Origin of the sequence: Limnohabitans sp. Rim28, assembly GCF_000293865.2 — a bacterium.
Classification (GTDB): domain Bacteria; phylum Pseudomonadota; class Gammaproteobacteria; order Burkholderiales; family Burkholderiaceae_C; genus Limnohabitans_A.
Window position 1 is genome coordinate 56201 of record NZ_ALKN02000005.1, and the last position, 54917, is coordinate 111117.

The 54917-nt window shown below is 58.0% G+C and carries 61 protein-coding genes and 1 riboswitch (2 of these 62 running past the window's edge); of the genes, 33 read left to right on the top strand and 28 right to left on the bottom strand.

What is annotated here, in order from left to right; all coding sequences use genetic code 11:
- On the bottom strand, positions 1-22 hold the start of the coding sequence (locus B472_RS07100) for a tripartite tricarboxylate transporter TctB family protein (RefSeq protein ID WP_019426515.1). Its footprint begins 443 nt before the window's first position; 22 of the gene's 465 nt are visible here — the first part of the coding sequence; its start codon is at positions 20-22; its stop codon lies off the left edge, out of view.
- Positions 19-993, bottom strand: coding sequence for a tripartite tricarboxylate transporter substrate binding protein (locus B472_RS07105; RefSeq protein ID WP_019426516.1), 975 nt, complete (start codon positions 991-993; stop codon positions 19-21). The genes B472_RS07100 and B472_RS07105 overlap by 4 nt, the downstream gene beginning before the upstream one ends.
- A gap of 115 nt (positions 994-1108) precedes the next feature.
- Between B472_RS07105 and B472_RS07110 the strand changes: the two genes are divergently transcribed.
- Both B472_RS07110 and B472_RS07115 read left to right on the top strand, forming a co-directional pair.
- Positions 1109-1825, top strand: a complete 717-nt coding sequence (locus B472_RS07110; protein ID WP_026039457.1) for a response regulator transcription factor — start codon at positions 1109-1111, stop codon at positions 1823-1825.
- Position 1826: 1 nt separating this feature from the next.
- Positions 1827-3254: a sensor histidine kinase gene (locus B472_RS07115; protein ID WP_116798615.1), complete on the top strand. Its 1428-nt coding sequence runs from the start codon at positions 1827-1829 to the stop codon at positions 3252-3254.
- Here B472_RS07115 and B472_RS07120 read toward each other — a convergent pair.
- Both B472_RS07120 and B472_RS07125 read right to left on the bottom strand, forming a co-directional pair.
- The gene (locus tag B472_RS07120; RefSeq protein ID WP_019426519.1) at positions 3229-3975 is read right to left on the bottom strand and encodes a flagellar motor protein MotB; all 747 of its coding nucleotides are present in this window, start codon (positions 3973-3975) and stop codon (positions 3229-3231) included. The two genes, B472_RS07115 and B472_RS07120, sit on opposite strands and share 26 nt — an antisense overlap.
- Positions 3976-3981: 6 nt before the next feature.
- Positions 3982-4941: a hypothetical protein gene (locus B472_RS07125; protein WP_019426520.1), complete on the bottom strand. Its 960-nt coding sequence runs from the start codon at positions 4939-4941 to the stop codon at positions 3982-3984.
- Positions 4942-5072: 131 nt separating this feature from the next.
- Positions 5073-5169, top strand: a riboswitch (S-adenosyl-L-homocysteine riboswitch).
- 82 nt (positions 5170-5251) lie between these two features.
- On the opposite strand from B472_RS07125, the gene ahcY reads away from it, so the two are divergent.
- The 3 genes from ahcY to metF all read left to right on the top strand — a co-directional run bounded on the left by ahcY (position 5252) and on the right by metF (position 8623).
- Entirely contained in the window at positions 5252-6685 is a 1434-nt protein-coding gene (ahcY, locus tag B472_RS07130; protein WP_019426521.1) for an adenosylhomocysteinase, read from the top strand.
- A 229-nt stretch (positions 6686-6914) separates the two neighbouring features.
- Positions 6915-7763, top strand: coding sequence for a TlyA family RNA methyltransferase (locus tag B472_RS07135; RefSeq protein WP_019426522.1), 849 nt, complete (start codon positions 6915-6917; stop codon positions 7761-7763).
- A 17-nt stretch (positions 7764-7780) separates the two neighbouring features.
- The gene (gene metF, locus B472_RS07140) at positions 7781-8623 is read left to right on the top strand and encodes a methylenetetrahydrofolate reductase [NAD(P)H] (RefSeq protein WP_026039458.1); all 843 of its coding nucleotides are present in this window, start codon (positions 7781-7783) and stop codon (positions 8621-8623) included.
- 68 nt (positions 8624-8691) lie between these two features.
- Here metF and ybeY read toward each other — a convergent pair whose 3' ends face one another.
- Positions 8692-9147, bottom strand: coding sequence for an rRNA maturation RNase YbeY (ybeY, locus tag B472_RS07145; protein ID WP_019426524.1), 456 nt, complete (start codon positions 9145-9147; stop codon positions 8692-8694).
- A gap of 64 nt (positions 9148-9211) precedes the next feature.
- On the bottom strand, positions 9212-10192 hold the full coding sequence (locus B472_RS07150; RefSeq protein ID WP_026039459.1) for a PhoH family protein: 981 nt from the start codon (positions 10190-10192) through the stop codon (positions 9212-9214).
- Positions 10193-10285: 93 nt separating this feature from the next.
- Here B472_RS07150 and ruvA point away from each other — a divergent pair, with 93 nt between their 5' ends.
- From ruvA to htpX, 11 genes are all read left to right on the top strand, one after another.
- Positions 10286-10861 (top strand): Holliday junction branch migration protein RuvA, encoded by a 576-nt coding sequence (ruvA, locus tag B472_RS07155; protein WP_019426526.1) that lies wholly within the window; start codon positions 10286-10288, stop codon positions 10859-10861.
- 12 nt (positions 10862-10873) lie between these two features.
- A complete protein-coding gene (ruvB, locus tag B472_RS07160) occupies positions 10874-11920 on the top strand; it encodes a Holliday junction branch migration DNA helicase RuvB (protein ID WP_019426527.1) in 1047 nt (348 codons plus the stop codon).
- 41 nt (positions 11921-11961) lie between these two features.
- On the top strand, positions 11962-13371 hold the full coding sequence (dbpA, locus tag B472_RS07165; RefSeq protein WP_019426528.1) for an ATP-dependent RNA helicase DbpA: 1410 nt from the start codon (positions 11962-11964) through the stop codon (positions 13369-13371).
- Positions 13372-13378: 7 nt separating this feature from the next.
- Complete coding sequence (locus B472_RS07170) at positions 13379-14323, top strand: LysR substrate-binding domain-containing protein (protein ID WP_019426529.1); 945 nt, start codon at positions 13379-13381, stop codon at positions 14321-14323.
- A 281-nt stretch (positions 14324-14604) separates the two neighbouring features.
- Positions 14605-15633, top strand: coding sequence for an amino acid ABC transporter substrate-binding protein (locus B472_RS07175; RefSeq protein ID WP_019426530.1), 1029 nt, complete (start codon positions 14605-14607; stop codon positions 15631-15633).
- 83 nt (positions 15634-15716) lie between these two features.
- Positions 15717-16916: an amino acid ABC transporter permease gene (locus tag B472_RS07180; RefSeq protein WP_192877857.1), complete on the top strand. Its 1200-nt coding sequence runs from the start codon at positions 15717-15719 to the stop codon at positions 16914-16916.
- A gap of 1 nt (position 16917) precedes the next feature.
- Positions 16918-18021 carry an amino acid ABC transporter permease gene (locus B472_RS07185; RefSeq protein ID WP_019426532.1) on the top strand — a complete coding sequence of 368 codons (1104 nt, stop codon included), beginning with the start codon at positions 16918-16920 and terminating at the stop codon, positions 18019-18021.
- Between the two features lie 13 nt (positions 18022-18034).
- Positions 18035-18790, top strand: a complete 756-nt coding sequence (locus tag B472_RS07190) for an amino acid ABC transporter ATP-binding protein (protein WP_019426533.1) — start codon at positions 18035-18037, stop codon at positions 18788-18790.
- A gap of 154 nt (positions 18791-18944) precedes the next feature.
- Positions 18945-19982: a dihydroorotase gene (gene pyrC / locus B472_RS07195; RefSeq protein WP_019426534.1), complete on the top strand. Its 1038-nt coding sequence runs from the start codon at positions 18945-18947 to the stop codon at positions 19980-19982.
- 47 nt (positions 19983-20029) lie between these two features.
- Positions 20030-20806 (top strand): DUF3025 domain-containing protein, encoded by a 777-nt coding sequence (locus B472_RS07200; protein WP_019426535.1) that lies wholly within the window; start codon positions 20030-20032, stop codon positions 20804-20806.
- A 70-nt stretch (positions 20807-20876) separates the two neighbouring features.
- Entirely contained in the window at positions 20877-21752 is an 876-nt protein-coding gene (gene htpX, locus B472_RS07205; RefSeq protein WP_026039460.1) for a protease HtpX, read from the top strand.
- Here the strand turns inward: htpX and B472_RS07210 are convergent.
- Genes B472_RS07210 through B472_RS07235 form a run of 6 tightly spaced genes read right to left on the bottom strand, consistent with a single transcriptional unit; the run spans position 21747 to position 25532 of the window.
- On the bottom strand, positions 21747-22391 hold the full coding sequence (locus B472_RS07210) for a histidine phosphatase family protein (RefSeq protein WP_019426537.1): 645 nt from the start codon (positions 22389-22391) through the stop codon (positions 21747-21749). The genes htpX and B472_RS07210 overlap by 6 nt on opposite strands.
- A gap of 13 nt (positions 22392-22404) precedes the next feature.
- On the bottom strand, positions 22405-23034 hold the full coding sequence (locus B472_RS07215) for a DUF4136 domain-containing protein (RefSeq protein WP_019426538.1): 630 nt from the start codon (positions 23032-23034) through the stop codon (positions 22405-22407).
- A gap of 20 nt (positions 23035-23054) precedes the next feature.
- Positions 23055-23993: a tRNA 2-thiocytidine(32) synthetase TtcA gene (ttcA, locus tag B472_RS07220; protein ID WP_019426539.1), complete on the bottom strand. Its 939-nt coding sequence runs from the start codon at positions 23991-23993 to the stop codon at positions 23055-23057.
- Positions 23994-23998: 5 nt separating this feature from the next.
- Positions 23999-24370: a dihydroneopterin aldolase gene (locus B472_RS07225; RefSeq protein ID WP_019426540.1), complete on the bottom strand. Its 372-nt coding sequence runs from the start codon at positions 24368-24370 to the stop codon at positions 23999-24001.
- On the bottom strand, positions 24367-24762 hold the full coding sequence (locus B472_RS07230; RefSeq protein WP_019426541.1) for a dihydroneopterin aldolase: 396 nt from the start codon (positions 24760-24762) through the stop codon (positions 24367-24369). Before B472_RS07230 ends, B472_RS07225 begins: the two co-directional genes overlap by 4 nt.
- The gene (locus tag B472_RS07235) at positions 24759-25532 is read right to left on the bottom strand and encodes an SDR family oxidoreductase (protein ID WP_019426542.1); all 774 of its coding nucleotides are present in this window, start codon (positions 25530-25532) and stop codon (positions 24759-24761) included. The genes B472_RS07230 and B472_RS07235 overlap by 4 nt, the downstream gene beginning before the upstream one ends.
- Before the next feature lie 77 nt (positions 25533-25609).
- Between B472_RS07235 and B472_RS07240 the strand changes: the two genes are divergently transcribed.
- The 5 genes from B472_RS07240 to trxC all read left to right on the top strand — a co-directional run bounded on the left by B472_RS07240 (position 25610) and on the right by trxC (position 28386).
- Complete coding sequence (locus tag B472_RS07240; protein WP_019426543.1) at positions 25610-26767, top strand: class I SAM-dependent methyltransferase; 1158 nt, start codon at positions 25610-25612, stop codon at positions 26765-26767.
- An 18-nt stretch (positions 26768-26785) separates the two neighbouring features.
- Positions 26786-26980: a DUF2905 domain-containing protein gene (locus B472_RS07245; protein WP_019426544.1), complete on the top strand. Its 195-nt coding sequence runs from the start codon at positions 26786-26788 to the stop codon at positions 26978-26980.
- Between the two features lie 373 nt (positions 26981-27353).
- Positions 27354-27569 (top strand): hypothetical protein, encoded by a 216-nt coding sequence (locus B472_RS07250; protein ID WP_231624533.1) that lies wholly within the window; start codon positions 27354-27356, stop codon positions 27567-27569.
- 14 nt (positions 27570-27583) lie between these two features.
- Positions 27584-27844: a translation initiation factor IF-1 gene (infA, locus tag B472_RS07255; RefSeq protein WP_019426546.1), complete on the top strand. Its 261-nt coding sequence runs from the start codon at positions 27584-27586 to the stop codon at positions 27842-27844.
- A gap of 95 nt (positions 27845-27939) precedes the next feature.
- On the top strand, positions 27940-28386 hold the full coding sequence (gene trxC, locus B472_RS07260) for a thioredoxin TrxC (RefSeq protein ID WP_019426547.1): 447 nt from the start codon (positions 27940-27942) through the stop codon (positions 28384-28386).
- Between the two features lie 10 nt (positions 28387-28396).
- Here trxC and B472_RS07265 read toward each other — a convergent pair whose 3' ends face one another.
- The 5 genes from B472_RS07265 to B472_RS07285 form a co-directional block, all read right to left on the bottom strand.
- Positions 28397-29647 (bottom strand): multifunctional CCA addition/repair protein, encoded by a 1251-nt coding sequence (locus B472_RS07265; RefSeq protein WP_019426548.1) that lies wholly within the window; start codon positions 29645-29647, stop codon positions 28397-28399.
- Between the two features lie 8 nt (positions 29648-29655).
- Positions 29656-30339 (bottom strand): glutathione S-transferase family protein, encoded by a 684-nt coding sequence (locus B472_RS07270; protein WP_019426549.1) that lies wholly within the window; start codon positions 30337-30339, stop codon positions 29656-29658.
- 173 nt (positions 30340-30512) lie between these two features.
- Complete coding sequence (locus B472_RS07275) at positions 30513-31472, bottom strand: complex I NDUFA9 subunit family protein (protein ID WP_019426550.1); 960 nt, start codon at positions 31470-31472, stop codon at positions 30513-30515.
- Positions 31469-32557 carry a M14 family metallopeptidase gene (locus B472_RS07280; RefSeq protein WP_019426551.1) on the bottom strand — a complete coding sequence of 363 codons (1089 nt, stop codon included), beginning with the start codon at positions 32555-32557 and terminating at the stop codon, positions 31469-31471. The genes B472_RS07275 and B472_RS07280 overlap by 4 nt, the downstream gene beginning before the upstream one ends.
- 10 nt (positions 32558-32567) lie before the next feature.
- Positions 32568-33779: a M20 aminoacylase family protein gene (locus B472_RS07285; protein ID WP_019426552.1), complete on the bottom strand. Its 1212-nt coding sequence runs from the start codon at positions 33777-33779 to the stop codon at positions 32568-32570.
- A gap of 137 nt (positions 33780-33916) precedes the next feature.
- Between B472_RS07285 and B472_RS07290 the strand changes: the two genes are divergently transcribed.
- The gene (locus tag B472_RS07290) at positions 33917-36037 is read left to right on the top strand and encodes a molybdopterin-dependent oxidoreductase (protein WP_019426553.1); all 2121 of its coding nucleotides are present in this window, start codon (positions 33917-33919) and stop codon (positions 36035-36037) included.
- The gene (locus B472_RS07295; RefSeq protein ID WP_026039461.1) at positions 36030-36326 is read left to right on the top strand and encodes a polyhydroxyalkanoic acid system family protein; all 297 of its coding nucleotides are present in this window, start codon (positions 36030-36032) and stop codon (positions 36324-36326) included. The genes B472_RS07290 and B472_RS07295 overlap by 8 nt, the downstream gene beginning before the upstream one ends.
- Before the next feature lie 18 nt (positions 36327-36344).
- On the opposite strand, the gene B472_RS07300 is transcribed toward B472_RS07295, so the two are convergent.
- Complete coding sequence (locus tag B472_RS07300; protein WP_019426555.1) at positions 36345-38321, bottom strand: lytic transglycosylase domain-containing protein; 1977 nt, start codon at positions 38319-38321, stop codon at positions 36345-36347.
- A 9-nt stretch (positions 38322-38330) separates the two neighbouring features.
- Here B472_RS07300 and B472_RS07305 point away from each other — a divergent pair, with 9 nt between their 5' ends.
- The 3 genes from B472_RS07305 (at position 38331) to B472_RS07315 (ending at position 40685) form a co-directional block, all read left to right on the top strand.
- Positions 38331-38915 (top strand): 5-formyltetrahydrofolate cyclo-ligase, encoded by a 585-nt coding sequence (locus B472_RS07305; RefSeq protein ID WP_019426556.1) that lies wholly within the window; start codon positions 38331-38333, stop codon positions 38913-38915.
- 18 nt (positions 38916-38933) lie between these two features.
- Positions 38934-39563: a TetR/AcrR family transcriptional regulator gene (locus B472_RS07310; RefSeq protein ID WP_019426557.1), complete on the top strand. Its 630-nt coding sequence runs from the start codon at positions 38934-38936 to the stop codon at positions 39561-39563.
- Between the two features lie 84 nt (positions 39564-39647).
- The gene (locus B472_RS07315; RefSeq protein WP_019426558.1) at positions 39648-40685 is read left to right on the top strand and encodes an MBL fold metallo-hydrolase; all 1038 of its coding nucleotides are present in this window, start codon (positions 39648-39650) and stop codon (positions 40683-40685) included.
- A gap of 93 nt (positions 40686-40778) precedes the next feature.
- Here B472_RS07315 and B472_RS07320 read toward each other — a convergent pair whose 3' ends face one another.
- On the bottom strand, positions 40779-41630 hold the full coding sequence (locus tag B472_RS07320; protein WP_019426559.1) for a DUF6279 family lipoprotein: 852 nt from the start codon (positions 41628-41630) through the stop codon (positions 40779-40781).
- Positions 41627-42136 (bottom strand): proprotein convertase P-domain-containing protein, encoded by a 510-nt coding sequence (locus B472_RS07325; protein WP_019426560.1) that lies wholly within the window; start codon positions 42134-42136, stop codon positions 41627-41629. Before B472_RS07325 ends, B472_RS07320 begins: the two co-directional genes overlap by 4 nt.
- Before the next feature lie 109 nt (positions 42137-42245).
- On the opposite strand from B472_RS07325, the gene glmU reads away from it, so the two are divergent.
- Positions 42246-43652, top strand: coding sequence for a bifunctional UDP-N-acetylglucosamine diphosphorylase/glucosamine-1-phosphate N-acetyltransferase GlmU (gene glmU / locus B472_RS07330; protein WP_019426561.1), 1407 nt, complete (start codon positions 42246-42248; stop codon positions 43650-43652).
- A gap of 22 nt (positions 43653-43674) precedes the next feature.
- On the opposite strand, the gene B472_RS07335 is transcribed toward glmU, so the two are convergent.
- Both B472_RS07335 and B472_RS07340 read right to left on the bottom strand, forming a co-directional pair.
- Positions 43675-44487: an SDR family oxidoreductase gene (locus B472_RS07335; RefSeq protein WP_026039463.1), complete on the bottom strand. Its 813-nt coding sequence runs from the start codon at positions 44485-44487 to the stop codon at positions 43675-43677.
- An 84-nt stretch (positions 44488-44571) separates the two neighbouring features.
- Complete coding sequence (locus B472_RS07340) at positions 44572-45063, bottom strand: Lrp/AsnC family transcriptional regulator (RefSeq protein WP_019426563.1); 492 nt, start codon at positions 45061-45063, stop codon at positions 44572-44574.
- Between the two features lie 137 nt (positions 45064-45200).
- On the opposite strand from B472_RS07340, the gene glmS reads away from it, so the two are divergent.
- From glmS to B472_RS16935, 3 genes are all read left to right on the top strand, one after another.
- Positions 45201-47060, top strand: coding sequence for a glutamine--fructose-6-phosphate transaminase (isomerizing) (gene glmS / locus B472_RS07345; RefSeq protein ID WP_019426564.1), 1860 nt, complete (start codon positions 45201-45203; stop codon positions 47058-47060).
- 41 nt (positions 47061-47101) lie between these two features.
- Positions 47102-47374 carry a hypothetical protein gene (locus tag B472_RS07350; RefSeq protein WP_019426565.1) on the top strand — a complete coding sequence of 91 codons (273 nt, stop codon included), beginning with the start codon at positions 47102-47104 and terminating at the stop codon, positions 47372-47374.
- 607 nt (positions 47375-47981) lie between these two features.
- Entirely contained in the window at positions 47982-48311 is a 330-nt protein-coding gene (locus B472_RS16935; protein ID WP_133176077.1) for a hypothetical protein, read from the top strand.
- 260 nt (positions 48312-48571) lie between these two features.
- On the opposite strand, the gene B472_RS07355 is transcribed toward B472_RS16935, so the two are convergent.
- A complete protein-coding gene (locus tag B472_RS07355) occupies positions 48572-48913 on the bottom strand; it encodes a hypothetical protein (protein WP_019426566.1) in 342 nt (113 codons plus the stop codon).
- 92 nt (positions 48914-49005) lie between these two features.
- Between B472_RS07355 and B472_RS16940 the strand changes: the two genes are divergently transcribed.
- A complete protein-coding gene (locus B472_RS16940; protein WP_133176078.1) occupies positions 49006-49731 on the top strand; it encodes a lysozyme inhibitor LprI family protein in 726 nt (241 codons plus the stop codon).
- Between the two features lie 125 nt (positions 49732-49856).
- Here B472_RS16940 and B472_RS07360 read toward each other — a convergent pair whose 3' ends face one another.
- Positions 49857-50219: a hypothetical protein gene (locus B472_RS07360; RefSeq protein WP_019426567.1), complete on the bottom strand. Its 363-nt coding sequence runs from the start codon at positions 50217-50219 to the stop codon at positions 49857-49859.
- Positions 50220-50242: 23 nt separating this feature from the next.
- Here B472_RS07360 and B472_RS07365 point away from each other — a divergent pair, with 23 nt between their 5' ends.
- A complete protein-coding gene (locus B472_RS07365; RefSeq protein WP_019426568.1) occupies positions 50243-50695 on the top strand; it encodes a hypothetical protein in 453 nt (150 codons plus the stop codon).
- Between the two features lie 41 nt (positions 50696-50736).
- On the opposite strand, the gene B472_RS07370 is transcribed toward B472_RS07365, so the two are convergent.
- The gene (locus B472_RS07370; RefSeq protein WP_019426569.1) at positions 50737-51183 is read right to left on the bottom strand and encodes a DUF6641 family protein; all 447 of its coding nucleotides are present in this window, start codon (positions 51181-51183) and stop codon (positions 50737-50739) included.
- A gap of 1135 nt (positions 51184-52318) precedes the next feature.
- On the opposite strand from B472_RS07370, the gene B472_RS07375 reads away from it, so the two are divergent.
- Entirely contained in the window at positions 52319-52921 is a 603-nt protein-coding gene (locus tag B472_RS07375) for a site-specific integrase (protein WP_019426570.1), read from the top strand.
- Positions 52922-52970: 49 nt separating this feature from the next.
- Here the strand turns inward: B472_RS07375 and B472_RS07380 are convergent, their stop codons facing one another.
- The 3 genes from B472_RS07380 to B472_RS07390 all read right to left on the bottom strand — a co-directional run.
- Entirely contained in the window at positions 52971-53435 is a 465-nt protein-coding gene (locus B472_RS07380; protein WP_019426571.1) for a hypothetical protein, read from the bottom strand.
- Between the two features lie 54 nt (positions 53436-53489).
- A complete protein-coding gene (locus tag B472_RS07385) occupies positions 53490-54200 on the bottom strand; it encodes an AAA family ATPase (protein WP_019426572.1) in 711 nt (236 codons plus the stop codon).
- A 72-nt stretch (positions 54201-54272) separates the two neighbouring features.
- Positions 54273-54917, bottom strand: the 3' portion of a protein-coding gene (locus B472_RS07390) for a hypothetical protein (RefSeq protein WP_133176079.1). The gene runs 147 nt beyond the window's last position; 645 of the gene's 792 nt are visible here — the last part of the coding sequence; its start codon lies off the right edge, out of view; its stop codon occupies positions 54273-54275.

The window sequence follows — 54917 nt, forward strand, 5'->3', positions numbered from 1 at the left end:
AGGCCAGGCGCAATGGCGTCATGCCAGGCCCAGTTCTTTCATCAAGACTTCTTTGTCGGCAATGTCTTTGGCCAGATCGCGTTCAAAAGGGCGCTCGGTCATGAAGGCATTGGTCCATTTGCGGGTTTCAAGTTCTTGTTTCCAGCCGGCCGATTGGGTCAGGCGGGTCACAAAGTCGATCAAGTTGTTGCGCTGTGCATCGGTGATGCCGGGGGCTGCAAATACGCCGCGCCAGTTGGACTCGGAGACGTTGATGCCCAGTTCGTTCAAGGTGGGCACGTTGACGCCAGGGATGCGGCTCTTGCCCGAGACGGCCAGAGGGATCATCTTGCCCGCTTTGATTTGCTCTTCAAACTCGGAGTAGCCCGAAATGCCCGCCACCACTTGGTTGCCCAAAATGGCCGCGTTGGCGGGGCCGCCGCCTGCAAAGGCCACGTAAGCGGCTTCGCGCGGGTTTTTGCCCAGCGCTTTGATCAGCATGCCCAGGATCAGGTGGTCGGTACCGCCCGCGCTGCCACCGGCCACCGAGACGGCTTTGGGGTTGGCTTTGATGGCGGCTTCCAGCTCTTTCCAAGTTTTGATCTTGCCCGCTGCAGGCACCACGATCACGCCGGCTTCTTCGGTCAGGCGTGCAATGGGCGTGACGTTTTTGATGGTCACGGGGCTCTTGTTGGCGATGCCTGCGCCGATCATGACCGAGCCACCCACCATCAGGATGTTGCCCTGGCCTTTGCGCTGGTTGACAAAGCGGGGCAGGCCCACCATGCCGCCCGCGCCGCCGACGTTTTCAAAGGCCATATTGCCCACCAGGCCAGCAGCCTTGGCCGCGCGCTCGATGGCGCGTGCCGTGCCGTCCCAACCGCCACCGGGAGCCGCAGGCACAAACATGTTGAGCGTCTCGAACATGGGTTTGCCTTGTGCCCAAGCCGGCAGAGCCAGTGAGGCGCCTGTGGCAGCGCTGAAAGCCAGAAAATCGCGTTTGGAAATGTGCATGGAGGTCTCCTGTGTGAAAATAAAAACCACTGCCAAGGCCCATACCTTGCGCAGATGTCACGATTTTGGCGTTCAGCGCCTCACCAAGCTGTCAATCACCTGTCAAAGCTGTTCAGTGAATACCCTCAAGCCGCGAATCCTGTTGGTGGAAGACACACCCGAAATTGCCTTGTGGTTGGGTACAGCCTTGCGCCAAGCGGGCATGGAGGTGGTCTTTGCCACCGATGGTTGGCAGGCCGATCTTTGTTTGCAAGCGGGGCACGGCATGGATGCGGTGTTGCTCGATTTGCAGTTGCCAGGTCAAGACGGTTTGGCTGTTTTGCAAGCGCTGCGCGCACGGGGCGACACTGTGCCGGTGTTGATTTTGACGGCCCGCGCCAGTGTGCCGGATCGGGTGTTGGGCCTGAACATGGGTGCCGATGATTACCTGCCCAAGCCCTTTGACCTGAGTGAGTTGGAGGCGCGTTTGCAGGTGTTGTTGCGCCGGCAAGGCAAGTCCAAAGCAAGCAGTTTGCGTTGGGGCCCCGTGGAAATGGAGCCTGACAGTGCTGCGGTCTGGCTGCACGGCCAGCCTTTGGCGCTGACCAAACGTGAAGCCGCTGCGCTGCGGGTCTTGCTTGAATCACCCCAACGCGCCGTGAGCAAAGAACATTTGCACGCCGAAGTGTTTGTCGATGACAGCGCTGGCCTGGAAGCGGTGGAGGTCTTGATTTACCGCTTGCGAAAAAAAATCGAATCGACCGAGCCTTTGGCCAACGGGTCGTCGGGGGTGGCGATCACCACCTTTCGCGGCTTGGGATACATGCTGACCCCAGTGGCCACGCAGGTTTGATGTGAGCGCGGCTGCGTCTGAACGATCCGCCACAACGGCGTCCTTGCGTGGGCGTTTGTTGGCTTGGATTTTGGGTCCCCTGACGGCGCTCATCGCGCTGAACGCTTGGGTGGGTTATGGCCATGCGGTGCAGGCAGCCAACGAAGCCTATGACCGGTCTTTGTATTTGGCCGCCCGGACCTTGGCCGAAGAGTTGGTGTGGGTGGATGGACAAGCCCAACTCGAGTTGATGAAGGCGGCTGGCTATTTGTTTGAAAACCACACGGGCTCGCGTTTGTTTTACAAGCTCAGCACGGTGCAAGGGCAGTGGTTGGCAGGGTCCCGTGATTTGCCCTCTTTGCCCGAACGCCAAGAAGCTTCGGTTCAATTTTTTGCCTTGGTGCGTTTTGGGGATGGTCATTACTTGGGACAGCCCGTCCGCTTGGTGCAGCTGACCCATGTCATGCCCGATGCGAGCTTGTCGGACCCGCTGATCCACATCACGGTGGCTGAGACCCGAGAGTCTCGCCAACAGATGATTCAGCGCATTTTGGGGGACACCCTGCGCAGCCAGGGCTTGTTGTTGCTGGCGGCGGCCTTGTTGGTGAATTGGGCGGTGGGTCGGGGGATTCGGCCTTTGGAGGCTTTCAGGCAGCAATGGGCGCAAAAACGCGACGACGATTTCTCACCCGTTCATACGCCTGATTTGCCGCGAGAGCTGCGGCCTTTGATGGACACGCTCAACGCCTATGTGGACCGGTTGGGGCGTTTGATCGAGATCCGCAAGCGTTTTCTGGACAATGCTGCGCACCAGCTTCGCACGCCCTTGACGGTGCTCAAAACCCAGCTGAGTTTGGCCCAGCGCAATGTCGAACCCGATCAAGCGGGGGCTTTGTTGCTGGCGGCCCATCAAACCACCGAAGGGGCTGTGCGCTTGACCGAACAAATGCTGGCCTTGGCCCGTGTGGAGCATGCGCGCGAGATACACCCTGCTCAGTCGCTGGATCTGGTGCAGCTGGTGCGGCAGATCACCGAATCCCACGCGCTGGCCGCCCATCAGCGGGCTTGCGATCTGGGTTTTGATGCGCTGGTGCCAAGCTGCAAGGTGTCAGGTGTGGCTGTACTTTTGCAAGAAGCGGTGGCCAACTTGATTGACAACGCTTTGAACCATTGCCCTGCGGGCGCGCACATCACGACGCGTGTGGGGCCCGGTTGGGTGGAGGTGGAAGACGATGGCCCAGGGATTGCGCCAGAGCATCAGGCCCATGTTTGGGAGCGGTTTTACAGGGCGGCGCCTTCGGGTGTGGTGGGCAGTGGTTTGGGTTTGGCCATTGTGCGAGAAATCGCGCTCCAACACGGTGCGCAATGGCGCTTGCAAAGCCCTGTCCAAGAAGGCCGAGGGCTCGCCATTCGCCTGAGTTTCGTCAGCGAGATGCCAACGGGCATTTGACGTCGTCGTCCCACGGAATGGACTTGGCCGGCACTGCCTCGCAAGCCCCAGATGGGCTGCAACTGGGATCGAGCTCTTTGAACTCCAGCCGGAGTTCCACGCGGCGACTCTTTTCGGGTTGGTTCAGGATGGCCGAATTGAATGACGAGCCGCCCACAAAAAACAGGTCGCGCACGGCCTGACGGTCAGATTGACTGGGCGCTTTGGCTGCAGCGTCATCGAGCAAGACACACAGCACCCTTTGGGACCGCGCCAGACTGAGATTGAGGTTGTAAAGGTAAGAGCCCTCAGGGCTGGCGTAACCCTCTAAAACGAAGCGTTTGAGCCACATCTGACAGGCGGGTGTGCGTGCGATGTCCAGCATTTTGGGCACGAAGTCACGCAAAAAATCAGCCCGTTGGGCATCCAGTTGGTGGCTGTCCTTGGGGAACTCGGCCAATGTGCCCAATTCAAGTGTTTGCCCACGCAGTTGAACGCCAGCCAATGACTTTTCTTGGGTCATTTGGGCGATGTCTTGAAGGCAGGTCGAAATGCCCTTGTCGCGCTGAGCCCGCTGGTCGTCTTGTTGACGTATGCCTTCGGTGACGCTGAGCAAGGCCACCGCCATGGCCACCAGGAACAGGACCATCAGTGCGGTCATCAAGTCAGAAAAAGAGATCCAAAAAGGTTTTTCTGCCTGGTCTTTGCGCCGTTTTGGCGGCGTTCGATGAGGGGCCAGCATGCGGGTTCAGCGCGAGCGAGCAGCAGGGGAGGCACTGCGCAACTGTTGCAAAATTTTGTGTGACAAGCTGGCTTGCATCTCTGTCGCCAGTGTGAGCCTTTCAAGCTGCTGCAAGCCGGCATGGGGGGTGAAAAGGGTGTCCAGTTGTTGTTGGAGTTGCTCGACTTGTAAATAGCGGCTGGTCAACAGAGATTTTTCAAGCCATGTGAACACCATGGCCAAAGTGATGGCCAAGGCAGAGACCAAAAAAGCGTGGCCAACGGTTTGCACCAATTGGCTCAATTCGGTTTGAACTTGTGCAGGGTTGGAGACATCGAAGCCGATCAGACCTGCAATCAAGCCGGTGAAGGTGCCGATGATGCCCACGCCCGTCAAAATGCCGGGCATGTGGGCAAAGAAATGGGTTTGAAGCGGTGAGTCCACCAAGGCTTGCTCGGTGAAAAAGTTTTCGGCGTGGCTGATGGCTTGCCACTGCCCCGCACTCGTTTGTTGGGCAGATTCGAGGCGTTGCAGGGCCTCTACAGCTTGGTTGTATTCGGTCCAGAGCGCAGCCATTTGCGTGTCGGATTGGGCGAGGTGCTCAATGTCTGCAAGGTCCAGGCGTCCTCCGTCAGAGCTCATGTTCATGTGTGCAAAAAAAGCGCGAGACAAATGGCTGGCACGTTGCCTGGCTGCCCCGATGGGCCCCGTATCGGCGCTTTGCCATAGCGGCTGAAGGCTGCTCGCATACTGCTGCCAAGCATGCTTCAAGGCGGGCGTGGTCATGGCGGCTTGTTGAATTTCTGACAAATCAATGTGGGCGCCTGTTTCTTGGGGCGTCAGAGAAGCCAATTGGGAGACGGCTCTGGCCAACTGGTCTTTGAGGCGCATGGCAGGCAAGACAAAGTGAAAGGCGCAGTGCAGCCCGATCCACACAATCACACCGGTCACGGTCCATAAATGCCAGTAGTTTGCGAGGTGATTCATCAGGTCGAAATGGTTGTGGGTGAGTCTGTGAGGTTGTTTCAGTCTAGCAAAGACCGCGTGCAAAGTCCGACGTTGCTGCGGGGTGGCTGCCAAACCTTCCCTATTTAGAGAGCCTCTGAGCTAGAATATCGTCTTCCGAGGAGCGTTGCAGCGCCCCCTGACTTGTCATCAAGTCGGCAGCGGGGCGTGAGGCTCGGAACACTTCAACAGCAACGACGCTCATCCACTTGACGTGTGGTGAGCCTGTTTTTCCAAATTCAGTGTTCATGGTCACGCTTGTGGTTTATTCACCTTGCTTGGAGCTTTTCTCATGAATGCACGTATTCCTACCGCCGTCCACACCGACTGTGTGATCGCCGACATCGGCCTGGCCGATTGGGGCCGCAAAGAAATCAAAATCGCTGAAACCGAAATGCCTGGCCTGATGGCCATCCGTGAAGAATTCAACAAAGCCCAGCCTCTGAAGGGCGCCCGCATCACCGGCTCCTTGCACATGACCATCCAGACGGCCGTGTTGATCGAGACCCTGCAAGCCTTGGGCGCCGATGTGCGTTGGGCTTCTTGCAACATCTTCTCGACCCAAGACCACGCCGCTGCGGCCATCGCCGCCAAAGGCACACCCGTTTTCGCCATCAAGGGTGAAACTCTGGCCGACTACTGGGATTACACCCACCGCATCTTTGAGTTCGGCGCGGCCGGCACCGAAGGCGAAGGCCCCAACATGATTTTGGACGACGGTGGCGATGCGACGCTGCTCATGCACCTGGGCAAGCGCGCCGAAAAAGACGCGTCCTTGATCGCCAACCCTGGCAGCGAAGAAGAGATTTGCCTGTTCAACGCCATCAAAGCCAAACTGGCTGTGGACCCGACCTGGTACAGCCGCAAGGGCGCCCAGATCATCGGCGTGACCGAAGAGACCACCACCGGCGTGTTGCGCCTGAACGAAATGGCCGCCAAGGGCAACTTGATGTTCCGTGCCATCAACGTGAACGACTCGGTCACCAAGAGCAAGTTCGACAACCTCTACGGCTGCCGCGAATCTTTGGTGGATTCCATCAAGCGCGCCACAGACGTGATGATCGCGGGCAAAGTGGCCGTGGTCGCCGGTTACGGTGACGTGGGCAAGGGCTCGGCCCAAGCTTTGCGCGCTTTGAGCGCACAGGTCTGGGTGACCGAGATCGACCCGATCAACGCCCTGCAAGCCGCCATGGAAGGCTTCAAGGTGGTGACCATGGAATACGCCGCCGACAAGTGCGACATCTTCGTGTCGGCCACCGGCAACAAGAACGTGATCCGCTACGAGCACATGGCCGCCATGAAGGACGAGGCCATCGTTTGCAACATCGGTCACTTTGACAACGAAATCGACGTCGTGTCTTTGGAAAAGTGCCAGTGGGACGAGATCAAGCCGCAAGTCGACCACGTCATCTTCCCCGATGGCAAGAAGATCACCTTGTTGGCCAAGGGCCGTTTGGTGAACCTGGGCTGCGCCACCGGTCACCCCAGCTTTGTGATGTCGTCTTCGTTTGCCAACCAGACCATTGCCCAGATCGAGCTGTTCACCAAGCAAGACCAGTACGAGTCCGGCAAGGTGTATGTGCTGCCCAAGCACCTCGATGAAAAAGTGGCGCGTTTGCACCTGAAAAAAGTCGGCGCCATGTTGTCCGAACTCAGCGAAGAGCAAGCCGCGTACATCGGTGTGTCGAAAAACGGTCCTTACAAGGCTGACACTTACCGTTATTGAGCCCTGATCGTCAGCAGGCTGAGCCCAGCAGGGTTGGGCTTGCGATGATTTGGAGCCTTTTGTCGCTGGCCTGTAAGCGAATGCGGGTGGCCTGCCAAAACTCAGTTTCTGGCAGGCTGTTTGCATGTGGCGACTGCCATGGAGGTCGGTGCTCAGGTTGCTGACACCCGCTTTTGATGGCTGTGCTGATCACGGCCTTTTTATACCTCGTTTGACCGAACTCCACCGCATGCGCATTGACCAACTTCTCGTCGAACGTGGCTTGGCCGCGTCTCGCTCTCAGGCTCAGCGACTGATCGCCGGAGGCGTGAAGTGGCAGCAGCCCGACGGGAATTGGCGCAGCGTCGTCAAAAACCGTGACGAAGTGCCTGAAAACGCCGCCTTGGTGTTGCTGGACGATGCCGAGTCGCGTTATGTGTCGCGTGGCGGCCTCAAGCTCGAAGGGGCTTTGAAGGCCACGGGTGTGCATGTCGACGGTTTGCGTTGCTTGGATGTGGGCCAAAGCACGGGCGGTTTCACCGACTGTTTGTTGCAGCATGGCGCGGCCGAGGTGGTGGGCATCGACGTGGGCCATGCCCAGGTGCACCCGCGCATCCGCCAAGACGAGCGTGTGGTGTGCATCGAGGGTGTGAATGCCCGCGAGTTGGTGCCCGGTGACGAACGCGTGCCCGATGCGCTGGAAGGCTTTGACCTGGTGGTGGGTGATGTGTCTTTCATCTCGCTCACACTGGTGCTGCCGGGTGTGGTGCATTTGCTCAAACCCACGGGCCAGTTGCTGATGCTGGTGAAACCCCAGTTTGAGTTGCAGCCAGGCCAAGTGGGCAAAGGGGGCATTGTGAAAGACGACACGCATTTCCCGTTCATCGAAAACCGTGTGCGCACGGCATTGACCGAATTGGGCATGAAAGTGACGGCATGGCTCGACAGCCCGATTGCGGGCGGAGACGGCAACCACGAGTTTTTTGTACAGGCCTGTTGGCCTGACCCTGCCGCAGTGTTGCCTGCGCGAGCGCAAACGCGTGTGGCCCATGAGGCCGATCTGGCCGCCAAGGCGGATGCCTTGGCCAACGACTATTGATTTTGGAAGGTGTTGTGATGTCTGGTTTGAAACTGCCCATCAGTTTGGAATTTTTCCCACCCAAAACGCCTGAAGGTACCGAAAAGCTGCGTGGTGTGCGCGAAAAACTTTACGCCTTGAAGCCTGAGTTTTGCTCGGTCACCTACGGCGCGGGCGGCTCGACGCAAGAGGGCACATTTGCCACGGTGAATGCGATACAAAGCGAGGGTGTTGCCGCCGCGTCCCATTTTTCTTGCATTGGCGCGAGCAAGGCCTCGGTGCGTGCCGAGTTGGCCACCCTGAAAGCCATGGGCGTCAAGCGCCTGGTGGCTTTGCGCGGCGATTTGCCCAGCGGCTATGGGGCTGGTGGTGAGTTCCATTACGCCAGCGATTTGGTGGCTTTTATTCGGGCAGAGACCGGTGACGATTTCCACATCGAAGTGGCCGCCTACCCCGAAATTCACCCGCAGGCCAAATCCCCTGAAGCCGATTTGCAAGCCTTCGCCACCAAGGTGAAAGCGGGTGCTGATTCCGCCATCACGCAATATTTTTACAACAGTGACGCGTACTTTCGCTTTGTGGACGATGCCTACAAATTGGGCGTGGATGTGCCCGTTGTGCCCGGCATCATGCCCATCACCAGTTCATCGCAGTTGCTGAGGTTTTCAGATGCGTGCGGTGCAGAGATCCCGCGTTGGATCAGGTTGCGGCTGCAAGCCTATGGTGACGACATCGCCTCGATCAAGGCATTTGGCCTGGATGTGGTGTCCGACTTGTGCGAGCAGCTGTTGAATGGGGGCGTGCCCGCTATTCATTTCTACACCATGAACCAAAGTGCGCCCACGCTCGACATTGTGGGCCGTTTGAAATCTGGCCTGTAAGCCTTGGGCGCAACGGGTAGCTCAGCGGGGTGGGTTGAGCGGCCTGCAGCGCAAGCCGTTCTGAGTGTTTACAGGTAGGGATTCTTCAGACCCAAACCGGCCAAGATGGCGATTTCATAGGCTTCCATCTCTTCGGCGTCAAGGGTGCTGGTTTCGTGGTCCCAGCCTTGCGCGTGCAGCGTGCCGTGCACCAGCAAATGTGCGTAATGCGCTGCCAGCGTTTTGCCTTGCGCTTTCGCCTCTCTGGCCACCACGGGAGCGCACAGCACCAAGTCGGCCATCACCACCGGTTCTTGCTGGTAATCAAAGGTCAGCACGTTGGTGGCGTAGTTTTTTTTGCGGTAACCCTGGTTCAGGGAACGCCCTTCTTCTTCGCCCACGATGCGCACCGTGATTTCTGCGTCATCGGCCAGCGCATGGCGGATGGCGCGCGTGACGGCGTGGCGCGGCAGGGCGGCGCGGTGGCGCGCCGCATCGGGAATGTCACCGAATTGCAGGGACAGTTGAAGTTGTTGCAAGGGCATGGGCAAAGAGAAAATCGGTGTGTCAAGGTGGTGGGGTGCGGCGCGTTCAAGTCGTGCCGAGATTTCAGTCGCCGCTGTCCAGAGCTTTGCGCCGGGTGCTGATCCCTGCCCGCATGGGGGCACTGCCTTGTGCTTCGTACGCATCGACAATGCGGGCCACCAGCGGGTGGCGCACCACATCGGCGCTGCTAAAGCGCGTGAAGGCGATGCCTTTGACGCGCTTCAGCACACGCTCGGCATCAATCAATCCACTCAGTTGTCCTTTGGGCAGATCGATCTGGCTCACATCGCCCGTGACCACGGCCTTGGCACCAAAGCCAATGCGTGTCAAAAACATTTTCATTTGCTCGGTGCTGGTGTTTTGCGCTTCGTCCAGGATCACAAAGGCGTTGTTCAGCGTGCGACCGCGCATGAAGGCCAGTGGCGCGATTTCGATGGCGTTGCGTTCGAAGGCTTTTTGTACTTTGTCGTAACCCATCAGGTCGTACAGCGCGTCATAGAGGGGGCGCAGGTACGGGTCGACTTTTTGCGACAAGTCGCCCGGCAAAAAGCCCAGGCGCTCACCGGCTTCTACCGCTGGGCGTGTCAGCACAATGCGCTGCACGCTCGCGCGTTCCAGCGCATCCACCGCGCAGGCCACGGCCAGGTAGGTTTTGCCCGTTCCCGCTGGGCCAATACCAAAGCTGATGTCGTGGGTGGCAATGCTCTCCAGATAAGCGGCCTGGACAGGCGTGCGGGCCTTCAGGTCGGCACGGCGGGTTTGCAGTGCGGGCAGGTCGGCTTCTTCGCCCCCGCTGTCGCCCACCAGCATGAGCTGCACCATGTCGGGCGAAATCGGACGGTCAGCCCGCTCGTAGATGGCCTGCAAAATCTCCATAGCCCGCATGGCCACGGCCTTGGGCCCGTCCACCTTGAACTGCTCGTGCCGGTGCGCGATGCCCACCTGCAAACCCGCTTCGATGGTGCGCAGGTGCGCATCCATGGGGCCACACAGGTGAGACAGGCGGGTGTTGTTGTGCGGCGTGAAGGTGTGTCTGACGATCAAGTTGATAATCCTAGCTGTGCGCGGTTTTTGGCCAGTGTGGCCCGGGCGAAAGCGCATTTTCTCCCATCCAAGGCATTTAAGGCGTCCCCCACCATGATTGGCAAACTCACCGGCATCCTGAGCGACAAAAACCCACCGGAGGTGGTGGTGGACTGCCATGGTGTGGGCTACGAGGTGAATGTGCCCATGAGCACGTTCTACAACCTGCCCGCCACGGGTGAAAAAGTCAGTCTGGTCACGCACTTTGTGGTGCGCGAAGACGCGCAAATCTTGTACGGCTTTGCCACCCTGGGTGAGCGCGAGGCTTTTCGCCAGCTCATCAAAATTTCCGGCGTGGGGCCGCGAACCGCTTTGAGCGTGTTGTCGGGCATGAGCGTGACCGATCTGGCACAGGCCATCACCACCCAAGAAGTGGGTCGCTTGGTCAAAGTACCCGGTATCGGCAAAAAGACCGCCGAGCGATTGCTGCTGGAGCTCAAAGGCAAGTTGGGCGGAGACCTGGGCGGTTTGTTTGCGGTCAATACCTCCGATGCGCAAAGCGACATCCAGCAAGCCCTTGTTGCGCTGGGCTACAACGACAAAGAAGCCGCTGCGGCCCTCAAGAGCCTGCCTGCCGATGTGGGCGTGAGCGAGGGCATCAAGTTGGCGCTCAAAGCCTTGAACAAATAAGTGAACTGAGCCATGAGCATCCGCACCGACGACTTTGCCCCGCAACCCGAACCTCGGGTCATTTCAGCGGCCCCTGTTTCCCACCAAGAAGAAGCCATTGAGCGCGCCCTGCGCCCCAAGCTGCTGGATGAATACGTCGGTCAGGTGAAGGTGCGTGAGCAGCTGGAGATTTTCATCAGCGCGGCCAAGATGCGCGAAGAGCCGCTGGACCATGTGCTGCTGTTTGGCCCGCCGGGCTTGGGCAAGACCACGCTCAGCCACATCATCGCCGCCGAGCTGGGCGTGAACCTGCGCCAGACCAGTGGCCCGGTGCTCGAAAAGCCCAAAGATTTGGCGGCGCTGCTGACCAACCTGGAGCGCAACGATGTGCTCTTCATCGACGAGATCCACCGCCTCTCGCCCGTCGTTGAGGAGATTTTGTACCCGGCGCTGGAGGACTACCAGATCGACATCATGATCGGCGAGGGCCCGGCGGCACGCAGCATCAAGCTGGACTTGCAGCCCTTCACCCTGGTGGGCGCGACCACCCGCGCCGGCATGCTGACCAACCCACTGCGCGACCGTTTTGGCATCGTGTCGCGGCTGGAGTTTTACACCCCCGAAGAGCTGACCCGCATCGTGACCCGGAGCGCCGGTTTGCTCAAGGCGCCGATTGACCCGGAGGGCTCGTTTGAGATCGCCCGCCGTTCACGCGGTACGCCGCGCATCGCCAATCGCTTGTTGCGCCGGGTGCGAGACTATGCAGACGTCAAGGGCGATGGCACCATCGACAAAGGCTTGGCCCAAAAAGCCTTGGTCATGCTGGATGTAGACCCGGAAGGCTTTGACCTGATGGACCGCAAACTGCTGGAGGCCGTGATCCACCGTTTTGACGGCGGCCCCGTGGGACTGGACAACATCGCCGCCAGCATTGGTGAGGAGCGCGACACGATCGAAGACGTGATCGAGCCGTATTTGATTCAACAGGGCTATTTGCAGCGCACGCCGCGCGGACGCATCGCCACATTGGCCGCCTTCAGGCATTTGGGTGTCACGCCTCCGAAAAATTTTGGGCAGTGATCCAAGGGTCTGGGCACCGACTTGGCCCCGATAATCACACCATGAATGAAACCCCTCAAGACGCGACATCGACTGGCTTTGCCCAGCTGAAACTGGCCCAGGCCACTCTGCAAAACCTGGTGCAATTGGGCTACATCCAGATGACGCCCATCCAAGCGGCCAGTTTGCCCCTGGCTCTGGCGGGGCAAGATTTGATCGCCCAAGCCAGCACGGGCAGTGGCAAAACCGCCGCCTTTGGCCTGCCCTTGATCGAGCGACTGCAAACGGCCGGCTCGCCCAGCGCCGCCATCCAAGCCGTGATTTTGTGCCCCACCCGCGAATTGGCCGACCAGGTCACGCAAGAAATCCGCCGCTTGGCCCGTGCCCGCCAGAATGTGAAAGTCGTCACCCTGTGCGGCGGCGTGGCGCTGCGTGGCCAAACCCTGAGTCTGGAGCACGGGGCCGATGTGGTGGTGGGCACACCTGGCCGCATCTTGGACCACCTGGAGCGCGGCTCGCTGAGTTTGGCAGGTGTGAACACGCTGGTGCTGGACGAAGCCGACCGCATGCTGGACATGGGCTTTTTCGACGACATCGCCAAGGTGGTGCGCCAATGCGCCAAAGACCGCCAGACCTTGCTGTTTTCGGCCACCTACCCTGAAGGCATTGCCAAATTGGCGGCCCAGTTCATGCGGTCGCCGCAAACCGTCAAGGTCGAGGCGCAGCACAGCGCCCACAAAATTCGTCAGGTGTTCTACGAGGTGAGCGAAAGCCAGCGGCTCGATGCCGTGTCCAAACTGTTGGCGCATTTCCGCCCTGAGCGCACGCTGGCCTTTTGCAACACCAAGCAGCAGTGCCGCGACTTGGTGGCGGTGCTGCAGGCCCAAGGCTACAGCGCGCTGGCGCTGTTTGGTGAGTTGGAGCAGCGCGAGCGCGATCAGGTGCTGGTGCAGTTTGCCAACCGCAGCTGCTCGGTGTTGGTGGCCACCGATGTGGCTTCGCGCGGGCTGGACGTGCAAGGGCTGGAGGCGGTCATCAATGTCGATGTGACGCCTGATGCAGACATCCACATCCACCGCATTGGCCGCACCGGCAGGGGCGATGCCGAAGGCCTGGCGCTGACTTTGGCCAGCATGGACGAGATGGGCGCGGTCGGCAAGATCGAGGTGATGCAGGGCCGCGAATCCAATTGGGAGCCCTTGTCCGGCCTGACGCCTGCTGGCGGTGGGCTGCTGCAACCACCCATGCGCACGCTGCAAATTGTGGGTGGACGCAAGGAAAAGATTCGTGCGGGTGACGTGATGGGCGCGCTGGCGGGCGAATGCGGCCTGACGCGAGAGCAGGTTGGCAAAATCAATGTGAATGAGTTTTCGACCTATGTGGCGGTGCAAGCGGCCTTGGCCAAAAAGGTCGAGGCGCAGCTGTCGCACGGCAAGATCAAAGGCAAAAGTGTGAAAGTGCGATTGCTCTGAGGCGTTTATGGAAACCAAGTGGCTGGAAGACTTTGTGAGCTTGGCTGAAACCCGCAGTTTCAGCCGTTCGGCGCAGCTGCGCCATGTCACGCAACCAGCGTTTTCTCGCCGTATCCAGTCGCTCGAAGCTTGGGCGGGGGCCAACTTGGTGGACAGAAGCTCTTACCCCACCCAACTCACGCCAGCGGGCGTGACCTTGTATGCGCAGGCACTCGAGATGCTGCAGGCGCTGCAAAACACCCGGGCCATGCTGCGAGGCCACAACGCAGTGGGGAAAGACTTTATCCAGTTTGCGGTGCCCCACACCTTGGCTTTCACTTTCTTTCCGGCTTGGATGGCGGCTTTGCGTGAGAGTTTTGGCCCGATCAAAAGCCGATTGAGCGCCCTCAATGTGCACGATGCGGCCATGCGCATGGCCGAGGGCGGGTGTGATGTGCTGATCGCATACCACCACCCGTCGCTGCCGTTGCAAATTGACCCCGATCGTTATGACATGGTGGTGTTGGGGCATGAGGTCTTGGCGCCCTACGCCCCTGCTCGCCCGGATGGTCGTGCGCTGTTCAGCTTGCCGGGTCTTGCGGCCAAGCCATTGCCTTATTTGGGCTATGCGCCAGGCGCTTATTTGGGTGAGATCACCGACTGGATTTTGAAGCAGGCTGGCACGCCGGTGCATTTGGAGCGGGTTTACGAAACGGACATGGCCGAGGGTTTGAAGGTGATGGCTTTGGAGGGACATGGCGTGGCTTTCTTGCCCCGAAGCGCGGTGAAAAAAGAAGTGCAAGCGGGTGCGCTGGTCGAGATGACGCTGCCGGAAGGGCAGGCGCTGGCGCTCAACATGGAGGTGCGGGCTTATCGCGAAAAACCGTTCTCTCAACCCACAACACCCAGTCCGGCGCATCTGCTTTGGCAGCATTTGACCCAAAGCACGGGCCCCATTCATTCGTCTCGTTAAGCGTTCATCTTTTGTTAATGTTTGTGGCTTGATGGTCAGGGAAAACCTGAGCAGAACAGGCCTCAGAACAGGCTATATTCACCCACTTGACTGGACAGGCACGCTTTGTGCAAAAGACCGGTGTGGAGGTTGTGGTGATGCGTCAACTTGGTGCATATCCAGCCAAAACCCTTGTCCATCAAAAGCCCTAGGGTACTTACCTAGGCCATCCAAGTCCGGATTTGTCATCTAATCTGGGAGTGGCTTTTTGCCGCTCAACCGTTCTAAAGAGGATTCAACCCATGAAGAAATATGCACACACCGTGATCGGTACCGTTCTGGCGACAGCCGGTTTGTTGGCAGGCACATCCGCGATGGCCGGCAAGACACTTGACCAAATCAAGCAGCGCGGTCAAATTGTTTGTGGTGTCAACACAGGTTTGGCAGGGTTTTCGGCCGCTGACTCCAGCGGCAACTGGTCGGGTCTCGATGTGGACCACTGCCGTGCTGTGGCGGCTGCCGTTTTGAGCGACGCCACCAAAGTCAAGTACGTGCCCCTGACCGCCCAGCAGCGCTTTACAGCCTTGCAGTCTGGCGAAATCGATGTGTTGGCCCGCAACAGCACCAGCACGCTCAGCCGTGACGCTTCCTTGGGTCTGCACTTTGCCGGCGTGAACTACTACGACGGCCAAGGCTTCATGGTTCCCAAAGGCAAGATCACCAGCGCCAAGCAGCTCAAGGGCGCCACCGTCTGCGTGCAGTCCGGCACCACGACAGAGAAAAACCTGACCGATTACTCGCGCGCCAACAAGCTCAACCTGAAGCCTGTGGTGTTTGAGAAAGTGGAAGCCGCTACCGGTGCTTACTTCGCGGGCCGTTGCCAGGCTTACACCACCGACACCTCCGGCTTGGCCTCTGTGCGTGCCAAAGAAGCCAAGGACCCAGCCGCCCACGTGATCTTGCCCGACCTGGTCTCCAAAGAGCCCTTGGGCCCCATGGTTCGCCGCGGTGACGACGAGTGGTTGGCCATCAACAAGTGGGTGTTGGCTGGTTTGATCGAAGCCGAAGAGTACGGCATCACCCAAGCCAATGCTGACCAAATGAAGTCCAGCGACAACCCGCAAGTCGGTCGTTTGCTCGGCGCGACGGAAGATTTGGGCAAGCATTTGGGCCTGGACAAAGAGTGGCTCTACCGCGCGATCAAAGTCACCGGCAACTACGGTGAGATTTTTGAGCGCAATGTGGGCCCCAAGACCTCCATCAACCTGCCCCGCGGCATGAACCGTCAGTGGAATCAGGGCGGCTTGCTGTACTCGGCACCGCTACGTTGATGTCCTGCCTCTTTTGAAGGCTCTGAATACGCCCCTTCTTGGGGCGTATTTTTTGCCAAACCGTTTTTATTCAGGCAGCTAGCATGTCCCATTTTTCTATGATTGAGGCCAGACCCTCACCCGACAAGAAAAACCGGTCGATTTCGTGGCGCAGCCGCGAAGGGCGATCGGTCATCTACCAGGTCGTGGCGCTTTTGTCGGCTTTTGCGCTGGTGGCTTTGTTGGTGCGCAATACCCTCGCCAACATGCGTTTGCGCGGCATCCAAAGCGGTTACGATTTTTTATTTCAACCGTTTGGCTTTGACATCAGCGAAACGGTGATCGATTACGCGCACAACAGTTCGTACTTTGTGGCGTTTGCGATCGGCATGCTCAACACCCTGAAGGTGGCCATCATTGGCATTGCCTTGGCCACCGTGCTCGGGGTGTTGATTGGCGTGGGCCGGTTTTCGGCCAACTTTTTGGTGCAAAAGATTTGCTATGCCTTTGTGGAGTTCTTCCGCAATGTGCCGGTCTATTTGCAGTTGCTGATTTGGTATTTGGTGTTTGCTGAAGCTTTGCCCGACTTGGACAACGCCTGGAATGCGGGCCACTTTTACCTCAGCAAAAACGGTATTTCTTTCCCTTGGCCCGTCTGGCAGTTGGGCCAAACACTGGCCTTGGTCGGGGCGGTTTTGGGCCTGGTGTTCGGGCTGTATTATCGGCATTTGGCACGGGCACACTTTGACCGCACGGGCCATGCGCGACCTGTCTTCGGGGTGGTTTTGGCCGCCATTTTGGGCATGGCCGTTTTGGGCTGGCTGGCCGGTGGTGCACCTGCGGAGTGGGATCTGCCCAAAGTGGGCGATTTCCAAATCGAAGACGGTGGCGCCTTCAGCCCCGAGTTCATGGCCTTGCTGTTTGGCTTGGTGTTTTACACGGCAGCTTTCATTGCCGAAGTGGTCCGTTCGGGCATCGCGTCGGTGTCTTTGGGTCAGCATGAGGCCGCAGCCTCTTTGGGCTTGACCAAAAACCAGTCCATGCGCCTGGTGGTGTTGCCGCAGGCTTTGCGGGTGATCATTCCGCCGCTGACCAGCCAGTACCTCAACCTGACCAAGAACTCCTCTTTGGCCGTGGCCATCGGCTACCCTGAACTGGTGTCGATCGCCAACACCACACTCAACCAAACGGGGCGCGCCATCGAGGCCCTGTCGATTGTGATGTTGGTTTACTTGACCCTGTCCCTCATTACCTCGGCGCTCATGAACTGGTTCAACGCCAGTGCCGCCATTCAGGAGCGCTGACATGACCATGGTTTTCAAATCCAGTGAAGCGCGGCCCATGCCGGGTCGCAGCGCAGGCCTAGGTGCCTGGTTTCGGGCCAACTTGTTTTCCAGCGTTGGCAACAGCCTCTTGTCGGTGGTGTTGTTGGCTGTGTGTTTGTGGCTCTTGTATTCGTCCATGGACTGGGCGGTGGTGCAAGCGGTGTTCGGGGCCAATTTGCAGGCTTGCAATGAAGTTCGCGGTGTCGGCGCTTGCTGGGGTGTGATCACCGAAAAAGGCCGCTTGATCGTGATGGGCCGCTACCCTGAAGCCGAGCATTGGCGGCCGGTGATCGCGACCGCTTTGATGTTGGGTGTGGTGGTCATCAGCTGCATGCCGCGTTTTTGGAACAAATCACTGCCCTTGATCTGGGCCCTGATGTTGGTGGTTTACTTTGTGCTCATGAAGGGCGGATTTTTCGGTCTGACCGACGTCGACACCGACCAGTGGGGCGGCTTTCCGCTCACGGTGATGCTGACCGTGATTTCCATGACCTTGGCGTTTCCCTTGGCCATTTTTGTGGCTTTAGGGCGTCGCTCCAACATGCCCGCCATCAAGGCTTTGTGCACCCTGTATGTCGAACTGATCCGTGGCGTGCCGCTGATCACCGTGCTGTTCATGGCCTCGTTCATGCTGCCCTTGTTCATGCCCGAGGGCGTGAAGATCGACGTGCTGGTGCGCGTGGTGGTGGGCATCACGCTGTTTTCGGCAGCTTACATGGCCGAGGTGATTCGCGGTGGTCTGCAGGCTTTGCCCAAGGGACAAACCGAAGCTGCAGCCACTTTGGGCCTGACTTATTGGCAGACCCAGCGCATGATTGTTTTGCCGCAAGCCTTGGCCACCGTGGTGCCGTCCATCATGAACACCTTCATCGGCCTGTTCAAGGACACATCGCTGGTCACCATCGTGTCCCTCTATGAGCTGACCGGAGCTTTGGGTCTTGCGCTCAACTCGGACGCCGACTGGCGCCCCTTCAAGATCGAAGCCTACCTCTTCATCACCTTCATTTATTTCGCGTTCTGCTTTGCCATGTCGCGCTACAGCCTGTGGATCGAAGAGCGCACGGCCGTGAGCAAAGTCCGCTGAACGAAAGACACCTATGACCTCCAACGCGACCCCCATCATTGAATTCAAAGGCGTGAACAAGTGGTATGCCAGCAATGGCTACCACGTGCTGCGCGACGTCAACCTGCAGTTCGCCAAAGGCGAAAAAGTGGTCATTTGTGGCCCCTCGGGTTCGGGCAAATCCACCCTGATCCGCTGCATCAACGCCCTGGAGGAATACCAGGAAGGCACCCTCACCGTGGACGGCACCGTTTTGGGCGATGACCTCAAGGGCATCGACCAAGTGCGCCGCGAAGTCGGCATGGTGTTCCAGCAGTTCAACCTGTTCCCGCACCTGACGGTGATGGAAAACCTGATCTTGTCACCCACTTGGGTGGCCAAGATGCCCCGCAAAGAAGCCATCGACAAAGCCATGGTGCAACTGGAGCGTGTGCGCATTGCCGAGCATGCCCACAAGTACCCGCTGCAGTTGTCCGGCGGCCAGCAGCAGCGCGTGGCCATTGCCCGTGCGTTGTGCCTGACCCCCAAGATCATGCTGTTCGATGAGCCCACCTCGGCCCTCGACCCTGAGATGATCAAGGAAGTGCTGGACGTGATGATCGAGTTGACCAGCCAGGGCATGACCATGCTGTGCGTCACGCACGAAATGGGCTTTGCCAAAGCGGTGGCCGACCGCGTGATCTTCATGGACCAAGGTCAGGTGGTTGAGCAAGCCCCGCCCCAGCAATTCTTTGATGCGCCGCAAACCGATCGGGCGCAAGACTTTTTGTCCAAGATACTCGGGCATTGAGCGTATTCCACCGCAAACGTTCGCACCAGAGTTGGGGTCACGGGTTGGGGCGATTTGGCGAGCTTGCGAGTATGAGCCCGGCCCGTGACCCCAACTCTGGTTCCAATCAAGTGAACCCCAATGACCTACCAGTAGGTTTGCGACAATACGCCCCATGACCCAAGAACTGACCCTCACTCGCCCCGACGACTGGCACCTGCATGTGCGCGATGGCGCCGCCCTGGACGTGGTGGTGCCCCACACCGCTGCACAATTTGCCCGCGCCATCATCATGCCCAACCTCAAGCCGCCGGTGACCACGGCAGAGCAGGCGTTGGCTTACAAAAAGCGCATCTTGGCCGCTGTGCCCCGGGGCATGGCCTTTGAGCCACTGATGACCTTGTACCTCACCGACAACCTGGACCCGGCAGAGATCGCCCGTGCCAAAGCCGCAGGCGTGGTGGCGTGCAAGTTGTACCCCGCTGGTGCCACGACCAACAGCGACGCGGGTGTGACCGATCTGCGCAAGATTTACCCTGTGCTCGAAGCCATGCAGCGCGAAGGCGTGCTGCTCTTGGTGCATGGCGAAGTGACCACGTCCGACATCGACCTGTTCGACCGCGAAGCGGTGTTCATTGAGCGGCACTTGATGCCTTTGCGCCGGGACTTTCCGGCGCTCAAAATCGTGATGGAACACATCACGACCTCGGAGGCGGTGCAGTACGTGTCTGCGGCCGACAGCCACTTGGCAGCGACCATCACGGTGCACCATTTGCTGTACAACCGCAATGCCATCTTCACGGGGGGCATTCGCCCGCATTACTACTGCCTGCCTGTGCTCAAGCGCGAGACGCACCGCCAGGCGCTGGTGCAAGCCGCCATCTCGGGCGACCCACGCTTCTTTTTGGGCACCGACAGTGCGCCCCATCCGGCCCACTTGAAAGAGCACGCCACAGGCTGTGCCGGTTGCTACACGGCGCATGCCGCCATGGAGATGTACGCCGAGGCCTTTGACCAGGCGGGTGCTTTGGACAAGCTGGAGGGGTTTGCCAGTTTGTTTGGGGCCGATTTTTATGGCTTGCCACGCAACACAGACCGCATCACTTTGCGCCGTGAAAACTGGACGCCCCCCGAGAGCTACGCGTTTGGCGAGGCCGAACTCAAGCCCTTGCGTTCCGGCGAGGCGCTGCCGTGGCGACTGCTGAGCGCCTGAATCCCCACCGTGCTGGTCGTCGCTGCGCAGCCGCTACGGCCCTGCGTGTGAGTGACATCGATTGGCAAGCGCCCTGGCTGGCCGACTGGCGCGCTGTGGGAGAGCCCATCGCCCAGCAAGTGGCCACGGGTTGCCCCCAGCACCAAGCTTTGAATGCAGCCCGCCGTGCCTCCGTGCGTTTTGTGCCCCAAGACGACTTGCCAGAAGGTCAGGCCTATGAAGACTTCATCTTTGCCAGGGGCCAAGTGCCCACCCGTGAAGGCTTGCACGACTTTTTCAATGCCTTGTGCTGGATGCATTTCCCCTTGACCAAAAAACGTTTGAACCAGCTGCAAGCCCATGAAATCGCCCGCGCTGGTGTGGGCCAAGTGCGCGGCAAAGTCCGCGATGCGGCGACCGTGTTCGATGAAAATGCTTTGCTGGTTCAGCCGTCTGACGCATTGTGGGAGGCGCTGACTGGTCACCGATGGGCTGACGCCTTCATGGGATTGAGAAGTGAGTGGGCGCACACACGCGTTTGGGCCTTTGGCCATGCTGCGTTAGAAAAAGCCGTGCAGCCCTACAAGTCGATCACAGTGCACATGTGGCGTGTGCCGCTGGGTGTGCCGTCACAAGACATCGATGCTTGGTTGGCGCAAGACTTGACCGAGACCAAGTTGTCGCAAAAACCCTTCAGTCCTTTGCCCCTGCTGGGCTTGCCCGGTTGGTGGCCCGACAACGAAAACCCTTCTTTTTACGCCGACCCCACCGTTTTCAGGCCCAAACGGCGTCCATCCCCCATTGAAAAACCACACGCCGATCAGGATTACGAAGCACTGTCTTGAATTTGTATTTTGAGACCCTAATATTCAATCCCACGTGCCCGCGTATTTCGGGCTGAAAGTGAAACTCAACATGAAACGCATTTTTCTTTTTGTCATGACCAACCTGGCTGTGGTGGTCGTGCTGGGCATTGTGGCCAACCTGCTGGGCGTCAACCGATTCCTGACGGCCAATGGCCTGAACTTGGGCGCACTGCTTGGTTTTGCGCTGATCATGGGTTTTGGCGGCGCCATCATTTCCTTGCTCATCAGCAAGCCCATGGCCAAGTGGACATCCGGCGTCAAGGTCATCACCCAGCCTGCCAATGCCGATGAAGCCTGGATCCTGGACACGGTGCGCAAGTTTGCCGACAAGTCCGGCATCGGCATGCCCGAAGTCGGCATCTTTGAGGGTGACCCCAACGCATTTGCCACCGGCGCTTTCCGCGATTCGGCGCTGGTGGCGGTGTCGACCGGCTTGTTGCAAAACATGACGCACGAGGAAGTCGAGGCGGTGATCGCCCATGAAGTGGCGCACATTGCCAACGGTGACATGGTCACCATGACCTTGATCCAGGGTGTGATGAACACCTTTGTGGTGTTCATCTCGCGCGTGGTGGGTTATGCGGTGGACAGTTTCTTGCGCAAGGGTGACAGCGAAAACACCGGGCCTGGCATGGGTTACTACATCACCACCATCGTGATGGACATTCTGCTGGGCTTTGTGGCGGCGATCATCGTGGCCTGGTTCAGCCGCCAGCGCGAGTTCCGCGCGGATTCCGGCGCGGCCCAGCTGATGGGCCGCAAGCAGCCCATGATCAATGCCCTGGCCCGTTTGGGCGGTGTGCACACGGCCGAGTTGCCCAAGACCATGGCGGCCATGGGCATTGCGGGGGGCATCGGTCAGCTGTTCAGCACCCACCCGCCGATTGAAGAGCGGATCGCTGCGCTGCAAAACAGCGCCTCATAAAGACGTTTCGTCTTTGGCCAGTGCGTCCAGGTGGGATGTGTCTCCCCATCCCACCAAGGACAGGCCTTCAGGTGTCCATAACAAGCGGTTGACTGCGGTGTTGGTGAGCGACCAAGTGCGAGGGGCCTGATGGTCCAGGCGGGTGGCCGCGCGATACAAGATGTCGAGCACACCGCCATGGGCCACCAACACAATTTGTTGCCCGGTGTGTTGGGCGGCCAACTCGTTCACGCTGTTCATGATGCGCTGATGCAACACCAGCAGTGATTCGCCGCCGCCAGGTGGCGTCCACTCGGGTGTGCGTTTGCGCCATTGCACAGCGTGCTCGGGCCACTCCGCTTCGACTTCGGAAAAGGTGTGTCCTTGAAAAACACCAAAATGCCGTTCGCGCAAACCCACATGCGTACGCACAGTCTGTCCCACGGCATTGGCCAGGGCTTGTGCCGTGGTGTGCGCCCGTGACAAGTCACTGGCATAAATGGCATCCACCGTTTCACGACCCGTCAATGCGCGTGCCAAGCGATCGGCCTGCAGCAGCCCGGTGTCGTTGAGTGGAATGTCCAAATGACCTTGGAGGCGTGTCTCCACGTTCCAAGCGGTTTCTCCGTGGCGAATCGCCAAAATTCGGGTGAAGTCCATGGGCCTGAACCGCTCAGCGCGGCAATTCAATGTTGACCCGCCGTAAGCCCGCTGGCGGGTTGGGGAAATTGGCCAGGGCGGCTTGAAACAGTGTGGCAAAAATCGGGACGCTGTCACTCCATGGACCCGAGTGGCTGGCCCGGGTTTCGTACACCACCTGGCCCGACTTCAAGTCGCGCATGATCAGGCTCACATCGCGTCGGTAATGGGTGGGTGGCGGAAAGCGCATGCCCATGCCCACGCCAATGTGCGGTCCAAATCCACCGCCAAAGCCCGAACCCACGGCGATGCTGCCATAAGGTGCCCAACCTGGGGCGAGCGGTCGGCCCCAAGGGTCGGCCAAGTAGCGGTTGCCCCCGAAGCCCACCAACACACTCAATTGGGCCCCCGCATCGTCGCGCACCAGGCCCACGGCGGTCATGGCGGCTTGGGCTTGTTGTTCGGCCAAGCCCGCTTCCGGGTTGCTGGCTTGAGAGGGGAGGCGCTCAAAACGGTAGGTGGCCCCTAGCAGGCTCATGCCGGGCGGCACCGCCGCCACCGACACCACATCGCTGTCGATCAGGCGCATCGAAGCACAGCCCGACAGCAGACCCAAGGTCGCTGCGGCCAAGGCCAACAAAAAACGCCGAACGATCGTGTTCATGAAGATGCTCTCTTGGTGGTTCAGATGGAAATGACCTGGATGCCTGGCAAGGCGGATTCCTTGAACTCTTCCTCGTCAAAAGCCTTATCGCCGTCGTCTGATTCGATGCCCGTGATTTTCAGATCCTTGAAGCCGTGCAATTTGGCGTCCATCAGATGCGAGGGCACGACATTTTGCAAGGCCGAAAACATGTTTTCAATCCGGCCAGGGTGCTTCTTTTGCCACTCGCGCAGCATGTTGCCCACCTGCAGGCGTTGCAAATTCTCTTGGCTGCCACACAGTGTGCAGGGGATGATGGGGAACTGTCGGTGCGCTGCCCAACGGATCAGGTCGGACTCGGCCACATAGGCCAGCGGGCGGATCACCATGAACTCGCCGTTGTCACTGACCAGCTTCGGCGGCATGCCCTTGAGCTTGCCGCCAAAGAACATGTTCAAAAAGAAGGTCTGCAGCATGTCGTCGCGGTGGTGGCCGAGCGCCAGTTTGTTGCACTTCAATTCACGTGCCACGCGGTACAAAATGCCCCGGCGCAGTCGGCTGCACAGGCTGCACATGGTTTTGCCTTCGGGGATCTTGTCCTTCACGATCGAATACGTGTCTTGCGTCTCGATGTGGAACTCCACGCCCAGCTCTTTGAGGTAGGCGGGCAGGATGTGCTCGGGAAACCCTGGTTGCTTTTGGTCCAGGTTGACCGCGACCAATTCGAAGTCGACCGGCGCACGGGCCTTCATCTTGAGCAAGATGTCGAGCATGCCGTAACTGTCCTTGCCGCCGGACATGCAGACCATGATGCGGTCGCCTGCCTCGATCAGGTTGAAGTCGCTGATGGCCTGGCCCATTTGGCGGCACAGGCGTTTTTCGAGCTTGTGGGTTTCGCGTTCGATCTTGATGGCTTTGGCGGCCTCTGATTCGGCTTGTGCTTGTACCCAGGCGTTGTCTGCTTCTGTGTCTGTGTTCATGAGGTTCACCACTGTCCGGTTTCCATGCGAATGGCCACTTCGCAGTCTTCAAAAATTTCAAGTTTGGCAATCTTGACGCGCACGCCCAAAACGCCGGGCAACTGCATCAGGCGGTTGGAGACTTTGCCAATCAGCGTTTCCAGCAGGTTGATGTGCTCAGCCGTGCATTCATCGATGATGATTTTGCGCACTTTGCGGTAGTCCAGCACCGAGTGGATGTCGTCGTCGCTGGGCAGCAGGGGTTGCGTACCCAGGTTCAATTCGGCGTCCACCTGGATCGGCTGGGGATCGGTTTTTTCGTGTTCGAGGATGCCCAGGTTGGCGTCAAAGCGCAAACCGGTCAGCTCCAAGGTTTGATGGCCAGCAGGGGTTTTCATCTGGAAGATTTGGTCTGGAAAATTTCCACCCCAACCGCTTCGCAGTCCGGGTACACATCGGGTTTGCAGCTGGACAGGCGCACCGCCTGCACCTGCGGGTGGGCGATCAGCTCGCGCATCAGGTCGTCGCACAAGGTCTCTTGCAAAACGATGTGGCCTTGGGCCACCCGCTGTGCAATCACCTCGCGGATGAAATCGTAGTCCACCACCTCGGCCAGATCGTCTTGCGTCGGTGTGGACGCGCTGTAGGGCACGAACAGCTCCACATTGAAGACGATCCGCTGGGGGCCGAGCTTTTCAAAGTCGTGCGCACCGATGCGCACGTCCACCGTGTGGTTGCGTAAAAACAGGCGGCGGCAGTTCAGCGCCAATGGTGTCATCAGATCGCTCATGCAGCACCTTTCGGGTCGGCCAAAAACATCACATCCCGCGCCAAAGGCACCAGGTGCTGGCCGTTGTCCACACACACCGTGGTGCCGGTGATGCAGGGGTTTTGCGCCAGAAACAGGCAGGTGGCCGCCACCTGCGCCGGGTCGATCGGCTCGCGCAGCAGGTTCACGCGGCTGGCGCGGTCAAAGTTCTCCTGGGTTTGCGGGCCGCTCAAAAACATCAGGCCTGGGGCCACGCCGCACACCCGCAAGGGGGCCAAGGCCTGCGCCTGCAAGGCCACGGCACGCTCGAGCGCCAGTTTGGATACGGTGTATGAAAAATAGTCCGGGTTCAGGTTGAACACCTTCTGGTCCAGGATGTGGACCACGCTGCGCTGGCCGGGCGTGGCCTTGGGCGAGGTTTGCTGCGCCATGAGTGAGGCCATCAACATGGGCGCGATCAAATTCACCTCGATTTGCTGGCGCGCACCGGGCAAGTCCATGTCGGTGCCCTCGTCCGGCTCGAACAGCGAAGCGTTGTTGACCACGCAGTCGAGCGGGCCGTGGCTTTGCGCGATGTGCGCCATCATCTGTTCGACTTGTGCGCTTTGTGCCAAATCGGCTTGCACGCATTCAACCAAGCCCCCAGCGGCCTGCAGTTCCGCCTGCAGCGCCTTGGCCGCATCGGCCGAGCGTTGGTAATGGCACCACACGCGCCAGCCCGCCGCCGCAAATTGGCGAACGATCTCTGCGCCCAGGCGATGAGCGCCTCCGGTGACCAGAACTTGTTTCATGAAGGGGGGCTGGGCAGAGGGGACTGCGCCAGAACATCCAAAGTGACAAAGGCCTGAATTATCGGGCAAGCCATGGAATGGACCCCCGGTGCCCCGGCAAACCCCCGTACGCCTTCGGCGACAATCAGCGCGTGAGCTTGCCGAATCCCCATCCCCCTGCTGAATTGACCCCGCGTATCCACCAGGCCATTGCCCAAGCCGGTGGCTGGATCGGGTTTGACCGTTTCATGGCCATGGCCTTGTACGAACCTGGCTTGGGGTACTACGCCAATGCGCTGCAAAAATTCGGGGCCATGCCCGCTTCGGGCAGCGACTTTGTGACCGCGCCGGGCATGTCCCCGCTGTTTGGCCAAACCTTGGCCGTGCAGGTGCGCCAGGCGCTGCAAGCCACGGGCAGCGATGAGGTCTGGGAGTTTGGCGCGGGCACCGGGGCACTGGCCCTGCAACTGCTGGACAGCCTGGGCGATGCGGTGCGCCGTTACACCCTCATCGATTTGTCGGGCACTTTGCGCGCCCGTCAGGCCGATACCTTGTTGAAGCACGCCGACAAAGTGCGCTGGCTCGACGCCTGGCCCGACGCCATCGAAGGCGTGGTGGTGGGCAACGAGGTGCTCGACGCCATGCCGGTACAGCTCTTGCAAAGAACGCAGGGTGTCTGGCACGAGCGGGGTGTGGTCAGCGCCGGGGAAACATGGGCTTGGCAAGACCGGCTCACCGATTTGCGTCCGCCTGTTGAGATTGAGGGCGAGCACGATTACTTGACCGAGATCCACCCTCAGGCCGAAGCCTTCATCGCCAGCTTGGCCGAGCGCATGCTGGCTGGGCGGGGTGGCGCGGCGTTTTTTCTGGATTACGGCTTTCCCGAGGGCGAATACTTTCACCCCCAGCGCCACATGGGCACCGTGATGTGCCACCAACTGCACCAGGCCGACGACAACCCCTTGGTGGCAGTGGGCCAAAAAGACATCACGGCCCATGTGAACTTCACCGGGGTGGCCTTGGCCGGGCAAAACGCGGGGCTGAATGTGCTGGGCTACGCCAGCCAAGCCTGGTTCTTGCTCAATCTGGGCCTGGCCGAGCGCATGGCCGAGGCCTCTTTGCCCGAACGCAGCCAGGCCCAGCGCCTCATCAACGAGCACGAAATGGGCGAGTTGTTCAAAGTGGTCGGGTTCGCCACGTCGTCCGATTGGGCCGCTCAGGGCTTTGCCCGGGGCGACCGCTCGCACCGCCTGTAAACGGCACCCAGGCAAGCTATGTTGCGCTGGCTCATCGTGGTGTTTCTGGCCCTGATCATTTTCAGTGGTTTGCAAAAGTGGCTGCAGAAATTCGGCTTTGGGCGTTTGCCCGGCGACTTTCGGTTCCGTCTTTTTGGGCGGGAATGGTTCATTCCCTTGACCAGCACCTTGTTGCTCAGCCTGTTGGCGGCCGCCATTGCCCGTTGGATCTGACTGGGCGTCTCCAAGGGCTTGCAACACGAACGTGTTACAGTGCGTCACGCCATTGGCGACTTATGCCCATCTCGCTCTTGCTGAGCCGATAGCGCATCCCGGCAGAGGGATGCCAGTCTTGTCCTCCACTGTGCACATCGCCCGCCATGCTTTCTAAGCTGGGCCCAGACGATTTTTTGCTTCCCTTTTCATGCACCTCTGCACGGTGCGGTTGTTCGCCAAGCTTTGCAGCTGGCATTCGAGGGAGCTTTTTGGCAGCAGGACATGCCAAGAACCGTTCCGCCAAACAGCCCCCTAGAGGGCCTTGTGTGCGGTTCGACCCCCTTCGTTAAAATACATGACTACCTTTTATTGTTCACACCAACCCATCTCCATGGGAAAATTCCGAATTCAACCGTGCTCCAGGGCTTTGCCCAATGGCGCATTTGGCGCGCAAGTGTCTGTGGCCAGTGGCCGCGGCAGCGCCAGCACCGACCGCGTGATGCGTTTTGTGCCTGAATTTGCGACGCCTGCCGCCGCCAGTCAATACGCCCTCGATGAAGGCATGTTGTGGGTGGAGCGCCAGACGACAAAACCGATCCTGCTTTGAGAAAGACGTTTTAAATGGCTAAAGAAGAACTGATTGAATTGATGGGCGTGGTCAACGAGGTGTTGCCCGACACCCGTTTTCGCGTGACGCTGGACAACGGCCATCAATTGATTGCTTATTCCGCTGGCAAGATGCGCAAGAACCACATCCGCATTTTGGCGGGAGACCGCGTGACGCTGGAGTTGTCGCCTTATGACCTGAGCAAAGGCCGCATCAGCTTCCGTCACTTGGCTGGACGTGCACCGATGGCGCCTCGCCGCCCACCCGCACGCTGATCCTGGTCGCTTCTTTGCGTTGACCTGCGTCAACGCGCAAGGCTCTTGAATCGCAGAGCATGGCCCCCAAGTGTTTTTGAAATACAGGGGAATCCATGACCGTTTCAGCCGACGCCTTGCACATTGTTTGTCCGCACTGCCACACCACCAACCGCGTGCGTGTGGCCGATCTGCACAACACACCCGATTGCGGGCAATGCCACCAAAACTTGTTTGCAGGACACCCGCTGGCGCTGGATGCAGCCAGCTTTGACAAGCACATCGGCCGCAATCAAATCCCGGTGTTGGTGGACTTTTGGGCCTCTTGGTGTGGGCCTTGCCGCATGATGGCCCCGGCCTACGAGCAGGCAGCGGGTCTTTTGGAACCCCAAGTGCGGGTGGCCAAACTCAACACCGAAGAGGCGCAAGCCATCGCTGCCCGCTTCAACATCCGCAGTATTCCCACACTCGCTTTGTTTGTCGGCGGTCAAGAAGTCGCCCGCCAAGCTGGGGCATTTCGCACGGCGCAAGACATCGCCGATTGGGCGCGCTCTCACCTTTGAGCTGACGCACTTACAACACGTGCGCAATGGCCTTGACGCGGGCCTGGGCGATCTGCGCGCCAATTTGCGCGCCTTTGAGACCTGCAGCCGCCGCTGCTTGTGCAATCGGCGCGGTCTCGACGGACAGCGCCGCTTTTTGTGCCTGCTGTAAACGTGCTGCCTGTGGGTAAGCCGTTTCTTCAAACCCCAGCCGCCCCCGCGCATCGCATTCGCAGGCTTGCAGCACCTGTGCAAAACGTTCGGGTTGACGGATCGCATCGCAGCGTTCCAGCAAGCGCATCACGGCTTCGGCATTCAAGTCCCCACTGCGGTGGATGTTGCCGTGCTCCCGCGCCACCACATCGGCGAGTTCTTTGCAGTCGTTGGGTACGCGCAGGCGTTCGCAAACTTGTTGCAAAAGCTTCACGCTGCGGCCTTCGTGGCCGATGTGGCGCGGCAGCACGTCGGCAGGGGTGCTGCCTTTGCCCAGGTCGTGCATCAGGCAGGCCACGCGCACGGCCAGCGGCATGTTCAACCTGGCCGCCATGTCCATCACCAACATCATGTGCACGCCCGTGTCGATTTCGGGGTGGTATTCGGGGCGCTGGGGCACGCCCCACAGACGGTCCAGCTCGGGCAGCAAGACTTGGAGCGCGCCGCACTCGCGCAGCACCGCGAACATGCGAGAAGGCTTCTCGCTCATCAGCCCCTTGCTCAACTCCTGCCAAACGCGCTCGGGCACCAGGTGGTTGGCCTCGCCGTGATCCACCATTTGGCGCATCAGCACCATTGTCTCGTCGGCCACACTGAAGTCGGCAAAGCGCGCCGCCAAGCGCGCCACGCGCAGGATCCGCACCGGGTCTTCGGCAAAGGCCCCGGTCACATGGCGCAGCACCTTGTGGTTCAGGTCAGCCTGGCCGCCATGGGGGTCAATGATGTGGCCAGCCCAGGTGCTGGGCAGCGCGTGCGCCAGCGCCTCCGGCACGGCCATGGCGTTCACCGTGAGGTCGCGCCGCGCCAAGTCTTCTTCAAGGGTGACGTTGGGCGCAGCCTGCACCGCAAAGCCCTTGTAGCCCCGGGCCGTTTTGCGCTCGGTGCGGGCCAAGGCATATTCTTCGCGGGTCTGTGGATGCAAAAAAACAGGAAAGTCCTTGCCGACGGGGATGAAGCCCTGGGCGCTCATGGCTTCGGGGGTGCTGCCCACCACCACCCAGTCGCGGTCATTCACGGTCTGGCCCATCAAGGCATCACGCACTGCACCGCCAACGACAAAAACGCCCATGATGGCCCTCAGCGTTGGAGCCGGAAAGGCTCTTCAAAGTCGATGAAGTCCTGCTCGGCCATTGCCTCGTCGATCCAGGCCTTCACGCCGGGCAGGGCGCACACGCGGTCCATGTAAGCGGCCACATCGGCCGGTACGGGCAGGGCGTAGGTTTTGAGGCGCATGACCACTGGGGCGAAGTAGGCGTCGGCGATGGTGAAGTGACCAAACAGCATGGGGCCGCCGTGCTCTGCCAGCAGACCGCTCCACAGGCTGCAAATGCGGTTCAGGTCAGCACGCACAGCAGGTTTATCGCGCAGGGCCAAAGCGCCAATCTCGGGCAGATGCGCTTCGATGTTCATGGGGCAGGCACTGCGCAAGGCCATGAAGCCGCTGTGCATCTCGGCGCAGATGCTGCGGGCGCGTGCTCGGGCAGCGCGGTCCTGTGGCCAAAGCTGCTGGTCTGGAAACTGTTCGGCCACATATTCCGCAATCGCCAGCGTGTCCCACACGGCCAGACCGTCGTGCACCAGCACGGGCACCTTGCCCACCGGGTTGACGTCTTTGAGCGCGGCCTTGAACTGCGAGTCGGGCGCAAAGCTGTCAAAGCGCACCAAGACCTCTTCAAAGTCAATGCCCGCCTGGCGCAGCATCACCCAGGGGCGCATGGACCAGGACGAGTAGTTTTTGTTGGCGATGTAAAGCTGGATCATTGTTTTCTCCCGTCAATCAGAGCCCACATGTTAGCGGTCACGGCTGCAGACGAGGCGCATATTGCACCGCTAAGGTGTGTGAGGGCATGCGGCGGGTGACGATTTTCGGTACCCCGTCATGAGGAACCCGTCGCATGCCCTCACACATCCACCAAAGCGGCTTGCAAATGGAATCAGCGCCCCGCGCCCGATCGCCAACGGTTCAACTTGCTGCGCGGGCCGCGGTGACCCAGATAGGTCGGCGCCACGCCCGCAGCCGATGCGGCCGTGATGCCCAAGGCCGCAAGACCTGGCAGCAGGCCCGTGCCCACGTTGTCCACTTTCATCGAGGCCAGGTTGTCTCGGCTCATCAAAGGCTCACCCGGGGCCAACTCCATGGCCGCCGCTTGCAGCCAGCCCACCCACATCGGCAAACCGATCACCGGTCGGCCTCGGCCGTTATTGATGCCCGCCCATTGGCCAGCGCGCTGCACCAATTCACCCAGGGTCAGCACGTCCGGGCCGCACAGCTCGTAGGTCTGACCGATGGTGTTGGGCTGTTGCAAGCAGGTCACCACCGCGCGCGCCACATCCCCCACCCACACCGGGGCAAAGCGTGTGCCGCTGCCTGCCAGGGGCATGAAAGGGGCGACCGCCTGCAGATCGGCGAACAGGTTGAGGAATTTGTCTTCGGCCCCAAAAATCACGCTCGGGCGCAGCAAGGTCAGTTGCAGGCCTGCAGCTTGCAAAACCGCTTCGCCGCGCGCCTTGCTGCGCTGGTACATCGAGGGGCCTTGAGGGTCGGCGCCCAAAGCGCTGACATGCACCAAGCGCTGTACGCCCGCTTTTTTCATGGCGCTGGCGATCTTGCCGGGCAAGTTCACATGCACGTTCTCAAAACGGTGTTCGTTGCCGTGCAGCACCGCCACCAAATTGACCACCGCATCGTGGCCGGGCATCAGGCGTGCCAGATCGGCCTCGCTGTGCACAGAGGCTTCAATCACCGTGAGCCCGGGCAAACTTTGCACCTTGGCCGCATGCACGGCGCGGCGGGTGGGCACGGTGATGTGCCAGCCCAAGCGCGCCAGTTGTTCGCACACTTGGCGGCCGACAAAGCCACTGCCACCCAGGACCAGAACGCGTGGTGTGCTCATGGTGTGCTCAATCCGGTGACTGCCTGGTGCATCGCTTCCAGGGCTTGATCGACGATTTGGGTGCGCCATGCGTCGGTGTCGGTGTAGAAGGCGTCCATCAGGTCTTGTTTGATTTGCTTTTTCAGAGCTTCAGGCGCTTCGGGGTGCAGCTGCAGCCAATGGTCGCCACGCAAGGCGCCAATGACCTTGTCTTGGGTTTGTGTGCCGTATTCCATGGCGATGCCGGTGTACTCGGCTTGCGGACATTCCTGGTAAGCCGCCATCCACATCAGGCCGGTGAGGAAGGCCGAGGTGGATGAACCGTCGTAAATGGAGGTGATGCCCTGGCCCCACCAGGCTTTGGCGCGGGCAAAGGCTTTGGCGTCGTCGGCGCAGGCAAAGATGCGCTCGCCCACACCGCTGGGGCCCAGGCCGGTGTGCAGGTCGATCCAGGCCATTTTTTGGCAAGACTGGGCGTATTTCTGCAGCACTTGGCGCAGCGTCAGGTTGCTCCAGGTGGGGGCCTGGCCACCAAAGAACAGGCCGTCTGGAAATTCGTGTTGTCCTTGAGAGACCGCAGCCTGAAAGGCTTTCATGCCGCGCTCGGCGATGTACTGGGTGGTGGCCGCTGTATTGGCGGCATCGGGTGGCCAGACCTCGGGCAGCAGCAAGGGGTGGATCTCGCGGTAGGCCGCGTTGTCGGGCAGTGGCTTGGAGAAGTCCTGGAAGTTTCGATTGATGTCCACGTTTTCGTGGGTCACCCGGCGTACATGCGAAAACCCGTGCGGGTTGAGGGCATGGATGTAGAGCACGGCCACACCCTGAGCCTTGGCCGCCTCTCGCCAAGCGGTGTTTTGCAGCGCGTGGATTTGCACGCCGGAGCCGCAGTAGCCCTCTACGCCGTGGCAAGCGCTGCTGATGACCAGAAGCTTTCGGGCTTCGGCCGCGCCGTCCAGCACCACGTCCATGGCCAGGGTTTCACCGTCCCGACCGGGCAGGGGGTGAAGCTTCGAGTCCACCGGAAGGCCCGCATTTTGGGCAGCGTTCAGGAATTTCTCGCGGGCCTGCGCGTAGCTTTGAGAAAAGCCATTCTGGATGTCGTTCATGCGAGGGCGGTCAAGTGGTTTGTGTCGGGCTGGCCAGCCATTGCGTGGCCAGTTCGACCCAATAGGTGCCACCCAGTGGAATCAGGTCGTCGTTGAAGTCGTAACTCGGGTTGTGCAGGGTGCAAGGGCCGCCGCCGTGGCCCATCTCGCGGTGCGCGCCGTCGCCGTTGCTGATGAAGACATACGCGCCCGGCTTGGCTTGCAGCATGTACGAGAAGTCTTCGGCGCCCATGGTGGGCTCTTGAGACATCACATGGTCAGCGCCCACGATGCCGTTCATCACTTGGCGTGCGAAGTCGGCTTCTGGGGCGCTGTTGATGGTGGGCGGGTAGTTGCGGTGGAATTCAAACTCGCATTGCGCGCCAAAAGCCGCGCAAAGCGACTCGGCCACTTGCTTCATGCGGGTTTCGATCAGGTCCAGCACTTCAATGCTGAAGGTGCGCACTGTGCCCTGCAACTCGCACGAGTCGGGCACCACGTTGGTGGCCTCACCCGCGTGGATCATGGTGACCGAGATCACACCCGCATCCACCGGCTTTTTGTTGCGGGTGATGATGGTCTGAAAGCCTTGCACCAGCTGGCAGGCGATCGGCACCGGGTCGATGCCGTTGTGCGGCAGCGCCGCGTGGCTGCCTTTGCCCCGGATGGTGATCTTGAACTCGTTGCTGGACGCCATGACCGGGCCAGGGCTGACCGCAAAAGTGCCCACAGGCGCGCCAGGCCAGTTGTGCATGCCAAACACGGCCTGCATGGGGAACTTCTCGAACAAACCGTCTTTGATCATTTCGCGGGCGCCGCCGCCGCCTTCTTCGGCGGGTTGGAAGATCAAATACACCGTGCCGTCAAAGTCGCGGTGCTTGGCAAAGTGCTTGGCCGCAGCCAAAAGCATGGCCGTGTGGCCGTCGTGGCCGCAGGCGTGCATCTTGCCCGGGTAGCTGCTGGCGTGGGCGAAGGTGTTGAACTCCTGCATGGGCAGGGCGTCGATGTCGGCGCGCAAGCCAATGCCGCGACCGCAAGCCCCGCCATCTCGCCCATGCACGATGCCCACCACGCCGGTGGTGCCCATGCCGCGGTGGATGGGGATGCCCCAGTCGGTCAGCTGCTGGGCGACCACGTCGGCTGTGCGCACTTCTTGGAAGCACAGCTCGGGGTGGGCGTGGATGTCTTTGCGGATGGCCGCGATGCTGGCCGCGTCGGTGAGGATGGTGTCGATGAGTTTCATGGTGTTCAGTCTAGCGATAGTCGGTCTATTTTGCCAATTCCCGCTGCACCACCCGCAGCGCATCGGGGACATGCCCGTCTTTTACCCTGTGCAGCGCATCGGCCACAATCGGGATTGCGACTTCAGGAAGACCTCTCATGTTGCCCCAGCCCGCTGCCCATGTGGCCCTTGACACCCTCCAGACCGTGCGCGGCGCTTGCCCGCACGACTGCCCCGACACCTGCGCCTTGCTGACCACGGTGGAGCACGGCCGTGCCACCAAGGTGCAGGGCAATCCCGCGCACGCGCAGACCGATGGTGTGCTGTGCACCAAGGTGTCCCGTTACACCGAGCGCACTTACCACCCGGATCGCCTGTTGACGCCGATGAAGCGCGTCGGCCCCAAAGGCACGGGCCAGTTTGAGCCTGTCAGCTGGGATGAGGCGCTGGATGCGATTGCCGCCCAGCTGAAAATCATCGCTGCGCGCGACCCGCAGGCCGTCTTGCCTTACAGCTACGCGGGCACCATGGGCCTGGTGCAGGGTGAGTCGATCGCGGCGCGGTTTTTCCACCAATTGGGCGCATCGCTCTTGGACCGCACGATTTGCGCCTCGGCCGGGGCCGAAGCCCTGACCCAGACCCTGGGCAACAAGGTGGGCATGAAGGTCGAGTTTTATGCCGAATCCAAGCTCATCGTCATTTGGGGCAGCAACTCGATTGGCAGCAACCTGCACTTTTGGCGCATCGCCCAAGAGGCCAAGCGCCAGGGGGCCAAGCTGGTCTGCATCGACCCAAGGCGCAGCGAGACGGCCGAAAAATGCCACGAACACATCGCCTTGCGCCCTGGCACCGACGCTGCGCTGGCGCTGGCCCTCATGCACGAATTGATCGTGCACGGCTGGCTGGACTTGGATTACATCGAGCGCTACACCTTGGGCTGGGAAGCCCTGAAAGCCCGCGCCTCGCAGTGGTCACCCGAACGCGCGGCCGAGGTGTGCGGTGTGCCGGTTGAACAAATTCGCCAACTGGCCCGCGACTGGGGCACGACCCAACCCGCGGCCATTCGACTGAACTACGGCATGCAGCGCGTGCGCGGGGGCGGCAACGCGGTGCGGGCGATCGCTTGCCTGCCCGCGCTCACGGGCGCTTGGCGGCACCGTGCGGGCGGTGTCTTGCTCAGCAGCTCGGGGCATTTCCCGGTGCGGCGTGCGGCCTTGCAGCGGCCTGACTTGCTGGGCGAGCGGCGTCCGCGCACCCTCAACATGTCCACCATTGGCGACGATTTGCTGCGTCCCGCTTCGCCCGAGTGGGGCCCGAAGGTGGAGGCCTTGGTGGTTTACAACAGCAACCCGGTGGCGGTGGCCCCCGAGTCGGGCAAGGTGGTGCAGGGCTTTGCCCGCGAAGACCTCTTCACCGTGGTGCTGGAGCATTTCCAGACCGACACGGCCGACTACGCCGATTTCATCTTGCCCGCCACCACGCAGCTGGAGCATTGGGACATCCACACCAGCTATGGCCACACCGACGTGCTGCTGAACCGCCCGGCCATTGCCCCCGTGGGCGGTGCGCGCACCAACACCGACATCTTCCGGGCGCTGGCGGTGCGCATGGGGTTTGACCATCCGTGTTTTGCAGACACCGACGAAAGCCTGTGCCGCAGCGCCATTGGCGACGAAAAAGACTTCGAGCAGCTGCTGGCGCACGGCTTTGCTTCACTGCCTGTGCCGGATGCGCCTTTTGCCCAGGGCAACTTCCCGACGCCTTCGGGCCGCTGCGAATTCTTCAGCCAGCGCCTGGCCGACCAGGGCCTGGACGGCCTGCCCGATCACCTGCCCAATTACGAAGCGGCGGGCAGCGATGCACGTTACCCCTTGGCCATGATCTCGCCGCCAGCGCGCAACTTCCTCAATTCGACCTTTGTGAATGTGCAAAGCCTGCGCGACATCGAAGCCGAGCCGGTGCTGGAAATGCATCCGCAAGACGCGGCGGCGCGCGGCATTGCCGACGGTGCGGTGGTGCGCGTGTTCAACGACCGGGGCACTTACCACTGCAAGGCGCGCTTAAACCAGCGTGCGCGGCCCGGCGTAGTCAACGGCCTGGGCATCTGGTGGCGCAAGCTGGGCCTGAACCGCACCAATGTGAACGAGCTGACCAGCCAGCACCTGACCGATCTGGGCCGAGCGCCCGTGTTTTACGACTGTTTGGTGCAGGTGGCCTTGGACGCTGCATTTGCGGCCACCATCGCCGCCGTAGAGACTTCGAAAGAACCCCATGCCTGATTTGAGAATAGAACGTGAACACACCTTGGGCCTGGACGGCGCGCGCTTGGTGGCCGATCGCTGGCGCGAGCAGGCTGAGCAAGACTGGGGCATGACGTGTTCTTTAGAGCCAGGTGAGGCGGTGGACCGCATGCGCTTTGAGCGCAGCGGTGTGAGTGGTGAGCTGTCTGTGAGCGCTTCCCGCTTCGACATGCAGATCAAGCTTGGCTTTTTGCTGGGCGCCTACAGCAGCAAGATCGAAGAAAAAATCCAAGCCAATTTGGATGCTTTGTTGGGCCCGGTGGTCTGAAACCAGGTTTTGCCGGACTCAAGGCAGGTCTTTATCCACGGAGGCCATTGGCCCGTTGCGTGGCCCGATCTGGCCCAAACGTGCTTTGAGCGATTGGGGCTGGCGCGTCAGAATGGCAGCGTAGTTGGTGGTGTTGGCCAGCACTTTTTTGACGTAATCACGCGTTTCAGAAAACGGGATGTTTTCAGCCCAGATGGCCGCTTCGAGCACCGGACCTTTGCGCCAGTTGCGGGGCCGGCTGGGGCCTGCGTTGTAGGCGGCGGTGGCCATGGGCATCGAGCCTTCAAAGTCATCGAGCACCAGTTTCAAATAGGCCGTGCCAATCGTCACATTGGTTTCGCGCTCGTTGATTTGTTGCGGCGTGAAGCCGGCAAGGCCGATTTTTTGGGCGGTCCATTTGGCGGTGGCGGGCATGACTTGCATCAAGCCCGAGGCGCCCACATGCGAGCGCGCATCCATGATGAAGCGGCTTTCTTGTCGGATGAGGCCGTACACATACGCGGGGTCCAGTCGGATATCGCCAGCGCGGCGCACGACCAACTCGCGCAGGGGCATCGGAAAACGTTGTTCGTGGTCAAACACCTCCTTCGTGCGTTCGCTGGTGTTGATGCAGCGGTCCCACACCTGGCGCTGGCAAGCCAAGTCGGCGGCCGCCAGCAGTTCGCGGTCGTTCATGCCACCGGGCGTGTGCAGGTTGGTGCTGTAGTTCCATTCGCGGTTGCCTTCTGCCCTCAAGCCCAGAGCAATCGCATACAGGGCGCGTTGCAGGCCGGGGTGGGTGAGCGCTGCGGTTTTTTCTGAGGGTGTCAGGGGCGATGGGCGTTCGGGTGTACCAATGGTTTGGCCCAACTCTTCCAGCGCCAGTTGTTCGTAAAAACCGCGAACGCTGGCGATCTGCGTCAACAAGGTTTGGGCTTCGTGGCGATGGGCTTCGGTGGGCGCAAGGGCGAGCAGGGCGCGGGCGCGCCAATAAATCCAGGCCGGGTCGCTGCGTGTGGCTGCGCTCATGGCTTGGGTGGCCGATAGCACCTGAGGCCATTGGCCTTGGCGAAGGGCTGCGCGCACTTTCCAAGACAGCAAGTCGTCGTTCAGATCGCTGTCTTTTTGAACCTTGGCAAAGTAGCTGCTGGCATTGTCTTGCAGTTTTTGTGCGGCCTGTTTGCCGATCACGGCCCAAGTCCAATGGCGCTCTTCGGCACTCAGGTGCCGCGCCCATTGTTGCTCCAGCAGTTGGGCCGCTTGATCGGGCTGACGGGCGGCCAGGCGGATCAGCGCCAACACGGCCAATTCTTTTTGGTTCCGCGTGATGGCCAAAATGCGTTTGCTCAAATAGCCTGCTGGATCTGCATGGATTTTTTGGATTTGCTCGCTGGCACGCGGCGCTTCAATGTCCACGGCCGCTTGGGCGGCGCGAGGTCGGTTGGCGTCCATGGCGATGCGGGCTTTACGCCAAATGTCCAGTGCATTGATTTGCCGCCCTGAATGCAAGTGTTCGGCCACATAGGTGCAGCCGTCGTCGGCTTCGCGCAGCGCATACCAAATGCGCTTGGCTTCTTCGGCCACATCGGCTTTGGTGTTCATGGCTTCGGTGGCCAGCGCGTAGCAGCGCACTTCGCGGTCATCGCGCATGCGGTAGCGTGGGTATTCGGCCGTGAACGTGGCCCAACTGCGGCGCTTGCCCAGTTGTTGCAACCAGTCGTTGCGCAGGCGGTCTTCGTAGTAGCTGCCGGCGTAGCTGTTCATAAATTGGCGTATTTCCGAGTCTGATGCGGTGTCCAGCCGAACCCGCATCTCCCAATAAGCGGCCAAAGGCTCCAACACGTGGCCACGCACTTGCGGCAGCAGGGCAGACAAGCGTTTGGCGTCGTTTTTGCCATAGGCCCTTTGCATCTCCAGCACGACCTCATCGCCCTTGTTTTGGGCCTGTGCAGGCAGACTGTACAAGCCGGTGGTGACCAGGCTGGCCAGCAGTGTCAAAATCAGAGTCAATTTCATGGGTGGATTATGGACAAAGCTGAAGCCAAAAAGACCTTGCGCAAGGCCTTGATTGAAGAAAGACTGCACTTGCCAGACCGCCTGGCACGGGCCGAAGCCTTGCAGCGCGTGATGCGCATCTGGCTGTTTGACCGTCCCGACACCGTCATAGGGGCTTACTGGCCCATCAAGGGCGAGTTTGACCCTTTGCCCGCGCTGCACCGCTGGAAAGAAGATGGCGAGTTGCATGGTGAGCCGCAGCGTCGCCAAATTGGTTTGCCCGTGGTCAACAAACAGCATAAAACCTTGACTTTTCACACCTGGTACCCCGGTTGCCCGATGGAAGAAGATGCCTACGGCATTCCCAAACCCAAAGACACCGAAGTCATCGTGCCCACCTTGTTGTTTGTGCCCTGCGTGGGTTATGGCATCGGTGGCTACCGCTTGGGCTATGGCGGTGGTTTCTATGACCGCACCTTGGCCACGCTGCAGCCCAAACCCTTCACCGTGGGCTTGGGCTACACCCACGGCTTTCTGGACGACCTGGAGCCGGAAGACCACGACGAGCCACTGGATGCGATCTTGAACGACAACGGGGTGGTTTGGCCGGTTTGAGTCAGACGCGAAAGAACCATGGCAAGACCCAAATCTGCAACCCACGACATCAAGCGCGACGCGATCCTGGACATCGCCGCGCAATGCTTTGCCCAGCGCAGCTACCCTGCGGCCAGCATGAACGAAATCGCCACAGCGTGCGGCACCTCCAAAGCGCGGCTGTACCACTACTACGAGAGCAAAGAGGCCATTCTGTTTGACTTGCTGGACCGTCACACCCAACGCCTTTTGGCGGTGATCGCGCAAACCGAAGCCACGGCCCAGCGCAAAGACCTGAACGAACGCGCCACTTTGCATGAGTTGGTGCGGGCATTTTTGCAGGAGTACGAGACCTCGGCCACGCGGCATGCGGCACTGCTCAACGACACGCAGTTTTTGAGCGATGCGCCCGACCCGGCCTTGGGCGCAGCGCCTGTGTCTCCGCGTGAGCTGATTCTGAACCGCCAGCGCGACATCGTGGCCGCCATGACCCGCTTCATGAAGCGGGCCTACCCCGAGCGCCTGAACCCCACCAATCAGACCGCCCTGACCATGATGCTGTTGGGCATGATCAATTGGACCTTTACTTGGCTGCGCCCCGGGGGGCTCATCAGCTATGCGGCCTTTGCCGAAGAGGTGATTGGCATGTTGGAAAAAGGTTTGGGCTGAGAGGGGTCTCAGGGTTGAAATTTAACAATCCGTAATGGATTTCGTTTAGGTAAAATCGTGGCTTCACCGATCGGAGCCATTTCCATGTCCAAAACACCCGCCAAAGCCTCTGCAAAAGCCCCCTTGAAAGCCCCGATCAAGGCCTTCGCCAGCCAGGCCGATTTGAGCGAAAAGAAGATCACGTTTGAGCAACTCAGCCCTCACTGCTGGGCTTACACCGCAGAGGGTGACCCCAATTCGGGCGTGATCATTGGGGACCGCTTCATCATGGTCAGCGACGCCACGGCGACGCCTGCCATGGCGCAAGACCTGATCAAGAAGATCCGCACCGTCAGCGACCTGCCCATCAAATATGTGTTGCTCACCCATTACCACGCCGTGCGCGTTCTGGGCGCTTACGCTTACGCCGCCGAAGGTGCGACCGAGATCATCGCCAGCCAAGGCACTTTGGATCTGATCCAAGAGCGCGGCGCACAAGACATGAAGAGCGAGATGGAGCGCTTCCCCCGCCTGTTCCGTGGCGCCGACAGCATTCCCGGCCTGACCTGGCCCACCCTGGTGGTCGGCGGCGGCAACCCCACAAAAGGTGAGGTGCCCGGCAAACTCAGCATCAACTTGGGCGGTGTGGTGGTGCAAATCTGGCACCCAGGCCCGGGTCACACGCGTGGCGACACGATTGCTTGGGTGGAAGAGGAAAAAGTCCTGTTCTCGGGCGATCTGGTCGAGTACGAAGCCGGTGTGTACACCGGCGACGCGCAACTCGAAGAGTGGCCGGCCACCCTGGAAGCCCTGCGCGCTCTGAAAGCCGAATTCATCGTGCCCGGCCGCGGCGAAGCCATGAAGGGCAATGCCAACGTCAACAAGGCGCTCGACTACACCCAGCGTTGGGTGACCACCTTGTTCCAAGCGGGCAAAGAAGCGGTTGCAGGCAAGATGGACCTCAAAGCGGCCATGGCCCACACCCGCAAAAGCATGGACCCGGTGTTTGGCCATGTGTTCATTTACGAGCACTGCCTGCCGTTTGACGTGACCCGCGCCTACGACGAAGCCAGCGGCATCAAGAACCCCCGCATCTGGACCGCCGAGCGCGACATGGCGATGTGGAAAGCACTGCAAAGCTGAAGCCCGTCACGAATTTCACAAAAAACCCCGCACAGTCAGACTGGCGGGGTTTTTTGTGGGGTGGGCAGAGCGTAGTGCGTGGAGCCCGGCTGTTCAGGGCCGGGTCAGGTCTTGGATGTCACGCTCGTACGCCCGCAAGCGCCTGGCCACCCGCACGCGTTGCTCGGGCGTGGTGGTGTTGTGCAGCTGGGCCAGGTTCTCGCAGGCGCGTTGAGACAGGCTTTGCAGCACAGCGCGTTGTGCTGGGTCGATCGGTTGCAGCCAGCGCTGCCAAACGCTCCACAACAGGGCTTCGGCCTGGGCGGTCGGCATGCCGCTTTGGGCGATACGCTGCAAAGTGGACAGCAAATCTTGCTGGCGGCGTTGGCGGTCGCGTCGACCCCATTCGGCGGTCCAAGGCGACTGAGCCAGTTGTGCCCTGACCATGCTGACTTGCGTCGGATTCAGATCCCCGTAAAACGAGTTGAAGCGGTTCACCGCCCTGTCCAAGCGGCGGTCCAGCCGGGCTTGTGCGTCACCCTGCAGCCACTCTTTTTCCCAATCTTCATTTTTGCTTTCCCATTGGCGAGCGATGTGGCTCAGTTGCCTTGGGCCCAGCACCAAAACAACCGGAGCCGCTTGCACCACCGCTTGTCGCATCAAGACATCCAGACGCGCTTGAACATCGGTGACGACGCTGCAGACCTGCTCGGCTTGCAAAGGACCGGTGGACAGCTGCCCAATGCGTTGCAGCACCTCGCCATAACCGGCCAACTCTTCACGGCGGTGCCACTGGTAGAGCTTGTCGATGGCCTCTTTGGCCGCAGGCGTTTGGGCGTTGCTGAAAGACACCGTGCTGTCGAGCCACCAATACGACAGCGTAGGCAGCTGTTGGTAACCCAGTTTGATGGCACTGCAAGCGGGCAAAAGCACCAGTGCCAAAACGGCGAGCCCAAAGCGGATCATTGCAGGCCTTCAGCGCGCAAGGACCAGCCCACCAATGAGCCTGTTGGCGTGGTGGTCGTTGAGTTGTTGTCAGTGACTCTGACAGACCAGTTGCCAGACAAGCTCCGGAGGGACTGAAGACTGCTGGATGACAGCGTGGTTTGTAAAAGTTGGCCGCTGATCAAACAAGCCCCTGCGGAATTGGCGTTTTGGATGCTCAAATTTTGCGCAGTGCCATCAGGCAGCAAGAGTTCAGCAGTTAACTCATTGATTTGCGCGTGATCAAGACAAACACCCACGGTGAGTGTCTGGACTCGTTGAAGGGCACAAGGGTTGAATTGTCGGTTGATGGTTTGCGCCACAGTATCGATCCTGTTGCCACTGCTGACGCCATTGGCATAGGCCAATGGCAGCTCGCAGACAGCGACCGATCCTCCGGAAGATGTCGAGCCACCGCCACCGCAGCCAGCCAAAACCAATGAAATGGTGAAACTGATGCAAACCAGTTTTAAAGAAAATTGACGCATAGTGAAACTGCCTTTGGGTCGGATCATAGGCCTCATGCCGGAAGGCGATAATTTAACCATGCGTGATCATCTTTGAAAATCGCCGGGTACATCAGAAAGTTGGAAGTCCATGAAAGCCTCTTTTCCCCCCATCGACGTTGTCATCATGGCCGCTGGCAAAGGCACCCGCATGAAAAGCCGCTTGCCCAAAGTGCTGCAGCGCTTGGCGGGTGTGCCACTGGTGCAGCATGTGCTGAATACGGCGGCGCAACTGAACGCCCGCTCGGCCGTGGTCATCACCGGGCACGGCGCTGAGCAAGTGGAGCCTTTGGTGCTGGCCCCGGGCCAGGCGCTGGCGGTGCAATGCGTGCGCCAAGAGCCGCAGCTGGGCACCGGCCACGCTGTGCAGCAAGCCGTGCCTGTGCTGCCCGACGATGGGGTGGTGGTGGTCTTGTCGGGCGATGTGCCGCTGACCGAAGCCGACACGCTGCAGGCGCTGATCGACCAATGCGGCGGCGACAAGCTGGCGCTGCTGACCCTCGACATGGCCGACCCCACGGGTTATGGCCGCATCGTCCGAAAGGGTGAAGCCGTGCAAGCCATCGTCGAGCACAAAGACGCGAGCGAGGCGCAGCGCCAGATTCATGAGGTGTACAGCGGCATCATGGCCGTGCCCGCCCGGCAGCTCAAAGGCTGGCTGGGCCGCATCAACAACCAAAACGCCCAAGCCGAGTACTACCTGACCGATGTGGTCAAGTTGGCCGTGACCGATGGTGTGCCTGTGGTGGCGTACAAGATCAGCGACGCAGTCCAGGTGGCCGGTGTCAACAGCCCGGTGCAACTGGCCGAACTCGAGCGCGCCCACCAGCTGCGTCAGGCCCACCGCCTGATGGCGCAAGGCGTGCGCCTGCAAGACCCGGCGCGCTTCGACCTGCGCGGGCAGCTCGACTGTGCGCAAGACGTCGAGATCGACGTGAACTGCATTTTTGAGGGCAGCGTGTCTTTGGGCGAAGGCGTGAAGGTTGGCGCGAACTGCGTGCTGGCCAACTGCACGATTGCGGCGGGCGCGGTCATCCACCCCTTCACCCACATCGACGGCGAAAAACTCGGCGTGAGCGTGGGCGAGGGCGCCCTCATTGGTCCCTTTGCCCGCCTGCGCCCTGGTGCGCAGCTGGCGGCCGAGGTGCACATCGGCAACTTTGTAGAGGTCAAAAATTCCACCCTGGCCAAGGGCGCCAAGGCCAACCACCTGGCTTATCTGGGCGACGCCACCGTGGGCGAGCGGGTGAACTACGGCGCAGGCAGCATCACCGCCAACTACGACGGCGCCAACAAGCACCGCACCGTGATCGAGGCCGACGTTCACATCGGCAGCAACTGCGTGCTGGTGGCCCCGGTGACGATTGGCGCGGGCGGCACGGTGGGCGGCGGCTCCACCATCACCAAGAGCACCGAGCCGGGAGCCTTGAGCGTGGCGCGCGGCAAGCAAATCAGCATTGCGAACTGGGCGCGGCCAGCCAAAAAGTCCAAAGACTGAGCTGGCCAGTTCAGAGGCCTTTTCAGCGCTGGGTATCGGACTTTTTCAGGGCAGCCCAGGCCATGCGATCCACCCAACTTGGGGCGATCAGCTTGAGCCAACGGCCCACATGCCCGGTCGGGCTCATGAGCACGTCGCGCTGGCGTCGCTCGGTGCCTTGCAAGATTTTTTGCGCGCACACTCCAACGGGCATGGCCTTGTCCTCGCTCAAGCCGCTGGAGCCTGCGGGTTGGCCCAGGGCATTGAAGCCTCGGCGGCGGATGTCGGTGTCCACCACCCCAGGGTAGGCAATCGTCACCGATACCCCATCGCTCAACAATTCGGTGCGCAGCGCCTCCATGAAGCCATTCATCGCAAATTTGCTGGTGCAGTAAGCCGTGCGACCCGGCACACCCACCAAGCCTGCCAAGGATGAGACCGCCACCAGCCGACCGCGTGAGGCTTTGAGGTGCGGCAATGCCGCATGTGTGCACCAGATGGTGCCCCAGAGGTTGACCTGCATGAGCGCTTCATACCAACCCAAATGGCTTGCTTCGACATCGTGCAGCAGGGCGTGTGCAGAAATACCCGCGTTGTTGATCAACGTGTCGACTCTGCCAAACTGCTGAACGGTCTGTGCGATCAGGGCTTCGCAGTCTGCGCGCACGCTGACGTCGGTGGGCACACACAACACCTGCGCCCCGTGCTGGCGACAGGCGGCGGCCACCGCGTCGAGCTTGGCTGCCTGGCGGGCCGCCAACACGAGCGCCACGGCGGCACCTTTTGTGTGCGCCAGTTGCTTGGCCATTTCGGCCCCAATGCCTTCAGATGCCCCTGTGATGATGGTCACATTCATGCCAGTTTTCCTTGTGGTGGGCTTGCTCAAGATGCGCCGGCCCTGCTTGTCTGAAGATTCTTTCACACCTGTGCGGTTCACCCGTCACGTTGACGGCAGCACCGGCCAGGTCGTCGTGAACTTGGCGCGTTTGGTGGCAAAAAACGCTTTCACGTTGCGCACATTGGCGTCTTGGGTGAACAGGGTTTGGCTGATCGCCAAGTAGTGCGGCATGTCGCGGGCCTGCACCACCAGCATGAAGTCGGGACCGGGGGAGACGCGCCAGCACTGCTGAACCGCCTCGTGCGCGACGGCGCGGGCTTCAAACGCCTCCAGGTGTTCACTCCCTTGCTGGTCGAGCGACACCTCCACGAGGGCCGTGAGGCCGTGCCCAAGCGTGGCGGCGAGCCGGTCGGTGCTGAGCACGGCCACCTGCCGCTCGACCCAACCGCCCTCCACCAAGCGCTTGACGCGGCGCAAGCAGGTGGGTGGCGAGACCTTGACCTTTTCGGCCAGCGCCACATTGCTCAGGCTGGCGTCGCGTTGCAGGCTGTCCAGCAGTTGAAGATCGACCGCATCGAGTTCATTGTGTTCCATATAAGTCATTTTAGTGAAATAAAATTTCAAATTAGAAAATCAATGAAATTTTCATATAAATTTAGCTAATAAAATAATGAGAAATTTCTTTCAGATCGTTCTAGCATCCAACACCTACCCAGTTTTGGAGCTTCAACATGTGTGGCATCGTCGGCGCAGTTTCTTCCCGCAACATCGTGCCCATCCTCGTGCAGGGCCTGCAAAGGCTGGAATACCGGGGCTATGACTCGTGCGGTGTGGCCGTGCACGCGGCCAGTCTGGGTGGCCAAGGCGGCTTGCAGCGCGCCCGCAGTACCTCACGGGTGGCTGAGCTGATGGACCAAGTGAGCGCCGACCGCATCGAAGGCGGCACCGGCATCGCCCACACCCGTTGGGCCACGCACGGCGCGCCTGCGGTGCACAACGCGCATCCGCACTTCAGCCATGGGACAGGCGCAGCGGACAACAAACCGGGACGCGTGGCTTTGGTGCACAACGGCATCATCGAAAACCACGACGAGCTGCGCGCCGCACTGCAGGCCAAGGGCTATGTGTTTTTGAGCCAGACCGACACCGAAGTCATTGCCCACCTGGTGGACAGCGTGTACGACGGCGACATTTTTGAAGCCGTCAAAACCGCCATCCGCCAGCTGCACGGCGCGTACGCGATTGCGGTGTTCCACAAAGACGAGCCGCAGCGCGTGATCGGTGCCCGTGCAGGTTCGCCTCTTATTTTGGGTGTGGGCCAGGGCGAAACATTCCTCGCCAGCGATGCCATGGCCCTGGCGGGTGTGACCGATCAAATCCTTTACCTGGAAGAAGGCGACGTGGTGGACATCCAGCTGGGTAAATACTGGGTGGTGGACCGCGAACACAAAGCCGTGACCCGTGTGGTGAAAACCGTGCAGGCCCACAGCGGTGCGGCCGAACTCGGGCCGTACCGTCACTACATGCAAAAAGAAATCTTCGAGCAGCCCCGCGCCATTGCCGACACGCTCGAAGGCGTCGAGGGCATCACGCCTGAGCTGTTCGGGGATGGCGCGTATTCCACCTTCAAGGCAATTGACAACGTGTTGATCTTGGCCTGCGGCACCAGCTACTACAGCGGCTGCGTGGCCAAGTACTGGATCGAGGCGATTGCCAAAGTGCCCTGCCAAGTGGAAATCGCCAGCGAATACCGCTACCGCGAATCGGTGCCCAACCCGAACACCTTGATCGTCACCATCACACAAAGCGGCGAGACCGCCGACACCCTGGCCGCGCTGCGCCACGCGCAAAGCTTGGGGCTCCTGCACACGCTGACGATTTGCAATGTGGCCACCAGCGCCATGGTGCGCGAATGCCAACACGCCTATGTGACCCGCGCCGGTACTGAGATCGGCGTGGCTTCGACCAAAGCCTTCACCACTCAGCTGGCGGGTTTGTTTTTGCTCACCTTGGCGCTGGCCCAAACCAAAGGCCGCTTGTCTGACGAAGAAGAAGCCGGGCACATCAAAGCCATGCGTCACTTGCCCGCTGCGCTGCAAGCCGTGTTGGCGTTGGAGCCGCAAATCATCGCTTGGGCACAAGAATTTGCCAGCAAAGAAAACGCGCTTTTTCTGGGCCGGGGCACGCACTACCCGATTGCATTGGAAGGCGCGCTCAAACTCAAAGAAATCACCTACATCCACGCCGAAGCCTATGCGGCTGGCGAGCTCAAACACGGCCCGCTGGCCCTGGTGACCAGCGCCATGCCGGTGGTCACGGTGGCCCCCAACGACCAGCTGCTGGAAAAGCTCAAGAGCAACATGCAAGAGGTGCGCGCCCGCGGCGGCGTGCTCTATGTGCTGGCCGACGGCGACACGAAGATTGAGAGCAGCGAAGGCGTCAACGTCATCCGCATGCCCGAGCACTACGGGGTGCTATCGCCCATTTTGCATGTGGTGCCGCTGCAGCTGCTGAGTTATCACACAGCTTGTGCGCGGGGGACGGATGTGGACAAGCCGCGCAATTTGGCGAAGTCGGTGACCGTGGAGTAGTTCAGCTAGTGAGTAATTTTTACGATCTGACGAGATTGGTCATGGTCGTCAAAGTGAAAAGTAATGCGCTTTTTATTGGACCCTACTCAAGCAGTCAGCAACGGCTGTTTGACAGGGTCTACTTGTTGCGTGAACGAGATCAACTGACTTTTGAAGCCATTGCCAAGCTGTTGACGAAGTCAGGCACACGCTCTGTCAATGGCTGCTTGTTAGGTGCTGAGCATGTGTTTTCCATCTACAAGAAAGGCAAGCACAGGCAAGAACGACTCACATTGAAGGTTGAACCAGAGTTGACAGACCTGTGGTTTGAATGATGTTCATTGGCGAGGTCATGTCCGTTGAAAGGACATGATGAGCGTCTTGTTACGGGACGGTTGGCAACTTAGCTGCGTACACACTCAAAACAAGTTGCTCATATTTGCAGAGACGGGTGCGAAGTAAGTCCGTGGCAACAATGAGTTGAAATCGCCTATCTTTGCTGTGCCCTACTATTTCACACCAGCCACCGTCAATTAGCTGCTCTAGGACATAGCGGATGCCGCGTTCACTGTACTTGAGAGAATTACAGCGCTCTTTGAGTGTTAGCGGCTTGTCTGTCACATTGCTATGTGCGATCAGGATAAAGAGATCGAGAAATACGACTTTGACAGAGAGGCAGGAAACGATCTTCCAAATTGCGTATGTTTTGAAAGCATTTGGTAAAGATGTCTTTTTGTTGGCTTTCTGCTGTGATCATTCGCTGCTGTTGACAGCGATGCGTGTATTCCCATAAAATAATTCCTACCAAAATTGCTGGCAATTTTTGCTTGTAATATTTATTGACGATTAATATTTACAAGAATAAAATTCTTTTAAATAAATCAATTCTATTGCACGCAGTTGCGCACAACTTTTCAAAGAAACTAAGCAAAGATTGATTAATTGCCAAAAATTGCAACTTATTCTCAAAAAACAAAAGAAGAATTTAATATGAAAAAATTATTATTTATTCCTGCTCTTATGGCAACTATTATGTTATCGGCGCAAGCCCAAGAATCAGAATGGAAATACATAGGAAGCGTTAGCAAATATAAATACTACTTGGCGCCTCTGTCCAAAGGACGTTACTATACGTTTTCACCAGGGGGATTTAGAGAGATATTGGTAATAAGCAAAGGTGGTAGTATGGATTTGGCGCTTCCAGATAGATACCATATTGATTGCTCTAAAGATCTTATAAAAAATAAAACAGAATTTAATTGGAGTTCGTAAAAAGTGGTTCTATGTTGGAGGCGATAATGCAAGAGGGATGTGAATTGCGCTAAAAAATTATTGATATTTAATTCAACATGAAATATTTACTTTGATCACATGGTGTGTGACCTTTAAGAAAACAACTTCGGGGCTGCGCTAGCTGTTCTCAATTTGACTTGGGCTTTCAATAGATTGGTTTGCGCCTTCTTCAATTTCGCTTGCTGATTGAGTCTCGTGGCTTGGTCAGCAAGCGATTTCACTTGTAGCTCGGCGGGACTCTAGACCCGAGCGTCAGCTCCAGCTTCTGAAACGCACGAAATAGCATCATTACCAGTTTTTCTGGTTTGACGCTGTTTGTGTATTCTTCGATCTGGAGCAGTCGCTTGAGCTTGGATCTCGCAGATCCTAGGGGACTTAGTGACGAGTTCATTGATCGACAAAACATTCCCTGTCCCATACAATCGAGTCAGCATCTGTCGTGCTTGTTGCTTGTTGCTGGTTGCTGGTTGCTGGTTGTTGGCAGTGATCGTGGTTTTTGCTATGCTAACTGCACCGTTGATGACGACACGGACTGTGGCAATGTAGGACTGAGGAATGTTGGTGAGTTCGTAGATCTTCATGTAATTATTTATACGATCTAATTTTTAAAATGATTATTAATTAATTAGCTAATAATATTAATATTTTCATGTTCAATCATCAAAATCACGCAATGAAAAAATTTATCAAAATCATCTTTCTTTTGTCATTTGCTTTAACCAATAATATATATGCAAACACGCAGCCAAGTTTTAATTGCTCAAAAGCTAAATCAGTTGTTGAAAAAATAATTTGTGGTGATCAAGAGCTTGCTGAGAAGGATAGAAGATTAAATAGTCTATTTAAAGAAGCGAGAATACAAGCATCTAATATAAAGGATTTTGAAAGAGATGCCGTTGAAGCTTGGAAAAAAAGAGAAAGCCAATGTCAAGATCGTGAGTGCATAAGAAATTGGTATGATTCAAGAATATCTTTATACTCAAAGAATGAAGTAAAAAATTTTTTATTAGGGATTTGCGAAATTCCCCATCGATCCTCATTAACTGAATGTAGTATTAGAGCAATTGAATTGATGGATGGCACAGCAGGTAGCTATCAAATCTTCAAAGAAAATACTATTAAATTCATCGTTCGAAGCTCAAACAGTGTGCCTGAAAAATTAAGATATAAAAATGAATTCGATGTCAAAGTTACTTATGATGTAACTAGAGAAAACGAAATCAAAGTAACAACAGTAGACACTAGTGGCAAATGCTATTCGTGGAAAAAATATCAGAAACAAGGGAGTGCAATTATGGTGCAAAAAGGTGAAATGTATGGGTCATGCAGTGATGTTCAGAAATTAACCCATGACTCTTTTGATGAAAATTATAAAATGAAATGGGGTATTCCTAAATAGTGTTAATTAAAAATAATCAGAATTTTTAATCGAATTTAATTAACCTCGCCCTCTCGCTTTCGGCAGCCCTACCAATTTGACCATCAATCGATCCGTCGCGCATTAGCTCTTTTGTCTTGCGAAGTTCAGCTAGCGCTGACGCCACGACTTGCTTTCATCAAGTTCTGCTGAGCCTTCGCCATCTGCTGACGAGCCTTCAATGCCTTTTCTTGTTGTTTGTAGCCCTCTGCTTTTTTGGCGAGTGACTGAACTTGGAGTTCTTGTGAACTGAGGGTCTTTGTAGCCTCTGTCATTTCTTCATCTTCAGCAAACACTTGATTGATGTTCAAGACATTGCCATCGCCATACGTGCGTGTTGAAATTGCACGTGCTTGCTGTAGCGTGTCTGCTGCGATCATGGTTCGTGCTGTCGTGCTCCCATCACGCAAGACGACACGAACTGTCGCAATATAGGTATTGAGTTTTGATGTGAATTCATTGATCTTCATGTTTGTATTTATCAGGAGAAAACATGAAGACACAGAAACAAATATTGGCAGAACTACTGTCTGAAATCTCCGGTCTCAAATTGATGGTGCAGAGAATTCATGGATATGTAGTAGAAATCCAAGACAAGGAAAGCAGACGCCTGCTGACTGAAGTTGACATGCTCAGCAAGCCTGCAACTTTGACAGTCAATGAAGATCAAGAGTGCATGGAATACGACAAGTCAAGCATTCACCTAGATCGACAAGAGAGATTGCTTATAAATGGCGGTGTTTACTTTTGCATTCGTGGAGAAGACCTATATGAGGAAGGTGATGATTTCAAAATGTTGATGATCTGGGAGTTCAACAACCCAAACGAAGTGAAGTTGATTGCAAATGCCGTTTGTATTGGCAAAGACGGAAAAGAAGACGAACACTTTCGGGACTGTGTTTACGAAGGAGAAATTCATCCGCATATGCTTAAAGAAGACAAGTGAGTGTCCCGTAACTGGACGCTCACCATTCATCCCAGATCAGGTCATTTGGCAAAACGAGCTTTGACTGAATCCGCTGCCTGTTCGATCTGAGCATCTAGCGATCCATCGAGAACTGCCTCTTGCAACTTCGACAATACAGCGATCAGTTCATCGCCGTTCGCAACTTCCACGGCGTTCTTGCCCTTCGCCAGATCGATTACCTTGTTGCCATAGAACAACTGCACAGCTACACGCTTTGTATCAATGTTCGTGAACCACCAGGTCTTGACTCGCTTCGATACCTCAATCATTGAAGTCAAACCAGAAACCTCATCACGCTCTTTTCTGATGCGCTTGACCGTGAATATTTCACCCTTATTCATCGCCAGTGCCATAGCGATCTGAACCTTCAATTTCTCATTGAGTTTGTTGCGCCGAAAGACAACCGGATCGATTGAATTTTGGCGCTTTGCATTGACTAATTTCAGACTGGAAAGAATCGCACTCATTAAAATCTCCTTGTTTGTTGATGAGTGCTGTTAAGCCTATTGCCGTGTCCATTTGATTCCTAGTCCTTGGTGTTTGGTTCTTTCATGGAAATATTTGGTTATGGTTGGATTGGCATAAATACATGTTCAAGCACTGGATCAAAAGTTAGCATCACTTCAAAGCATGCCGACAATCCGTTCTCATTCGTGTAGTGGCGGTAGATGTGAGGTTCAGCACAGTCTTTACAGAACTACTCATGCCACGAGTAACCCCGCTATGCCTGACATAGCAAAAGAGTCTGTATCGGATGGGGTGTCTTGATATTCAGGACAAAAACAGCAATCAAGAACAGGTCTGCCATGACTTCAAATTCACCTTAGAAGAAGTCTTAAAAATAGTTGTGGAACGGTGCGGAACAGAGCCGAGAGCAGGTCATTGCTGAGAGAAAAAAAATGAGCGCAACGAAAGGCATGGTCACATAGATCATGACCGAGACAATTGTCGGAAACGGCATGTAGTGCGTGATCCACTGAGAAAAAGTCTAATGGCGACGGACAGGTACAGAGATGTACTCACTCACCCCTGCTTAAGGGTGAGTGCGGCTCAAGTACAGATGACAGAAAAGAAGTCCAGAAGACCGATAAATTTCAATCGTTATTTCTTATTAAGTTAGTCCGAACTGAAGGGCTGAGCAAACGAATGAGCGAAGCGAGATGAGTGCGAAAGCACTTAGCGAACTGCAGGTTCGCTATCAGCGTAGACAACATAGATGCTGAATTGATGAATGGACTGGTACGGGTGTTGCGTCAGGTATACGGATTCAGATCGATCTCGGGGCTGCGCTAGCAACAAACACATGAACAGGGCAGCTAGCGCAGAGGCACGCGGCATTCATTTAGCCCATACGTCAGTACCTATCAGATCCACGCACAAGCGCACATCGTCAGTCCCACAACACAAAGCATGTGTTGGCGTGACGAACGCTCAGATTCGAAACGCACATGAAAACCAAAACTAATTGAAGGAAGCTTCGATTCCTGCGCAAGTTGTTGATTCATATGGGTTTCCAATATTTCGCCAAAAGGCTTGTCCTACCTAATCAAAGGGAAGAGACTAAATACACGTCAATCATTTGATATGTAAGGAAACTCAGAAATGTCCCAAGCAAAAGTGCTCACTGAAAAAGAAGTCCGCAAAGTCCTTATCTACATTGCAAGTCGTAAACACGCATCACGCAACCGAGCAATGTTCGTACTGCTCAACGCAACTGGAATGCGTGTTGGGGAGTTGGCAGCACTTCGCTTGTGTGATGTTTTGACACCGACTGGTGAGATCGTTGAGGAAATTCGTCTTGCCGCAGATCAGACAAAGGGATCACGGGGACGTGTTGTGGTTTTGAATCAGAAGGCGCAGGAGGAAATCAAGAACTACTTGATGACTCGATTCAAGCTGAAAGACTTGTTGGCAGTGACCATGACCGACACATCACGGGCATTGTTTACGACACAGAAAAACCCGAACCGTGGCTTTTCCTCGTCCACACTCGCACAGCACTTCCATTACATGTACAAGGGCTCGGGCATCATGGGTGCTTCATCCCACAGTTCGCGCAGGTCATTCATCACGAAATTGAGCGAAATGGGCGTTTCAGTGCGAGTGTTGATGGATTTAGCAGGTCACCGCAGCCTTGCAGTCACACAGAAATACATCGAGAGCAATCCCAAGCTCATGCGCTCAGCGGTCGAATTGTTAGCATGAAAAAAGCCAGCACGTAGCTGGCTTGCTGAGCGTCCCGTGACTGGACAGTTCAGGCAGGGAATTGAGACTGAATGAAGCGGCGGTGAATGGCTTCATGCAGAAAGTCATGTTCCTCTTGGTTTTCATTCACATATGAAGTCAGCGGTGATAGCAGGTACTTGCTATCCGGTGGAATCCGCGAGTAGTCAGTGCCGCAACGATCTATTTCACTGGCGATGGACTCCAATTGCTTGAGGTCGGATTCAGATGAAACACAGTAAATCGCTTCGTCATTTCTGATTAGATGGGCGTAGGTCAGATTTCCAGGATCAACATCAGGAATCACCAGAACATTCTTGAAGAACACCAATGGATGCTGGTATCTGGCAACATCCCATATTTGATGTACATCTGGGTGATGCTTTAAGTACGGGCTGTAATCTGACAGTATGACATTGGAGGTCTTGTCAGACTTTATATGCAAATACAACTTCACATTCGGGACGGTATAGAAGATATAGGCTTTGGGAAACATAAGAGTCTTTCAGATGGCATGAGCGTCCAGTCACGGGACGCTCATGCAGTCATATCACTTGATGACGGTCAGCACAGGTTGCATGAGCTGCGGTGCTGGCACAGCTGGCAGTGGCATGTTGCGCAAATTCATGAAAATCAGCTTGTCAAGAACTGACATGTAGTCTCGTACGTCGCTGGTCTTGATGGTCATTGTGTTCAGATAGTGCAGAACACTGGCATCAGGCAAGATCAAATTCTCTTGCGTCAAGATGTACTGAGCGCGGTTTAGAAATTGATCAGGCGTAATCCGCGTGAAGTTGTATTTGTCGCAACGGGAACGAATGGCATTTTCAAGATTCATCGGATTATTGGTTGTAATGATGACCAGAAGGTCATCTTTCAAGCGGTCCATCGCGGTCCATAATTTGTTCAGTGAACCCGAGTACTTGTCGAGTTCATTGAAGACGATCACAACTCGGTCGTTACTAGACGCACCGTACATGCCAGCGGTATTTTTGACCATGGAAAAGTATGTGTACAGGTCTGCCTGCGCCATGACGGTGTCAATAGGGTCATTCAACAGTAAGTAAGGGCAGTGCTTGGTCAGTTCATGTGCGATCAAGTTCGCCAGAGTCGATTTGCCGTTGCCATTCGTGCCACTGAGGAAAAGGTGGCGCGTTCTGAAGCCCTGAAAAATCAGCTTTAGCTGCTGCTCGTTGAAGGCGTTGTTCAAGACCACATCGTTGATGTGCGTGGGTGCGTATTTAACTTCGCAGGTAGTCATATTTAAGCTCCGTATTTTCAATAAGGTAATAAATGGGGACACGAGCCAAGCTCGTGCCCGCGCATATAGTCATCAAGCAGCTTTTTTCATCTGCTGATCGTTGGAGGCATGCTGTTGAGGCTTCAGCTTTGCAGCTTCGGCGGTCACGGCATCGTCTTCGTCTTGCTTTGCGACGATTTGCTTCGCAGCTTGCTTGAGCAAGGCGTTGTAAAGACCGTCAGAAACTTCAGTGAGCACATAGGTCACATTGAAGTTGCCACTAACATCGCCGACTGCCAGCATGATGTTGAGCTTTGCAGGGCTAAAGCCATCCACGCTTACAGTAGCAAGCGGATTCACTTGTGCTTCAGTAATCAATTGCTCAGCAGTCTCTTTCGCCTGCTTGCGCTTTTCTAGACGATCTTTCGCTTCAGCACTCTGAACCATCTTGCGCTTGATCTCTTCAATGCCACCTTCGCTGACGATCCACTGCGGCAGTTGAGCAGCTGTGACGTTGTGCGAAATCGCGGCGTTGAGCACATAGCTGTAGCCGTGGGCACGCTTGCGATCACTGTTGAATACGAAGCGCACGAACAGATTGAGCGTCGGACTGTTCTTTTGAGTCTTGACCTTCAACTCTGCAAGTCGAGAAATCAGCTCACTGCGAAGTGTGCGTTGATCGTCTTTCTTAGCCTCAATGAAGTTGCTATTGAACACATCCAGACATTGCGCCAGTAA

What these genes read in the sequence shown, in the direction of transcription:
- B472_RS07230 (WP_019426541.1), bottom strand. Translation starts at nt 24,762, where the DNA reads ATGAGCGATCTGATGACACCATTGGCGCTGAACTGCCGCCGCCTGTTT.
- B472_RS07380 (WP_019426571.1), bottom strand. Translation starts at nt 53,435, where the DNA reads ATGTTTCCCAAAGCCTATATCTTCTATACCGTCCCGAATGTGAAGTTG.
- glmS (WP_019426564.1), top strand. Translation starts at nt 45,201, where the DNA reads ATGTGTGGCATCGTCGGCGCAGTTTCTTCCCGCAACATCGTGCCCATC.
- metF (WP_026039458.1), top strand. Translation starts at nt 7,781, where the DNA reads ATGTCTGGTTTGAAACTGCCCATCAGTTTGGAATTTTTCCCACCCAAA.
- B472_RS07295 (WP_026039461.1), top strand. Translation starts at nt 36,030, where the DNA reads ATGCCTGATTTGAGAATAGAACGTGAACACACCTTGGGCCTGGACGGC.
- B472_RS07105 (WP_019426516.1), bottom strand. Translation starts at nt 993, where the DNA reads ATGCACATTTCCAAACGCGATTTTCTGGCTTTCAGCGCTGCCACAGGC.
- B472_RS07235 (WP_019426542.1), bottom strand. Translation starts at nt 25,532, where the DNA reads ATGAAACAAGTTCTGGTCACCGGAGGCGCTCATCGCCTGGGCGCAGAG.
- dbpA (WP_019426528.1), top strand. Translation starts at nt 11,962, where the DNA reads ATGAATGAAACCCCTCAAGACGCGACATCGACTGGCTTTGCCCAGCTG.
- B472_RS16940 (WP_133176078.1), top strand. Translation starts at nt 49,006, where the DNA reads ATGAAAAAATTTATCAAAATCATCTTTCTTTTGTCATTTGCTTTAACC.
- trxC (WP_019426547.1), top strand. Translation starts at nt 27,940, where the DNA reads ATGACCGTTTCAGCCGACGCCTTGCACATTGTTTGTCCGCACTGCCAC.
- B472_RS07250 (WP_231624533.1), top strand. Translation starts at nt 27,354, where the DNA reads ATGGGAAAATTCCGAATTCAACCGTGCTCCAGGGCTTTGCCCAATGGC.
- B472_RS07370 (WP_019426569.1), bottom strand. Translation starts at nt 51,183, where the DNA reads ATGAGTGCGATTCTTTCCAGTCTGAAATTAGTCAATGCAAAGCGCCAA.
- glmU (WP_019426561.1), top strand. Translation starts at nt 42,246, where the DNA reads ATGAAAGCCTCTTTTCCCCCCATCGACGTTGTCATCATGGCCGCTGGC.
- B472_RS07315 (WP_019426558.1), top strand. Translation starts at nt 39,648, where the DNA reads ATGTCCAAAACACCCGCCAAAGCCTCTGCAAAAGCCCCCTTGAAAGCC.
- B472_RS07355 (WP_019426566.1), bottom strand. Translation starts at nt 48,913, where the DNA reads ATGAAGATCTACGAACTCACCAACATTCCTCAGTCCTACATTGCCACA.
- B472_RS07340 (WP_019426563.1), bottom strand. Translation starts at nt 45,063, where the DNA reads ATGGAACACAATGAACTCGATGCGGTCGATCTTCAACTGCTGGACAGC.
- B472_RS07210 (WP_019426537.1), bottom strand. Translation starts at nt 22,391, where the DNA reads ATGGACTTCACCCGAATTTTGGCGATTCGCCACGGAGAAACCGCTTGG.
- htpX (WP_026039460.1), top strand. Translation starts at nt 20,877, where the DNA reads ATGAAACGCATTTTTCTTTTTGTCATGACCAACCTGGCTGTGGTGGTC.
- B472_RS07175 (WP_019426530.1), top strand. Translation starts at nt 14,605, where the DNA reads ATGAAGAAATATGCACACACCGTGATCGGTACCGTTCTGGCGACAGCC.
- ruvB (WP_019426527.1), top strand. Translation starts at nt 10,874, where the DNA reads ATGAGCATCCGCACCGACGACTTTGCCCCGCAACCCGAACCTCGGGTC.
- B472_RS07350 (WP_019426565.1), top strand. Translation starts at nt 47,102, where the DNA reads ATGGTCGTCAAAGTGAAAAGTAATGCGCTTTTTATTGGACCCTACTCA.
- B472_RS07310 (WP_019426557.1), top strand. Translation starts at nt 38,934, where the DNA reads ATGGCAAGACCCAAATCTGCAACCCACGACATCAAGCGCGACGCGATC.
- B472_RS07305 (WP_019426556.1), top strand. Translation starts at nt 38,331, where the DNA reads ATGGACAAAGCTGAAGCCAAAAAGACCTTGCGCAAGGCCTTGATTGAA.
- ybeY (WP_019426524.1), bottom strand. Translation starts at nt 9,147, where the DNA reads ATGCCCTTGCAACAACTTCAACTGTCCCTGCAATTCGGTGACATTCCC.
- B472_RS07240 (WP_019426543.1), top strand. Translation starts at nt 25,610, where the DNA reads ATGGACCCCCGGTGCCCCGGCAAACCCCCGTACGCCTTCGGCGACAAT.
- B472_RS07245 (WP_019426544.1), top strand. Translation starts at nt 26,786, where the DNA reads ATGTTGCGCTGGCTCATCGTGGTGTTTCTGGCCCTGATCATTTTCAGT.
- B472_RS07325 (WP_019426560.1), bottom strand. Translation starts at nt 42,136, where the DNA reads ATGCGTCAATTTTCTTTAAAACTGGTTTGCATCAGTTTCACCATTTCA.
- B472_RS07180 (WP_192877857.1), top strand. Translation starts at nt 15,717, where the DNA reads ATGTCCCATTTTTCTATGATTGAGGCCAGACCCTCACCCGACAAGAAA.
- B472_RS07270 (WP_019426549.1), bottom strand. Translation starts at nt 30,339, where the DNA reads ATGATCCAGCTTTACATCGCCAACAAAAACTACTCGTCCTGGTCCATG.
- infA (WP_019426546.1), top strand. Translation starts at nt 27,584, where the DNA reads ATGGCTAAAGAAGAACTGATTGAATTGATGGGCGTGGTCAACGAGGTG.
- B472_RS07120 (WP_019426519.1), bottom strand. Translation starts at nt 3,975, where the DNA reads ATGCTGGCCCCTCATCGAACGCCGCCAAAACGGCGCAAAGACCAGGCA.
- B472_RS07385 (WP_019426572.1), bottom strand. Translation starts at nt 54,200, where the DNA reads ATGACTACCTGCGAAGTTAAATACGCACCCACGCACATCAACGATGTG.
- B472_RS07280 (WP_019426551.1), bottom strand. Translation starts at nt 32,557, where the DNA reads ATGAACGACATCCAGAATGGCTTTTCTCAAAGCTACGCGCAGGCCCGC.
- B472_RS07215 (WP_019426538.1), bottom strand. Translation starts at nt 23,034, where the DNA reads ATGAACACGATCGTTCGGCGTTTTTTGTTGGCCTTGGCCGCAGCGACC.
- B472_RS07125 (WP_019426520.1), bottom strand. Translation starts at nt 4,941, where the DNA reads ATGAATCACCTCGCAAACTACTGGCATTTATGGACCGTGACCGGTGTG.
- B472_RS07360 (WP_019426567.1), bottom strand. Translation starts at nt 50,219, where the DNA reads ATGAAGATCAATGAATTCACATCAAAACTCAATACCTATATTGCGACA.
- pyrC (WP_019426534.1), top strand. Translation starts at nt 18,945, where the DNA reads ATGACCCAAGAACTGACCCTCACTCGCCCCGACGACTGGCACCTGCAT.
- B472_RS07265 (WP_019426548.1), bottom strand. Translation starts at nt 29,647, where the DNA reads ATGGGCGTTTTTGTCGTTGGCGGTGCAGTGCGTGATGCCTTGATGGGC.
- B472_RS07365 (WP_019426568.1), top strand. Translation starts at nt 50,243, where the DNA reads ATGAAGACACAGAAACAAATATTGGCAGAACTACTGTCTGAAATCTCC.
- B472_RS07190 (WP_019426533.1), top strand. Translation starts at nt 18,035, where the DNA reads ATGACCTCCAACGCGACCCCCATCATTGAATTCAAAGGCGTGAACAAG.
- ahcY (WP_019426521.1), top strand. Translation starts at nt 5,252, where the DNA reads ATGAATGCACGTATTCCTACCGCCGTCCACACCGACTGTGTGATCGCC.
- ttcA (WP_019426539.1), bottom strand. Translation starts at nt 23,993, where the DNA reads ATGAACACAGACACAGAAGCAGACAACGCCTGGGTACAAGCACAAGCC.
- ruvA (WP_019426526.1), top strand. Translation starts at nt 10,286, where the DNA reads ATGATTGGCAAACTCACCGGCATCCTGAGCGACAAAAACCCACCGGAG.
- B472_RS07225 (WP_019426540.1), bottom strand. Translation starts at nt 24,370, where the DNA reads ATGAAAACCCCTGCTGGCCATCAAACCTTGGAGCTGACCGGTTTGCGC.
- B472_RS07285 (WP_019426552.1), bottom strand. Translation starts at nt 33,779, where the DNA reads ATGAAACTCATCGACACCATCCTCACCGACGCGGCCAGCATCGCGGCC.
- B472_RS07135 (WP_019426522.1), top strand. Translation starts at nt 6,915, where the DNA reads ATGCGCATTGACCAACTTCTCGTCGAACGTGGCTTGGCCGCGTCTCGC.
- B472_RS07290 (WP_019426553.1), top strand. Translation starts at nt 33,917, where the DNA reads ATGTTGCCCCAGCCCGCTGCCCATGTGGCCCTTGACACCCTCCAGACC.
- B472_RS07320 (WP_019426559.1), bottom strand. Translation starts at nt 41,630, where the DNA reads ATGATCCGCTTTGGGCTCGCCGTTTTGGCACTGGTGCTTTTGCCCGCT.
- B472_RS07185 (WP_019426532.1), top strand. Translation starts at nt 16,918, where the DNA reads ATGACCATGGTTTTCAAATCCAGTGAAGCGCGGCCCATGCCGGGTCGC.
- B472_RS07300 (WP_019426555.1), bottom strand. Translation starts at nt 38,321, where the DNA reads ATGAAATTGACTCTGATTTTGACACTGCTGGCCAGCCTGGTCACCACC.
- B472_RS07170 (WP_019426529.1), top strand. Translation starts at nt 13,379, where the DNA reads ATGGAAACCAAGTGGCTGGAAGACTTTGTGAGCTTGGCTGAAACCCGC.
- B472_RS07275 (WP_019426550.1), bottom strand. Translation starts at nt 31,472, where the DNA reads ATGAGCACACCACGCGTTCTGGTCCTGGGTGGCAGTGGCTTTGTCGGC.
- B472_RS07335 (WP_026039463.1), bottom strand. Translation starts at nt 44,487, where the DNA reads ATGAATGTGACCATCATCACAGGGGCATCTGAAGGCATTGGGGCCGAA.
- B472_RS07375 (WP_019426570.1), top strand. Translation starts at nt 52,319, where the DNA reads ATGTCCCAAGCAAAAGTGCTCACTGAAAAAGAAGTCCGCAAAGTCCTT.